Annotated in this window: 51 protein-coding genes and 3 pseudogenes; 38 read left to right on the top strand and 16 right to left on the bottom strand. The window is 62.6% G+C overall.

Annotated features, from left to right (window positions below; genetic code table 11):
- Window positions 1–26: 26 nt before the first annotated feature.
- The 7 genes from PEP31012_RS17055 (at window position 27) to PEP31012_RS17025 (ending at window position 5667) form a co-directional block, all read left to right on the top strand.
- Window positions 27–569: an OmpH/Skp family outer membrane protein gene (locus PEP31012_RS17055; RefSeq protein ID WP_150590499.1), complete on the top strand. Its 543-nt coding sequence runs from the start codon at window positions 27–29 to the stop codon at window positions 567–569.
- A gap of 14 nt (window positions 570–583) precedes the next feature.
- The gene (lpxD, locus tag PEP31012_RS17050) at window positions 584–1654 is read left to right on the top strand and encodes a UDP-3-O-(3-hydroxymyristoyl)glucosamine N-acyltransferase (protein WP_150590612.1); all 1071 of its coding nucleotides are present in this window, start codon (window positions 584–586) and stop codon (window positions 1652–1654) included.
- On the top strand, window positions 1651–2109 hold the full coding sequence (fabZ, locus tag PEP31012_RS17045) for a 3-hydroxyacyl-ACP dehydratase FabZ (RefSeq protein ID WP_150590498.1): 459 nt from the start codon (window positions 1651–1653) through the stop codon (window positions 2107–2109). Before lpxD ends, fabZ begins: the two co-directional genes overlap by 4 nt.
- 17 nt (window positions 2110–2126) lie before the next feature.
- The gene (lpxA, locus tag PEP31012_RS17040) at window positions 2127–2918 is read left to right on the top strand and encodes an acyl-ACP--UDP-N-acetylglucosamine O-acyltransferase (protein WP_150590497.1); all 792 of its coding nucleotides are present in this window, start codon (window positions 2127–2129) and stop codon (window positions 2916–2918) included.
- A 3-nt stretch (window positions 2919–2921) separates the two neighbouring features.
- A complete protein-coding gene (gene lpxB, locus PEP31012_RS17035; RefSeq protein ID WP_174978274.1) occupies window positions 2922–4097 on the top strand; it encodes a lipid-A-disaccharide synthase in 1176 nt (391 codons plus the stop codon).
- 116 nt (window positions 4098–4213) lie between these two features.
- A complete protein-coding gene (gene rnhB, locus PEP31012_RS17030) occupies window positions 4214–4891 on the top strand; it encodes a ribonuclease HII (RefSeq protein ID WP_174978283.1) in 678 nt (225 codons plus the stop codon).
- Window positions 4888–5667 (top strand): TrmH family RNA methyltransferase, encoded by a 780-nt coding sequence (locus PEP31012_RS17025; RefSeq protein WP_150590495.1) that lies wholly within the window; start codon window positions 4888–4890, stop codon window positions 5665–5667. Before rnhB ends, PEP31012_RS17025 begins: the two co-directional genes overlap by 4 nt.
- 121 nt (window positions 5668–5788) lie before the next feature.
- Here the strand turns inward: PEP31012_RS17025 and ppsR are convergent, their stop codons facing one another.
- A complete protein-coding gene (gene ppsR, locus PEP31012_RS17020) occupies window positions 5789–6667 on the bottom strand; it encodes a posphoenolpyruvate synthetase regulatory kinase/phosphorylase PpsR (RefSeq protein ID WP_150590494.1) in 879 nt (292 codons plus the stop codon).
- A 265-nt stretch (window positions 6668–6932) separates the two neighbouring features.
- On the opposite strand from ppsR, the gene ppsA reads away from it, so the two are divergent.
- From ppsA to PEP31012_RS17005, 3 genes are all read left to right on the top strand, one after another.
- On the top strand, window positions 6933–9323 hold the full coding sequence (gene ppsA / locus PEP31012_RS17015) for a phosphoenolpyruvate synthase (protein ID WP_150590493.1): 2391 nt from the start codon (window positions 6933–6935) through the stop codon (window positions 9321–9323).
- Between the two features lie 176 nt (window positions 9324–9499).
- Window positions 9500–9934 (top strand): NfeD family protein, encoded by a 435-nt coding sequence (locus tag PEP31012_RS17010; protein ID WP_150590492.1) that lies wholly within the window; start codon window positions 9500–9502, stop codon window positions 9932–9934.
- Between the two features lie 146 nt (window positions 9935–10080).
- The gene (locus tag PEP31012_RS17005; protein WP_150590491.1) at window positions 10081–11064 is read left to right on the top strand and encodes an SPFH domain-containing protein; all 984 of its coding nucleotides are present in this window, start codon (window positions 10081–10083) and stop codon (window positions 11062–11064) included.
- Between the two features lie 258 nt (window positions 11065–11322).
- On the opposite strand, the pseudogene smpB reads toward PEP31012_RS17005, so the two are convergent.
- Window positions 11323–11772 (bottom strand): annotated as a pseudogene (gene smpB / locus PEP31012_RS17000) (SsrA-binding protein SmpB); the annotation flags it as partial.
- 154 nt (window positions 11773–11926) lie between these two features.
- On the opposite strand from smpB, the gene PEP31012_RS16995 reads away from it, so the two are divergent.
- A complete protein-coding gene (locus tag PEP31012_RS16995) occupies window positions 11927–12361 on the top strand; it encodes a type II toxin-antitoxin system RatA family toxin (RefSeq protein ID WP_150590610.1) in 435 nt (144 codons plus the stop codon).
- On the top strand, window positions 12351–12686 hold the full coding sequence (locus PEP31012_RS16990; protein WP_150590489.1) for an RnfH family protein: 336 nt from the start codon (window positions 12351–12353) through the stop codon (window positions 12684–12686). The genes PEP31012_RS16995 and PEP31012_RS16990 overlap by 11 nt, the downstream gene beginning before the upstream one ends.
- 163 nt (window positions 12687–12849) lie before the next feature.
- Here the strand turns inward: PEP31012_RS16990 and PEP31012_RS16985 are convergent, their stop codons facing one another.
- Window positions 12850–13779, bottom strand: a complete 930-nt coding sequence (locus tag PEP31012_RS16985; protein WP_150590488.1) for a DMT family transporter — start codon at window positions 13777–13779, stop codon at window positions 12850–12852.
- Window positions 13780–14063: 284 nt separating this feature from the next.
- On the opposite strand from PEP31012_RS16985, the gene guaB reads away from it, so the two are divergent.
- The 3 genes from guaB to guaA are packed head-to-tail and all read left to right on the top strand — an operon-like array spanning window position 14064 to window position 17781.
- Window positions 14064–15524: an IMP dehydrogenase gene (gene guaB / locus PEP31012_RS16980; RefSeq protein ID WP_150590487.1), complete on the top strand. Its 1461-nt coding sequence runs from the start codon at window positions 14064–14066 to the stop codon at window positions 15522–15524.
- A gap of 6 nt (window positions 15525–15530) precedes the next feature.
- Window positions 15531–16223 (top strand): hypothetical protein, encoded by a 693-nt coding sequence (locus PEP31012_RS16975; RefSeq protein ID WP_150590486.1) that lies wholly within the window; start codon window positions 15531–15533, stop codon window positions 16221–16223.
- Window positions 16198–17781 carry a glutamine-hydrolyzing GMP synthase gene (guaA, locus tag PEP31012_RS16970; RefSeq protein WP_150590485.1) on the top strand — a complete coding sequence of 528 codons (1584 nt, stop codon included), beginning with the start codon at window positions 16198–16200 and terminating at the stop codon, window positions 17779–17781. Before PEP31012_RS16975 ends, guaA begins: the two co-directional genes overlap by 26 nt.
- A gap of 749 nt (window positions 17782–18530) precedes the next feature.
- Here guaA and PEP31012_RS16965 read toward each other — a convergent pair.
- From PEP31012_RS16965 to PEP31012_RS16945, 5 genes are all read right to left on the bottom strand, one after another.
- On the bottom strand, window positions 18531–19949 hold the full coding sequence (locus PEP31012_RS16965; protein ID WP_150590484.1) for an efflux transporter outer membrane subunit: 1419 nt from the start codon (window positions 19947–19949) through the stop codon (window positions 18531–18533).
- A 16-nt stretch (window positions 19950–19965) separates the two neighbouring features.
- On the bottom strand, window positions 19966–21540 hold the full coding sequence (locus tag PEP31012_RS16960) for a DHA2 family efflux MFS transporter permease subunit (RefSeq protein ID WP_150590483.1): 1575 nt from the start codon (window positions 21538–21540) through the stop codon (window positions 19966–19968).
- A 13-nt stretch (window positions 21541–21553) separates the two neighbouring features.
- Window positions 21554–22645, bottom strand: coding sequence for an HlyD family secretion protein (locus PEP31012_RS16955; protein ID WP_150590482.1), 1092 nt, complete (start codon window positions 22643–22645; stop codon window positions 21554–21556).
- Window positions 22646–22710: 65 nt separating this feature from the next.
- Window positions 22711–23142, bottom strand: coding sequence for a MarR family winged helix-turn-helix transcriptional regulator (locus PEP31012_RS16950; protein ID WP_150590481.1), 432 nt, complete (start codon window positions 23140–23142; stop codon window positions 22711–22713).
- Between the two features lie 93 nt (window positions 23143–23235).
- Window positions 23236–24156 carry a LysR family transcriptional regulator gene (locus PEP31012_RS16945; RefSeq protein ID WP_150590480.1) on the bottom strand — a complete coding sequence of 307 codons (921 nt, stop codon included), beginning with the start codon at window positions 24154–24156 and terminating at the stop codon, window positions 23236–23238.
- Between the two features lie 91 nt (window positions 24157–24247).
- On the opposite strand from PEP31012_RS16945, the gene PEP31012_RS16940 reads away from it, so the two are divergent.
- Window positions 24248–24676, top strand: a complete 429-nt coding sequence (locus PEP31012_RS16940) for a MarR family winged helix-turn-helix transcriptional regulator (RefSeq protein WP_150590479.1) — start codon at window positions 24248–24250, stop codon at window positions 24674–24676.
- A gap of 696 nt (window positions 24677–25372) precedes the next feature.
- Here PEP31012_RS16940 and PEP31012_RS16935 read toward each other — a convergent pair.
- Window positions 25373–26179 (bottom strand): GlxA family transcriptional regulator, encoded by an 807-nt coding sequence (locus PEP31012_RS16935; protein WP_246171350.1) that lies wholly within the window; start codon window positions 26177–26179, stop codon window positions 25373–25375.
- Between the two features lie 12 nt (window positions 26180–26191).
- Here PEP31012_RS16935 and PEP31012_RS24045 point away from each other — a divergent pair, with 12 nt between their 5' ends.
- Both PEP31012_RS24045 and PEP31012_RS16930 read left to right on the top strand, forming a co-directional pair.
- Complete coding sequence (locus PEP31012_RS24045) at window positions 26192–26344, top strand: hypothetical protein (protein ID WP_246171349.1); 153 nt, start codon at window positions 26192–26194, stop codon at window positions 26342–26344.
- 197 nt (window positions 26345–26541) lie between these two features.
- Complete coding sequence (locus PEP31012_RS16930) at window positions 26542–27240, top strand: GNAT family N-acetyltransferase (RefSeq protein ID WP_150590477.1); 699 nt, start codon at window positions 26542–26544, stop codon at window positions 27238–27240.
- Window positions 27241–27315: 75 nt separating this feature from the next.
- Here PEP31012_RS16930 and PEP31012_RS16925 read toward each other — a convergent pair whose 3' ends face one another.
- Window positions 27316–27567: a GlsB/YeaQ/YmgE family stress response membrane protein gene (locus tag PEP31012_RS16925; protein WP_150590609.1), complete on the bottom strand. Its 252-nt coding sequence runs from the start codon at window positions 27565–27567 to the stop codon at window positions 27316–27318.
- A gap of 307 nt (window positions 27568–27874) precedes the next feature.
- Between PEP31012_RS16925 and PEP31012_RS16920 the strand changes: the two genes are divergently transcribed.
- The 4 genes from PEP31012_RS16920 to PEP31012_RS16905 all read left to right on the top strand — a co-directional run bounded on the left by PEP31012_RS16920 (window position 27875) and on the right by PEP31012_RS16905 (window position 33809).
- Window positions 27875–28594, top strand: a complete 720-nt coding sequence (locus PEP31012_RS16920) for a response regulator transcription factor (RefSeq protein ID WP_150590476.1) — start codon at window positions 27875–27877, stop codon at window positions 28592–28594.
- A 181-nt stretch (window positions 28595–28775) separates the two neighbouring features.
- Window positions 28776–31196 carry a CHASE2 domain-containing protein gene (locus tag PEP31012_RS16915; protein WP_150590475.1) on the top strand — a complete coding sequence of 807 codons (2421 nt, stop codon included), beginning with the start codon at window positions 28776–28778 and terminating at the stop codon, window positions 31194–31196.
- Between the two features lie 166 nt (window positions 31197–31362).
- Complete coding sequence (locus tag PEP31012_RS16910) at window positions 31363–32082, top strand: response regulator transcription factor (protein ID WP_150590474.1); 720 nt, start codon at window positions 31363–31365, stop codon at window positions 32080–32082.
- 77 nt (window positions 32083–32159) lie between these two features.
- Window positions 32160–33809, top strand: a complete 1650-nt coding sequence (locus PEP31012_RS16905) for a FecR domain-containing protein (protein ID WP_174978273.1) — start codon at window positions 32160–32162, stop codon at window positions 33807–33809.
- Window positions 33810–33856: 47 nt separating this feature from the next.
- Here the strand turns inward: PEP31012_RS16905 and PEP31012_RS16900 are convergent, their stop codons facing one another.
- Window positions 33857–34114, bottom strand: a complete 258-nt coding sequence (locus PEP31012_RS16900; RefSeq protein WP_150590472.1) for a GlsB/YeaQ/YmgE family stress response membrane protein — start codon at window positions 34112–34114, stop codon at window positions 33857–33859.
- A 208-nt stretch (window positions 34115–34322) separates the two neighbouring features.
- Between PEP31012_RS16900 and aqpZ the strand changes: the two genes are divergently transcribed.
- From aqpZ to PEP31012_RS16885, 3 genes are all read left to right on the top strand, one after another.
- Window positions 34323–35018, top strand: coding sequence for an aquaporin Z (gene aqpZ / locus PEP31012_RS16895; protein ID WP_150590471.1), 696 nt, complete (start codon window positions 34323–34325; stop codon window positions 35016–35018).
- A 278-nt stretch (window positions 35019–35296) separates the two neighbouring features.
- Window positions 35297–35605, top strand: a complete 309-nt coding sequence (locus PEP31012_RS16890) for a hypothetical protein (protein ID WP_150590470.1) — start codon at window positions 35297–35299, stop codon at window positions 35603–35605.
- A gap of 275 nt (window positions 35606–35880) precedes the next feature.
- Window positions 35881–36675 (top strand): response regulator transcription factor, encoded by a 795-nt coding sequence (locus PEP31012_RS16885; RefSeq protein WP_174978272.1) that lies wholly within the window; start codon window positions 35881–35883, stop codon window positions 36673–36675.
- Window positions 36676–37167: 492 nt separating this feature from the next.
- On the opposite strand, the gene PEP31012_RS16875 is transcribed toward PEP31012_RS16885, so the two are convergent.
- Window positions 37168–37395 carry a hypothetical protein gene (locus PEP31012_RS16875; RefSeq protein WP_150590468.1) on the bottom strand — a complete coding sequence of 76 codons (228 nt, stop codon included), beginning with the start codon at window positions 37393–37395 and terminating at the stop codon, window positions 37168–37170.
- Between the two features lie 775 nt (window positions 37396–38170).
- On the opposite strand from PEP31012_RS16875, the pseudogene PEP31012_RS24270 reads away from it, so the two are divergent.
- From PEP31012_RS24270 to PEP31012_RS16845, 3 genes and pseudogenes are all read left to right on the top strand, one after another.
- A pseudogene (locus tag PEP31012_RS24270) lies at window positions 38171–40399 on the top strand (ESPR-type extended signal peptide-containing protein); the annotation flags it as partial.
- Window positions 40400–40693: 294 nt separating this feature from the next.
- Window positions 40694–42343: pseudogene (locus PEP31012_RS24265) on the top strand (YadA family autotransporter adhesin); the annotation flags it as partial.
- Window positions 42344–42403: 60 nt separating this feature from the next.
- Complete coding sequence (locus PEP31012_RS16845) at window positions 42404–43225, top strand: OmpA family protein (RefSeq protein ID WP_150590467.1); 822 nt, start codon at window positions 42404–42406, stop codon at window positions 43223–43225.
- A 139-nt stretch (window positions 43226–43364) separates the two neighbouring features.
- Here the strand turns inward: PEP31012_RS16845 and PEP31012_RS16840 are convergent, their stop codons facing one another.
- The 3 genes from PEP31012_RS16840 to PEP31012_RS16830 all read right to left on the bottom strand — a co-directional run bounded on the left by PEP31012_RS16840 (window position 43365) and on the right by PEP31012_RS16830 (window position 47138).
- Complete coding sequence (locus tag PEP31012_RS16840) at window positions 43365–44459, bottom strand: M14 family metallopeptidase (RefSeq protein WP_150590466.1); 1095 nt, start codon at window positions 44457–44459, stop codon at window positions 43365–43367.
- 6 nt (window positions 44460–44465) lie between these two features.
- A complete protein-coding gene (locus PEP31012_RS16835) occupies window positions 44466–45656 on the bottom strand; it encodes a M20 aminoacylase family protein (protein WP_150590465.1) in 1191 nt (396 codons plus the stop codon).
- Window positions 45657–45812: 156 nt separating this feature from the next.
- Window positions 45813–47138, bottom strand: a complete 1326-nt coding sequence (locus PEP31012_RS16830; protein ID WP_150590464.1) for an MFS transporter — start codon at window positions 47136–47138, stop codon at window positions 45813–45815.
- Window positions 47139–47326: 188 nt separating this feature from the next.
- On the opposite strand from PEP31012_RS16830, the gene PEP31012_RS16825 reads away from it, so the two are divergent.
- Window positions 47327–48181: a LysR family transcriptional regulator gene (locus PEP31012_RS16825; RefSeq protein WP_246171348.1), complete on the top strand. Its 855-nt coding sequence runs from the start codon at window positions 47327–47329 to the stop codon at window positions 48179–48181.
- Between the two features lie 192 nt (window positions 48182–48373).
- Here the strand turns inward: PEP31012_RS16825 and PEP31012_RS16820 are convergent, their stop codons facing one another.
- Complete coding sequence (locus PEP31012_RS16820; protein WP_150590462.1) at window positions 48374–49078, bottom strand: SDR family oxidoreductase; 705 nt, start codon at window positions 49076–49078, stop codon at window positions 48374–48376.
- A gap of 396 nt (window positions 49079–49474) precedes the next feature.
- Here PEP31012_RS16820 and PEP31012_RS16815 point away from each other — a divergent pair, with 396 nt between their 5' ends.
- The 9 genes from PEP31012_RS16815 to alc all read left to right on the top strand — a co-directional run.
- A complete protein-coding gene (locus PEP31012_RS16815; protein ID WP_150590461.1) occupies window positions 49475–50089 on the top strand; it encodes an LON peptidase substrate-binding domain-containing protein in 615 nt (204 codons plus the stop codon).
- Window positions 50090–50236: 147 nt separating this feature from the next.
- Window positions 50237–51106, top strand: coding sequence for a ParB N-terminal domain-containing protein (locus PEP31012_RS16810; RefSeq protein ID WP_150590460.1), 870 nt, complete (start codon window positions 50237–50239; stop codon window positions 51104–51106).
- Between the two features lie 65 nt (window positions 51107–51171).
- Window positions 51172–51294, top strand: a complete 123-nt coding sequence (locus tag PEP31012_RS24170; RefSeq protein WP_281355508.1) for a hypothetical protein — start codon at window positions 51172–51174, stop codon at window positions 51292–51294.
- A gap of 187 nt (window positions 51295–51481) precedes the next feature.
- Window positions 51482–52285, top strand: a complete 804-nt coding sequence (dkgB, locus tag PEP31012_RS16800) for a 2,5-didehydrogluconate reductase DkgB (protein WP_150590459.1) — start codon at window positions 51482–51484, stop codon at window positions 52283–52285.
- 167 nt (window positions 52286–52452) lie between these two features.
- Window positions 52453–52998, top strand: coding sequence for a tRNA adenosine(34) deaminase TadA (tadA, locus tag PEP31012_RS16795; RefSeq protein WP_150590458.1), 546 nt, complete (start codon window positions 52453–52455; stop codon window positions 52996–52998).
- Window positions 52995–53927: a muramoyltetrapeptide carboxypeptidase gene (ldcA, locus tag PEP31012_RS16790; protein ID WP_150590457.1), complete on the top strand. Its 933-nt coding sequence runs from the start codon at window positions 52995–52997 to the stop codon at window positions 53925–53927. The genes tadA and ldcA overlap by 4 nt, the downstream gene beginning before the upstream one ends.
- A 370-nt stretch (window positions 53928–54297) precedes the next feature.
- A complete protein-coding gene (gene puuE / locus PEP31012_RS16785) occupies window positions 54298–55242 on the top strand; it encodes an allantoinase PuuE (RefSeq protein ID WP_150590456.1) in 945 nt (314 codons plus the stop codon).
- Window positions 55243–55421: 179 nt separating this feature from the next.
- Window positions 55422–55943 (top strand): 2-oxo-4-hydroxy-4-carboxy-5-ureidoimidazoline decarboxylase, encoded by a 522-nt coding sequence (gene uraD, locus PEP31012_RS16780; protein ID WP_425494970.1) that lies wholly within the window; start codon window positions 55422–55424, stop codon window positions 55941–55943.
- Window positions 55944–56044: 101 nt separating this feature from the next.
- On the top strand, window positions 56045–56838 hold a 794-nt coding region (alc, locus tag PEP31012_RS16775; protein ID WP_150590455.1), incomplete at its 3' end, for an allantoicase.

The following is a 56838-nucleotide window of genomic DNA, read 5'->3' as shown; positions in this document are numbered from 1 at the left end:
CGAACGTTTTATCGTTGTAAAGGGGTATGACATTGAACGGTATCCGTAAGCATTGCCTGCGCGGCGTGGCCGCGGCGTTGCTGGCCGGGGCAGCCTTTGCTGCCATGGCTCAGGATGCGCGCATTGCCGCAGTCAATTCGGATCGCATTCTGCGCGATTCGGCGCCGGCCAAGGCCGCACAAGCCAAGCTCGAAGCCGAGTTCTCCAAGCGGGACTCGGATCTGCAGGCCATGGCGCAGCGTCTGAAGGCGATGTCGGACAAGCTCGACAAGGACAACCCGACGTTGTCCGACGCCGAGCGTGCCAAGCGTCAGCGTGATCTGGCCGCTGCCGACACCGAATTCCAACGTAAGCAGCGCGAGTTCCGTGAAGACCTGAATCAGCGTCGCAACGAAGAACTCGCCGCGGTGCTCGATCGCGCCAATCGCGTCATCAAGCAGATTGCCGAAGCAGACAAGTACGACCTGATCGTGCAGGAAGCCGTCTACGTGAGCCCGCGTATCGACATCACTGACAAGGTGCTCAAAACCCTGAACGCGAGTTCGGGCAGCGGCACCGGCGGCAAGTGACGGGCTCGACTTCGGTGCCGGGTTCGCCGTCGATTTCGTTGGCGCAGTTGGTTGCCCGCTTCGGCGGCGACCTCGTGGGTGATGGCGAAATCGCCGTGACGGGGCTGGCACCGCTCGATCGTGCGGGCGCGAATCAGCTCGCGTTCCTCTCCAATCCGCTGTATCTCGCCGAAGTGCCCAACTCGGGCGCGGCGGCCGTGATTCTCTCGCGCGCCGACTTCGACAAGCTGCCGTCGCATGAGGGGCGCGCGTGGATCGTCGCGCCGAATCCCTATGCGTACTTCGCGCGCGTCGCGCAGATGTTCGCACAGGCGGCGACGCCGGTCCCCCCGGCCGGCATCCATTCGAGCGCTGTCGTCGATCCGACGGCCGTCGTGCCGGCCTCGTGCGTGATCGGGCCGAACGTCGTGATCGAGGCCGGTGCGCGTCTGGGCGAGCGGGTGCGTCTGGTGGCGAACGTGTTTGTCGGTCGCGGCACGACCTTGGGCGATGACGTGCTCGTCTATCCGAATGCCACGCTGTACCACACGAGCGTGATCGGTGCGCGTTGTGTGATTCACGCGGGCGCGGTGATCGGTTCGGACGGGTTCGGTTTCGCGCCGGATTTCTCCGCCGCCGGTGGCGAATGGGTGAAGATTCCGCAGGTCGGACGTGCCGTGATCGAGGACGACGTCGAAATCGGCGCATCGACCTCCATCGATCGCGGGGCGATGGCCGATACGGTAATCGAGCGCGGTTGCAAGATCGACAACCAGGTGCAGATCGCGCACAACGTACGGGTCGGCGCTTTCACGGTGATTGCCGCGTGTACGGGCATCGCCGGCAGCAGTACCATCGGTAAATTCTGCATGCTGGGCGGCGCCGTGGGCGTGGCCGGGCATGTCACGATCGGCGATCGCGTCATCGTGACGGCAAAGTCGGGGGTGTCGAAGTCGATTCCCGGTCCGGGGACCTATACGAGTGCGTTTCCGGCCATCCCGAACGCCGAATGGAACAAAAACGCGGCCATCATGCGCAATCTGGACAAGATGCGTGATCGCGTGCGTCAACTTGAAGCGAAGGTCAAAGACCTGCAAGACAAATGAGCGAGACCACTATCCATATCGACATCCACAAGATCATGAAGCTGCTGCCGCATCGGTATCCGATGCTGATGGTGGATCGCGTGATCGGGCTGGAGCCGCACAAGAACATCAAGGTCATCAAGAACGTCACGATCAATGAGCCGTATTTCACGGGCCATTATCCGCAGCGTCCGGTGATGCCGGGCGTGCTGATCGTCGAAGCGCTGGCACAAGCCGCCGCGCTTCTCACCTTCTCGGAAGAGGTGGTGCATGACGAAAATACGCTTTACTACTTTGTAGGCATCGAGAACGTTCGCTTCAAGCGTCCGGTCGAACCCGGCGACCAACTCGTGCTCGATGTCGACTTCGTGAACGAGCGCCGAGGCTTCTTCAAGTTCAAGGGCAAGGCGCTGGTAGACGGCAAGATCGCGGCGGAAGCCGAGTTCATGTGCATGGTCAAGAAGAACGGCGAGTAACCGGAATTAAGACGCTCATGACGAACATTCATCCCACTGCTGTCGTTGATGCGAAGGCGCAACTGGCCGACGACGTCATCGTCGGTCCCTACGCGATCGTCGGGCCAAACGTGACGATCGGCGCCGGCACGCAGATTCTTTCGCACTCGGTTGTGGACGGTCATACGACGCTGGGCGAAGGCAACAAGATCGGTCCGTTCGCGTCGATCGGCGGCAGTCCGCAGGATATGAAGTACGCCGGAGAGCCGACGCGGCTTGTCATCGGCGATCGCAACACGATTCGCGAATTCACGACCATTCACACCGGTACGGTGCAGGATGGCGGTCTGACCGGGGTTGGCAACGACAACTGGATCATGGCTTACGTGCACATTGCGCACGATTGCCATGTGGGCAACCACACGGTCTTCTCGAGCAATGCGCAACTGGCCGGCCATGTCATTGTCGGCGACTGGGCGATCATTGGCGGCATGACCGGCGTGCATCAGTTCGTGCGCATCGGCGCGCACGCGATGGTCGGGGGCGCGTCGGTGCTCGTGCAGGACGTGCCGCCGTTCGTCATCGCATCGGGCGACCGCGCGGTGCCCTACGGTATCAACGTCGAGGGGTTGCGCCGCCGTAACTTCACGGCCGATGCGATCACGGCGCTGCGTCAGGCGTACAAGTTGCTCTACAAGAGCGGTCTGACGCTCGACGAAGCGAAGGTGCAGATCGAAGCCTTTGGCAATGCAGGCGAACCCGACGTGTCGGACGCCGTGCGCGCGCTGCTCGACTTCCTCAACGCCAGCACGCGCGGTATCGTGCGCTGACCCATGCCGACGACCCTTCCCGGTGCCGGCCAGCGAACCCTGGCGATGGTGGCCGGGGAGTTGTCCGGCGATCTCATTGCCGGCAACGTGCTTGCCGGTCTCAAGCAACGCCTTCCGGCCGACATCGCTTATGCGGGTGTCGGCGGTCCGCATATGGCGGAGGAGGGGTTCGATGCCTATTGGCCCATCGACAAGCTCTCTGTCATGGGCTACGTCGAAGTCATCAAGCATCTACGCGAGATTCTCTCGATTCGCAAGCAACTTCGCGAGCGCTGGCTGGCGGAGAAGCCGCTCGCGTTCGTAGGCTTCGATGCTCCCGACTTCAATTTCGATCTGGAAATCAAGCTGCGTGAGGCGGGCATTCCCACGATTCATTTCGTGAGCCCGTCGATCTGGGCGTGGCGCGGTGGCCGCATCCACAAGATCAAGCGCGCCGCCGATCACATGCTGTGCCTGTTCCCGTTCGAGCCAGAAATTTACCACCGCGCAGGCATCGATGCGACGTTTGTCGGCCATCCGATGGCCGACAAGATTCCGATGGTGCCCGACGTCGCCGGCGCGCGAGCCAAGCTCGCGCTGCAAGGCACCGGCCCGGTCGTCGCTATCCTGCCGGGTAGCCGGACATCGGAGGTGCAGCGGCTTACCCCCGTGTTCTTCGCGGCCATGCGCCTGCTCGCCAAGCGCGAGCCGTCGATTCAATTCGTTCTTCCGGCGGCGACGCCGCGCCTGCGCACGCTGATGCAGCCGATCGTGGATGCGCACAGCGATCTCAACCTGCACGTGATCGACGGCCGTGCGCCGCTCGCGCTGGAAGCCGCGGACAGTGTGCTGCTGGCGAGTGGCACGGCCACGCTGGAAGCGGCCCTGTACAAGAAGCCGATGGTCATCTCGTACAAGGTGCCCTGGCTGACGGCGCAGATCATGAAGCGTCAGGGGTACTTGCCGTACGTGGGGTTGCCGAACATTCTGTCGGGCGAGTTCGTCGTGCCGGAGCTGCTACAACACTTTGCGACCCCGCAAGCGCTCGCCGATGCCGTCTGGAAGCAATTGACCGACCCTGCGTTGCGCGAGGCGTTGCAGGCGCGCTTCACGAAGATCCACGAGCAACTGCGCCAGAACACGGCCGAGCGATCGGCTGAAGTGATCGAGCGGGTGCTGCGTGAGAAGGGGCGGATATGATCGAGGACATGAAGGGGCGCCGTGGTGCACGCAAGACGGCCTCTGGGGATCTCCTGCCATCCGAGCCTGCCCGCCCGGAGAAGACGCCAGTGGTCCAGTCGGCGAGCAAGTCGGCGATGAAGCCGCGCACCCGTACGCCCAAGGCGACGCTGCCGCAAATGGCGCTCGATCTGTTCGCCGACGTGGCCACCGACCTCACTTGCGGCGTGGATGAAGTCGGGCGAGGTCCGCTTGCCGGGCCGGTCGTGACGGCGGCGGTGATTCTCGATCCGGCGCGCCCGATCAAGGGGCTGGCCGATTCGAAGAAGCTCACGGCACAGCGTCGCGAGGCGCTTTACGAGGAAATCGTCGAGCGCTCGCTTGCCTACTGCATCGCCGAGGCGAGTGTGGCGGAGATCGATTCGCTGAACATCCTTCACGCAACGATGCTTGCGATGCAGCGCGCGGTGAATGGCCTGTCGCGTGTGCCGACGCTCGCGCTCATCGACGGCAATCGCTGCCCGATGCTGCCGATGCGTGCCGAGGCGATCATCAAGGGAGACGACAAGGTGCCGGCGATTTCGGCGGCGTCGATTCTCGCTAAGGTCACGCGCGACCGCCAGCTCGTCGCCTTGCACGAGGCGTTCCCGCAATACGGGTTTGACGAGCATGTCGGTTATGGCACGCCACGCCATCTCGCGGCGCTGCGTCTGCACGGTCCGAGTCCGCATCATCGTCAATCGTTTGCGCCGGTGCGCGAAGCCTTTGCCTTGTTCGGCGCGATCACCGTCGCGCGCGTGGGCCATTTGTCATGAAGCTCATCAGTTCCAAAGACAATCCGTTCTACAAGCGGCTGAAACATCTGGCGCAGTCGAACCAGCAGCGGCGCAAGCTTGGGCAGACGCTGCTTGAAGGTGTGCACCTGGCCGACGCCTATCTCGATGCGCTGGGCCAACCGCTCGTGTGCGTCGCGGCCGAATCGGCGCTGGAGAACCCCGAAGTCGCGCAGATCTGGGCGAGAGTGGACGCCGATCGTCGCGTGTGTCTGCCGCCCGTGCTGTTCGAGCCGCTGTCGATGCTCGTCAACGGTGTGCCGCTGCTTTTCGTGGTCGAGATGCCGTCCGGGCATCTGCCCGCCACGCAAACGACTGACTGCGTCATTCTCGACGCGGTGCAGGACGCGGGCAATGTCGGCTCGATACTGCGCAGCGCGGCGGCAGCGGGTGTGCGCGACGTGTACTGCATGTCGGGCACAGCGCTCGCCTGGTCGAGCAAGGTGCTGCGTGCCGGCATGGGGGCGCATTTCTCGCTGAACATCGTGGAGCATTGCACGCCGGATTCGCTCGCACCGCGCTTGTCGGTGCCGCTGCTGGCGACGAGCCTGCAAGCGAGCACGTCGCTCTATGCGCAGGATCTGCGCTCGCCCGTGGCGTGGGTGTTTGGCAACGAGGGTGCCGGGGTGTCCCCGCAGTGGCTCGAACGCGTGCAGCTGCCGATCCGTATTCCGCAGCCGGGCGGCATGGAGTCGCTCAACGTGGCGGCGTGCGCGGCCATTTGCCTGTTCGAGGCGGTGCGTCAGCGACTGTCGTGAGGCGACCCTAAGCGGGGCGCTCGGGGACACAACAACCAAAAGGGACGCTCGTGGCGTCCCTTTTGGTTGTCGGTATGGCGCAACTTGCGCGGCGGACGGCGTCAGGCGGCGTCAGGCGGCGTCAGTAGACGTCACGTTCGAGCTTGATTTCCTGCAGGATGGTCGTGGCGATTTCCTCGATCGACTTGTGCGTCGACGACAGCCACTTGATACCTTCGCGGCGCATCATCGCCTCGGCCTCGTTGACCTCGTAGCGGCAGTTTTCGAGCGACGCGTACTTGCTGCCGGGGCGGCGTTCGTTGCGAATCTCCGACAGGCGCTGCGGGTCAATGGAGAGCCCGAAGATTTTTTCCTTGTACTGATCGAGCGTGGAGGGCAGCTTCTCGCGTTCGAAATCTTCCGGAATCAGCGGATAGTTCGCGGCCTTCACGCCGTATTGCATGGCGAGATAGAGCGTCGTGGGTGTCTTGCCGCTGCGCGACACGCCCACGAGGATCACGTCGGCACTCTGCAGATTCTTGTTGGATTGGCCGTCGTCGTGCGCGAGCGAGAAATTCACTGCCTCGATCCGGTTCTTGTACGCCTCGCTGTCCGCGTTCTGATGCACGCGGCCGATGGCATGCATCGACTTGAGGCCCAGCTCCAGTTCCAGCGGTTCGATGAACGTCTGGAACATGTCGAGAATCACGCCCTGGCAGTTACGCAGGATCTCGTTGGCACGGGCGTCGACAAGCGTGCTGAAAATGATCGGGCGGACGTTCTCGGTCCGATACATTTCATTGATCCGTTGTGCCGTTTCATAGGCTTTATCGACGGAATCCACGAACGGAACGCGAATCTGACGGAAACGCATCTCGAATTGCGCGAGGATCGAATGCGCGAACGTTTCGGCCGTAATGCCGGTGCCGTCGGACACGATGAAGACCGGGCGCGCGGCGACCGGTTTGGCCGGTGCGGCGGGGGAGGTCGGGGAATTTCCGTTACTGGTGGCGTCGGTCATGCGCGGAATCGCAAAATGGTGCGTTGCACGGTAGAATAGCGGCAACTTGTTGGATAAGCAATTGCGCGAGCCTCGCGCGCCGCCCGGCCTCAGGCCCGTGCAGCGGGGCGCGGCGGGAAGTCAGGCGGGTTTGGCGCCGGTCGTCGGGAACTTGCCCCTGGTTTGCGACGCCGCCCATGCGCGATTTCTTATCCAACAGGTCGATCGGCCCCTGTCAGTCCCAGCCGATCCGCCGAGAATTTTTTTTCTTACCTTAGGGGCTTTTATGACTAACGCAGCACACGACGGCGCCTACGTGGTGCCGTTTGAGCATCTGCGCATGACCGATGTGGAATCGGTCGGCGGCAAGAATGCATCGCTTGGCGAAATGATCAGCCAACTGGCCAGCGCCGGCGTGCGCGTGCCGGGTGGTTTCGCCACGACGGCTTTCGCCTTCCGCGAATTCCTCCATCACAACAACCTGACCGAGCGTGTTGCCCAGCGTCTCGAGGGTCTGGACGTCGATGACGTCAAGGCGCTCGCGCAGGCCGGTGCCGAAATCCGTCAATGGATCGTCGACGCCCCGCTGCAACCGCAGCTCGAGAAGGATATCCGCGAGCAGTTCGCACGTATCACGGCCGACCAGCCGGATGCGTCGTTCGCCGTGCGTTCGTCGGCCACGGCCGAAGATCTGCCGGACGCCTCGTTCGCCGGTCAGCAGGAAAGCTATCTGAACGTGGTCGGCATCGAAGACGTGCTCGATCGCATGAAGCACGTTTTCGCGTCGCTGTACAACGACCGCGCCATCTCGTATCGCGTTCACAAGGGCTTCACGCACGCCGAAGTGGCGTTGTCGGCCGGCGTGCAGCGCATGGTCCGCTCGGACTGTGGCGCATCGGGCGTGATGTTCACGATCGACACGGAGTCCGGTTTCCAGGACGTCGTTTTCATCACGGCCAGCTACGGCCTGGGTGAAACGGTCGTGCAAGGCGCCGTGAACCCGGACGAGTTCTACGTTTTCAAGCCGACGCTCAAGGCCGGCAAGTACCCGATCATTCGCCGCACGCTTGGCTCGAAGCTGCTCAAGATGGAATTCACGCAACCGGGCGAGCCGGGCCGTGTGAAGACCATCGACGTGCCGATGGAACTGCGCAACCGCTACTCGATCACCGACGACGATTGCGTCGAGCTGGCCAAGTTCGCGCTGATCATCGAGAAGCACTACGGTCGTCCGATGGACATCGAGTGGGGCAAGGACGGCAAGGACGGCAAGATCTACATCCTGCAGGCCCGTCCGGAAACGGTGAAGAGCCAGGCGATCGGCAAGGTCGAGCAGCGCTTCAAGCTCAAGGGCGACGCACCGGTGCTGGCCACGGGCCGTGCCATCGGTCAGAAGATCGGCGCCGGTGCAGTGCGCGTGATCATGGACCCGAGCGAAATGGAACGCGTGCAGCCAGGCGACGTGCTGGTGGCCGACATGACCGACCCGAACTGGGAGCCGGTGATGAAGCGTGCCGCGGCCATCGTGACGAACCGTGGCGGCCGTACGTGCCACGCGGCGATCATTGCCCGTGAACTGGGCGTGCCGGCTGTCGTGGGTTGCGGCGACGCTACCGACGTGCTCAAGGACGGCGCGCTCGTGACCGTCTCGTGCGCCGAGGGCGACGAAGGCAAGATCTATGACGGTCTGCTCGAAACCGAAATCACCGAGATCCACCGCGGCGAAATGCCGAAGATTCCGGTGAAGATCATGATGAACGTGGGCAACCCGCAACTCGCCTTCGACTTCGCGCAATTGCCGAACGAAGGCGTGGGTCTGGCGCGTCTGGAATTCATTATCAACAACAACATCGGCGTGCACCCGCGCGCGATTCTCGAGTACCCGAACATCGATGCCGACCTGAAGAAGGCGGTCGAATCGGTGGCTCGCGGTCATGCATCGCCGCGCGCGTTCTATGTCGACAAGCTGGCCGAAGGGATTGCCACGATTGCCGCCGCCTTCTATCCGAAGAGCGTGATCGTGCGTCTGTCGGACTTCAAGTCGAACGAGTACAAGAAGCTCATCGGCGGTTCGCGTTACGAGCCGGATGAAGAAAACCCGATGCTGGGCTTCCGTGGCGCGTCGCGTTACATCTCGGAAGACTTCGCCGAAGCGTTCGAGATGGAGTGCCGTGCGCTCAAGCGCGTGCGTGACGAAATGGGCCTGACCAATGTCGAGATCATGGTGCCGTTCGTGCGTACGCTGGGCCAGGCGGAGCGTGTGGTCAACATGCTGGCCGGTTACGGCCTGAAGCGTGGCGAGAACGGTCTGAAGCTGGTGATGATGTGCGAAGTGCCGTCGAACGCCATTCTGGCCGACGAGTTCCTCGAGTACTTCGACGGTTTCTCGATCGGCTCGAACGACCTGACGCAGCTTACGCTGGGTCTGGACCGCGATTCGGGCATGGAACTGCTGGCGAAGGACTTCGACGAGCGCGACCCGGCGGTGCAGTTCATGCTCAGCCGTGCGATCAAGGCCTGCCTGTCCAAGGGCAAGTACGTCGGCATCTGCGGTCAAGGTCCGTCGGACCATCCGGATCTGGCCGTGTGGCTGGCGAACGAAGGCATCGCGTCGATGTCGTTGAACCCGGACACGGTGATGGAAACGTGGCAACAACTCGCCAAGCAGGTGAAGTAACCGTCTTCGACGCTCGCGCATCGTCACGATAGCGACCTCGGTTAGGACGCGTCCGAGCGGCACCTCGGACGCCGCTGAAAGGCAGGGCCATCTCTCGGGATGCGTGCGCTGATCGGTGGGTTTCGTGCTATAAACCCCGGTATCACACCGGGGTTTTTTTGTGTCTGGGAGTTGCGATGGAACAGGCTTGGCTGTGGTTCGGCATTGCCGGATTGACCGTGCTGCTCGAGCTGGCAAGTGGTACGTTCTATCTGCTGATGGTGGCGCTCGGCATGACGGCCGGCGGCGTTGCGGCGCTGTTGCGCGTCGACTGGCCGTTGCAGTGGGTGGCCGCGGCGGCCGTCGCCGGCGTGGCTGTCTGGATACTGCGCCGCAGTCGGTTCGGCCAGCGGCGCATCAAGGTCGACGCAGCGGCCGACCCCAACACCAACCTCGATATCGGGCAACGTCTGCACGTGGACGTTTGGAACCCTGACGGTCAGGCCCGCGCCATGTACCGCGGTGCCGAATGGGACGTCGAGCTGCTGCCGGGGGAGTCGCCCAGCGCGGGATGGTTCGTGATTTGCGAGGTGCGTGGCAGCCGGTTGTACGTCGCGCATGTGAAGGCTTAGGCGCCCGGTCAAGGGGACAGTTGGGCGTGCCGAAGCGCGTCCGATCTTCGCTTGGCCGTCATTTCACTGTGTCGCATTGCATCGCCCGCCGTTGCGGGCGACGGGGAATTCGCCGGCCGACATGGCAGGCGCTTCAAGGGGGGACCATGTTTTCCAACGTCGCGTTTATTCTTTTCATCATCGCTGTGCTCATCGCTGCGCGCTCGATCAAGATCGTGCCGCAGCAGCATGCCTGGGTGGTTGAGCGTCTCGGCAAGTATCACGCGACACTCACGCCGGGGCTGTCGATCGTCGTGCCGTTCGTGGACCGTGTGGCCTACAAGCATCTGCTCAAGGAAGTGCCGCTCGATGTGCCGAGCCAGGTCTGCATCACCAAGGACAACACGCAGTTGCAGGTCGACGGGATTCTGTACTTCCAGGTCACGGATCCGATGAAGGCGTCGTACGGTTCGAGCAACTTCATCGTCGCCATCACGCAGCTCGCGCAAACGACGCTGCGTAGCGTGATCGGCAAGCTCGAACTCGACAAGACGTTCGAGGAGCGCGAATTCATTAACCACAGCGTGGTGAATGCGCTCGACGAGGCGGCGTCGAACTGGGGTGTGAAGGTCTTGCGCTATGAAATCAAGGACCTCACCCCGCCGAAGGAAATTCTGCATGCGATGCAGGCGCAGATCACGGCGGAGCGTGAAAAGCGCGCGTTGATCGCGGCGTCGGAAGGCAAGAAGCAGGAGCAGATCAACCTGGCCTCCGGCGCACGGGAGGCGGCGATTCAGAAGTCGGAAGGCGAGCGTCAGGCGGCGATCAATCAGGCGCAAGGCCAAGCCGCGGCCATCCTGGCGGTGGCTGAAGCGAACGCCGAGGCGATCCACAAGGTGGCGACGGCCATTCAGACGCAGGGCGGGATGGAGGCTGTCAATCTGAAGGTCGCCGAGCAGTATGTGGACGCGTTCAGCAAGATCGCCAGGACCAACAACACCCTGATCGTGCCGGGGAATCTCTCGGACATGGGCGGCATGATCGCGTCGGCACTCAAGATCGTGCGGGGTGTCGAAGGCGGGTCGACGGGCGGCGGTGACAGTGGCGGTGGTGCCGCTGGCGGCTTCGGCAATTCTGGGGCCCGCCGCTAGTTCGGCATCGCAACGCATAACGGCCCGCCTTGCACTGAACCAGACAACCTCTGGGGTTCAGTGCAAGGCGGGCCGCTAGTCTTCGGAGAGCGCGGGGCCGTTCAATCGTTGTCTGCCTGACCTAAATCTGCGTACACGTGCGCGTCACGGCGCATGTCGGCCCCGGAGGCAGCAGCTGATGTCGGCGGGCGCATCAGGCTGACCTCCGCCCTCGTATCCGTGTACCGCGCGGCACACGTCGGCCCCGGAGATGGCGCCTTACGTTGGCGTGCGCATCAGGCGCGCCTTCTCGCGTTCCCAGTCGCGCGTCTTTTCCGTCTCCCGCTTGTCGTGCAGCTTCTTGCCCTTGGCCAGTCCGATCTCGCACTTCACGAGGCCTTTGCTGTAGTGCAGGTTCAGGGGCACGAGCGTATAGCCGCGTTGCTCCACCTTACCGATAAGCTTCTTGATTTCGTCGGCCTTGAGCAGGAGCTTTCGGGTGCGCACAGGGTCGGGCTTGATGTGCGTGGATGCCGTTTGCAGCGGGCTGATGTGTGAGCCGATCAGAAAGATTTCGCCATGCTTGATGACGACATAGCCTTCCTTGATCTGCGCCCGCCCAGCGCGAATGGCCTTGACTTCCCACCCTTCGAGCGCGATCCCGGCTTCGTATCGCTCCTCGATGAAGTAATCGAAGAAGGCCTTCTTGTTGTCGATGATGCTCATGGATCCTTGGCGGGTAACTTGGTCGGACCCGGTGAGTCGGGCTCGGGTAAAATAGCGATTTTAACAAAGAGTCTCGGCAAGAGGCGGCTTGCGTCGCGAGCGCATCGATACGACATCGATGGCCGACGCCTCCTGCATGCCCCTCGCCCGACAGACGATGGCCGAAGTCAGTAAAACCGTTCTCGTGCATTTCTCCGCCGAGCAAATGTACGATCTGGTGACCAATGTCGCCGATTACCCCAAATTCCTGCCTTGGTGCGGCGGTGTCGATATTCGGCATCAGGACGAGCACAGCATGGAGGCGTCGCTGATCATCGACTTCAAGGGGCTGAAGCATTCGTTCGCGACGCGCAATCTCCAGGAGCGTCCGCATTCCATTCAGATGACCTTCGTCGAAGGGCCTTTCAAACGTTTTCACGGTACGTGGAAATTCACGGCGCTGCGCGAGAATGCCTGCAAGATCGAGTTCGGCCTTCACTACGAATTTGCGAGTTTTCTGCTCGAAAAGGTGATCGGCCCGGTGTTCAGCCACATTGCCAATACGTTCGTCGACGCCTTCGTCAAGCGTGCGGAGACCGTTTATGCCGGATGAGTTGCACGTTGAGGTCTGCTACGCATTGCCCAGCGGGCAGACGATTGTCTCGTTGACGTTGCCGCAAGGCGCCACGATGCGCGAGGCGATCGAGCGCAGCGGTTTGCTGCAGCGGTTTCCGGAGTTGGATATGTCGCGCATGAAAGCCGGTGTCTTCGGCAAGCTGCGCGCGCTGGATGCTGCCGTGGAGGCGGGGGATCGCGTCGAAATCTACCGCGCACTGAAGGCCGACCCCAAGCTCGCGCGTCAGCGACGCGTGGAAAAGGTGCGCAACGAGGGGAGCCGTGAAGGGCAGAAGTGGCTGGGCAGCCGCCGCGGCAGTTGAAGGCGGTGGCGCACGACCCGGTGCCGCGCCGAACGGACCGCTGACCGGAACGCTCACGAGTACGGTGACTAGTTGGTGCGTTGAGTATCGCGCGGGTGAGCGCACTGATGGGCGTGACGTGTGCGAATCACGGCGCGCGAATCGGTGGCCCACACCCCGCGAATCAGTGCGCCGCGCCCCGCGAATGCAAGCGTACCGAGGCACTGACCCCCGCCAGCAGCAACGCGATGGCGGCGATCTCCAGCAGGCGCGGCAGACGCTGTTCGTAGGCGAAGCCGTAGATCAGCGCGAACAGCGTTTCAAACACGATCATCTGCCCGGACAGGGTGAGCGGCAGGCGCCGGCTCGCCGCATTCCAGAACGCATTGCCGATGGTCGATGCCCCCACCGCCACGGCGATGTTGACGATCAGGAACATCTGCCAGTCGCGCGGCGCGTCAAGCGCGCCCGGGTGTGGCAGCCATATGGCCGGAATCGCCAGCACTAGCGCGAGCAGGCCGGTGGCGACGCCCGTCAGCAGCGACCATTCCTGACTCGTGAAGTGTCCGAATCGCGCCAGATAGCGGGCGTTGGCGACCGCATACCATGTCCAGCTCGCGAGCGCGCCGACCGCGCAGCCGATGCCGGCCAGCGTCAGCCGCCAGTCGCCGCCGCTTGCCGAGGCGTGGGCAAACACATCGACGTTGATGCAGACGATGCCTGCCACGACCCATGCCAGCGGGCCTGCCAGCCGCGACAAGGGCAGGGCGCCGTGGTCACGGCTGCCGACCAACGTCACCGTCACGGGCAGCACCCCCACGATCAGCGAGGCTGGCGCAATGCCCGCCATCTGAACGGCACCGGCGAGAAACAGGTAGTACACGAGGTTGCCAACGAGGCTCAGCCGGAACAGTGCGCGCCAGTCATTGCCGGTGACGGTGTGCCGCAAGCGCCCCCAGAGCGGGACGAGCAGCACGGCGGACACCAGTCCGTAAAGGACGTAACGTGCGGCCGACAGCTCCAGCGGCGAGAAACCAGGTAACAGGCGCGGGGCCAGGAAGACCAGACCCCACAAGGCGCCCGCTGCCAATCCGTAAGAAATGCCTTGCCCCATGAAATTCGTACCTGTAGTTCGTGTTGGTGAGATGCCCGTGATCCGCGCCGGATGGCGCCCTTGGGGCCCAGACAGGTCGGAGCAGGAAGGGCCGCAGAATAGCATGGGGTCGGGGCGCCGCTCTTGTGAAATCCGGCAGTCGGCGCGGCGGGCGAGCCTGGCGCCGTGACGGCGATGGATGTCCGATCCGGTGCTCGGGGAAAAAGCCCCTTGACATGTGGGGCAGACGTGCCATGGGTCCTGCGATTTCTGTATAATTCGGTTTTGCGCCTATAGGATTTGCCATGCGTCTGATCCAAAAAGCACTCACTTTCGATGACGTGCTCCTCGTCCCGGCCTACTCTGCCGTTCTTCCGCGCGACACCAGCCTGAAAACCAAGCTCACGCGCAACATCACCCTGAACATGCCTTTGCTGTCGGCCGCCATGGATACGGTGACCGAAGCGCGCCTGGCCATTGCCATGGCACAACAGGGCGGTATCGGCATTATTCACAAGAATCTGAAGCCGGCCGAGCAGGCGCGTGAAGTGTCGAAGGTCAAGCGATTTGAATCGGGCGTGCTGCGCGACCCGATCACGATTCCGCCGCACATGAAGGTGCGCGACGTGATCGCGCTGTCGCGCCAGCATGGCATTTCCGGTTTCCCGGTCGTCGAGGGCGCACAGCTCATCGGTATCGTGACCAATCGCGACTTGCGTTTCGAGAGCCGCCTGGACGAGCCGGTGCGCGCGATCATGACGCCCAAGGAAAAGCTCATCACCGTGCGCGAAGGCGCGTCGCCGGCCGATGCCGAGAAGTTGATGCACAGCCACCGCCTGGAGCGCGTGCTGGTCGTCAACGACGCCTTCGAGCTGCGCGGCCTGATGACCGTCAAGGACATCATGAAGGCGACCGAGCACCCGCTCGCGAGCAAGGATGAACACGGCAAGCTGCGTGTCGGTGCCGCCGTTGGCGTGGGCGCAGACAACGAAGAGCGCGTCGAATTGCTGGTGGCAGCGGGCGTCGACGTGATCGTGGTCGACACGGCGCACGGCCACAGCCAAGGCGTGCTCGACCGCGTGCAATGGGTCAAGAAGCATTTCCCGCAGATTGAAGTGGTCGGTGGCAACATCGCGACGGCGAGCGCCGCGGTGGCACTGGTCGAACACGGCGCGGACGCCGTCAAGGTGGGTATCGGCCCGGGCTCGATCTGCACGACGCGTATTGTGGCGGGCGTGGGTGTGCCGCAGATCACGGCAATTGCCAACGTGGCCGAAGCGCTCAAGGACACCGGCGTCCCGCTCATCGCGGACGGGGGTATTCGCTACTCGGGCGATATTTCCAAGGCGTTGGCCGCTGGCGCGCACACGGTGATGATGGGCAGCATGTTCTCGGGCACGGAAGAGGCGCCGGGCGAAGTGTTCCTGTACCAGGGTCGTTCGTACAAGAGCTACCGTGGCATGGGATCGGTGGGCGCGATGAAGGATGGCGCCGCCGACCGTTACTTCCAGGATCCGGCCAACAACGCGGACAAGCTCGTGCCGGAAGGCATTGAAGGCCGTGTGGCCTACAAGGGCAGCGTGAATGCCATTCTGCATCAGTTGACGGGCGGTATCCGCTCGTCGATGGGGTATCTGGGTTGCCCGACGATCCAGGACCTGCACGAGAAGGCGGAATTTGTTCAAATCACGGCCGCCGGCATGCGCGAATCGCACGTGCACGATGTCCAGATCATGAAGGAAGCCCCCAACTACCACGTGGAGTAATCGCCCATGAAGGCCATGTTGCGTACGGTACTGTTCCTCGATGCGGCGCTGAATCTGGCACTTGGTGTGCTGCTGATTGCGTCGTTCTGGTCATCGCTGTATGCGGCCATTGAAGTGCCCGCGCCATCGCCTGTGCTGTATGCGCAGGCGCTCGGTGTGGCCTTCATCGGCGTGGCCTGGCTGCAATGGCACGCTACCCTGAACGGCCAACTGACGGCGACCGTCGCGAAAGTGACGGGACATGTCAACTGGGTGATCGGTGCGTTCGTGCTGGGGTGGCTGATTTCCGGCCAGTTGGCGGTGACGGGCGGCGGCAAGTTGTTGATGCCTGCGCTGGGCGCCGTGTTGCTGGTGGTGGGCGCCATTCTCGTCAAGCTGGCGTCGAGCGTGCGCACGAAAGAGCGCGTGCAGGCGGCGCAGCAGACGGGCGCTCGCGGGCGTGGCGGTGTCGTGAGCGACGCCGTTCGCGGCGGGCCGTCCGAAGGTTTCGATGTCCGGGCTGACGACGCGGCCCGAGGCAAGCGTGCTGAGCCGCGCATGGAGACGCCTCGCAGCGACTCCGCTTCCGTCAATTCCACGCCGGTCGCGCCTGCGGGCACCACCGGCACTGTCACGCCCGTGCCTACCGCCACGGCGCCGACGTCCAACGAATCCACTTCCTCCGTACCTCACGATGCACGACAAAATCCTCATTCTTGACTTCGGCTCGCAAGTCACCCAGCTCATCGGACGCCGCGTTCGCGAAGCGCACGTCTACTGCGAGATCCACCCGAACGACGTGTCGGACGAATTCATTCGTGAATTCAATCCGAAGGCGATCATTCTGTCGGGTAGCCACGCGAGCACGTATGAGGATCAGGATCTGCGTGCTCCGCAGTCCGTCTGGGATCTGGGCGTGCCGGTGCTGGGCATTTGCTACGGCATGTTCGCGATGACGGTGCAGTTGGGCGGTCAGGTCGAGGCGAGCCATCATCGCGAGTTCGGTTACGCCGAAGTGCGCGCGCAGGGCCATACGCCGCTGCTCGACGGCCTTGAGGATTTCCGCACGGCCGAAGGCCACGGCATGCTCAAGGTGTGGATGAGCCACGGTGACAAGGTCACGCAATTGCCGCCGGGTTTTGTGCTGATGGCGTCGACGCCGAGCTGCCCGATCGCCGGCATGGCCGACGTGTCGCGTCGCTACTATGCGGTGCAGTTCCACCCGGAAGTCACGCACACCGTGAAAGGCCGCGAGCTGCTCGAGCGCTTCGTGCTGGAGATTGCCGGGGCGAAGCCGGACTGGATCATGCGCGACCACATCGCGGAAGCCGTCAAGGCGATCCGCGAGCAGGTGGGCGACGAGGAAGTGATTCTGGGCTTGTCGGGCGGTGTCGATTCGAGCGTGGCGGCGGCGCTGATCCATCGCGCCATTGGCGACCAACTGACGTGCGTGTTCGTCGATCATGGTCTGCTGCGTTTGAACGAAGGCCAGATGGTGATGGAGATGTTTGCTGGCCGACTGCATGCGAAGGTTGTGCACGTGGATGCCGCCGAGCAGTTCATGGGACATCTGAAGGGCGTGACCGATCCGGAGCAGAAGCGCAAGATCATCGGTCGTGAGTTCGTTGAGGTGTTCCAGGCCGAAGCGAAGAAGCTGAAGAATGCGAAGTGGCTGGCGCAAGGCACGATCTATCCGGACGTGATCGAGTCGGGCGGTGCGAAGACGAAGAAGGCGACGACGATCAAGAGCCACCACAACGTGGGCGGCCTGCCGGAGACGCTGGGTCTGAAGCTGCTGGAGCCGCTGCGCGATCTGTTCAAGGATGAAGTGCGCGAGCTGGGTGTGGCGCTGGGTCTGCCGCACGACATGGTCTATCGTCACCCGTTCCCGGGGCCGGGTCTGGGCGTGCGTATCCTGGGCGAAGTGAAGCGCGATTACGCCGATCTGCTGCGTCGCGCCGATGCGATCTTCATCGAAGAGCTGCGCAACACGGTCGAGCCGAACAGCGGCAAGACGTGGTACGAACTGACGAGCCAGGCGTTCGCGGTGTTCCTGCCGGTCAAGAGCGTGGGCGTGATGGGCGATGGCCGGACGTACGAGTGGGTCGTGGCGCTGCGCGCCGTGCAGACGCAAGACTTCATGACGGCGCATTGGGCACACCTGCCGCATGACCTCCTCGGCAAGGTCTCGAACCGTATCATCAACGAAGTGCGTGGTCTGAACCGGGTCGTGTATGACATCTCCGGCAAGCCGCCTGCGACGATCGAGTGGGAGTGAAAATCCAAGACAAATCAACCATTTGTATCGATTCATCAGGTTGGCAACATCGTCGCTGTTGCCGAGGTGGTGACTTGATTCTCGGTTTAGTCTGCGCTTGATCCAAGCTCAAATTTGAACAAGTTTTGGACGGAAAACGGCTTGGCTGGCGCCAAGCCGTTTTCCGTTCTAGTTCCATCTCGGCGCTCGGGGGGGGCACGGTGATAGCGGTGGGTCGGCCGTGTCCGCTCAACAGAATTGGGAAGTGTGAACCGCCCTGGGGCGGTTCAGTTCGAGAAACTGCCGCTCGCCACCACGGCGGACGATTCCGCCGCGCTTCTGCCATGGAGCATGCCTGCCACTCCGACGCATTGAGAGGCGTCGTGATTTGATCGCTTACATGTGATCACCGATGCCAACTGTCGGTTGCGATCGCCACTCGCCGACGTATCAACAATGTGGATCGCGCGGACGGGTGGGGGAGGTTCATATCATTCGCTGGCGTGGCTTCGCGCAAGTGTCAACAGCGGTCGGACATTGGCTCCGCAGGTATCGCGGCGTCGATGTCGCTCCCTAAGCGCAGCAGCAAACGATGTCTGATGATGGGGCTCTCCCGCCTGCGCATCACAGGCGCGGTTGAGCGGAACGAAAGGCTGGCGCCGGCCGCCGCGTTAACCGTAACGCGGTTGTCCCGGCTCGAGCCGAACAGCCCCGCTGGCATGAACGCGCAGGCCGTTGGTGCGGCCTGCGTGCGTCTCGAGTACCCGCGCTCAGTTCTTCGCGACAACCTTCGCATCATTTCTGCTCCACCCGCCCCCCAGCGACCGGTACAGCGCAACCGCCGCCAGCGCGTGCTCGCGCTTCATCTGGTTGAGCAAACGCGAGTCGCGCAGATACACCTCCTGCGCCGACAGTACGTCCAGAAAATCCGTCGCACCGCCCTTATAGCGCTGATTCGCTAGTTCGAGCGCCTTGCCCGACGCGGCAAGCGCGCTATCGAGCCGCCGTGATGCGTCATTCGAACTGACGAGATTCGCGCGCGCATCCTCGACCTCCCTCAACGCCTGCAGCATCGTCTGCCTCAGTCCGAGTTCCGATTCACGCATCCGGCTCTCGCTCTGTGCGATATCGGCCGTGATGCGCCCCGCGTTGAAGATCGGGCTGGTCGCGCTCAACGCCGCGCTGAACAGGTTGTCGGTCAGCGTCGGCAATCCCAGGTACGATGCGGCAAGAATTCCGTCCGTCAGGTTCAGCGAGAACTTCGGATACCGCTCGGCCTTCGCGATACCAACCTGCGCCGCGCGCCGTTGGACTTGCGCATAGGCGGTGAGCACGTCGGGCCGGCGCAGCAGCGCTTGCGATGGCAGCGTCGCGGGCGATCCGGGGGGCGGCACCGGAATCGCGCCGGCCTGCGCGAGCTTGAACCCGTCTACCGACTCAGGTGTGCGGCCCGAGTACACCGCGATCAGGTTGAGCTGATGCGCGATCTGCGCTTGCGTCAGCGGAATCCGCGCCTCGATGGCATCGACCTGGTTCTGCGCGCGGGTGACGTCGAGTTCCGTCGACAGACCGAATGCCTGCCGCTTACGCGTGAGTTCGAGCGCATGCCGACGGATTGCCGCGTTATCCTGAAGGAGGCTCAGTTCCTGCTGCGCCCAGCGCAGATCGACGTACGCCGAGGCCGCATCGGCCGCGAGCCCGAGCCGCATCGCATCTTCCGCGTGCCGTTGCCCGACCAGCCCGGCCTGCGCGGCCAGCAGGTCGAGCCGTTGGCCGCCGAACACATCCGCAGACCAGCTCAGCGAGAGCCCGGCGCCAGCCTGCCGTACGTAGCCGAGCGGCGGCGGCGTATTCTGGCGCGCGTCGGCCGCATGCGCGGTCGCGTCGAGTTCGGGCAGCAGCACCGCACGCTTCTGTACGGTCAGCGCCTGTGCCTGCTTCACGCGTTCGGCGGCGGCCTGCAGATCGAGGTTGCCGTCGAGCACAGTCGCGATCAGCCGGTCGAGCCCGGGATCGTGGAACTGCGCCCACCACGCGGCGGCATCGATGTCCGCGCGCGGCACGTCTGTGTCCCACGCAGCGGGTGCGAGCGTTTGAACGGAATCGTGCAGCGCGCGATGCTGCGCGGGCTGCACCGCGCAGCCGGTGGCGAATGCGCTGACGGCCAGCGCGATAAGTCGCATTTTCATGATGTTGGCCTCGGCTTCAGTGCGCGTCCGGCGGTGGCGCGTTCAGGGTGATGGGTTGGGAAAACGCGACGGCGATCAGCGCCACCACGAAGCACAGCGACAGCGCGTAGTAAGCATCCGCGTAAGTGAGCGTCAGCGCTTCGCGATAGATCAGGCGATGCAGGTTCGAGAGGCCGGCCTGCGCGGTATCCAGCGTGTTGCCGGCCACCTCGGCCCAGTGCGTGGCCTGACGATGGAGCAGCGACGCGACCTGAGGCATGCCGGCGCTCAAGTGCTCGTTCAGGCGCAGGTAGTGGAAATTCAGCCGATCGTTGAGCATCGTCGCGCTCACCGCGATGCCGATCGCGCCACCGAGATTGCGCATCAGGTTGAACAGGCCACTGGCCGATTTCAGCCGTGACTGCGGCAGCGAGCCGAGCGCCATCGTCACGATCGGCGGCACGCTGAACTGCTGGCCGATGCCGCGCAGCGCCTGCGGCAGCAGCAGCTCGCGCCAGCCCCAGTCGTGCGTGATCGGCGTGTACAAGTAGCAGCCGAGGCCGAAGCAGATCAGCCCGAACACGAGCAGCGCGCGCAGGCTGAAGTAGCGCGCCGCGAAGGCATATGCGCCGAGCGCGAGCAACTGGAACGCGCCGACCGACAGCAGCGCGATGCCGATCTGCAGCGAGCTGAACGCGCGTACCTGTGCGAGGAACAGCGGCGTCAGGAATACGGTCACGAAGATCCCGATGCCCGTCACGAACGACAGCAGGCTGCCGATCCCGAAGTTGCGCACGGCGAGCGCACGCAGGTCGACGATCGGGTCCTTCGCGGTCAGCGCATGGACGATGAACAGGAAGCCGCAGATGCCGGCGATCCACGCACAGCCAACGATCACGTGATCGCTGAACCAGTTCTTGCGCGGGCCTTCCTCGAGCACGTATTCGAGGCAGCCGAGAAAGCCCGACATCAGCACAATGCCGAGATAGTCGCCCCGCTTGAGCAGGCTGGCATCGGGCTCGTCGATGTGCACGTAGCGCGGCACCAGCACGGCCACCGCGATGCCCGGCACGACGTTCAAGTAGAACAGCCAGTGCCACGACCACTGGTTCGTGATCCAGCCGCCGATCACGGGGCCGATCGCCGGCGCGAGCGACGCGAGCGCGCCGATCGTCGTCGATGCGATCAGCCGCTGACGGCCCGGGAACAGCACGAACGCGGTGGTGAATACGGTCGGGATCATCGCGGCGCCGAGCGCCCCCTGCAGTCCGCGAAACAGGATCATCGAATTGATGTCCCACGCGAGGCCGCACAGCATGCTCGTGAACGTGAAGCCGACGGCCGACGCGACGAACAGCCAGCGCGTCGACATCACCTTCGACAGCCAGCCGGACATCGGGATCACAATGATCTCGGCGATCAGGTAGGCGGTCTGCACCCACGACAGCTCGTCCTGGCTCGCGGACAGCCCGCCGCCGATATCGCGCAGCGATGACGCGACGATCTGGATGTCGAGCGTCGCCATGAAGAAGCCGACGCACATCAGCCCGAACGCGAATACGCGCTGCCTGGTCGGTTGCGACGCCGGGTCGCCAGTGAAAGCGGTGTTCATCGTCGGCTCCCGTTCAGTGCGCGCGATCGGTGCGCACGGTCACGACCGCCGACAGGCCGGGTCGTAGCACCTGCTTGAGGCCCGGTTGCGGATCGAGATGCACGCGCACCGGCACGCGCTGGACGATCTTCGTGAAGTTGCCGGTGGCGTTCTCGGGCGGCAGCACGCTGAAGGTCGCGCCGGTCGCGGGCGCCAGGCTGTCGACGCGGCCGTGCAGCGGCGTGCTCGACGCATCGAGCGTTACGTCGACGCGATCGCCCGCGCGCATCTTGCGCAATTGGTCCTCCTTGAAATTCGCGTCGATCCACAAGCCCGTCGCCGGCACGATCGTCAGCAGTGGCACGCCAGCGTTCGCGAGCATCCCGACGCGGCCCGTGCGATTGCCGACGTAGCCGTCGACCGGCGAGCGGATCGTCGTGTATTCGACATTGAGCGCAGCCACGCGCTGCGCGGCGAGTGCGGTGTTCACGCGGGCCCGCGCATCGGCGAGTTGCGCGCCGAGCACGTCAAGCTGGCGCTTCGACGCCAGCAGCGCGGCGTCGCTGCGTTCGACGGCCGCACTGGCCTTCGCATAGTCGGCTGCCGCGCGCTCAACGACCTGGTTCGACACGGCGTCGGATTTCACGAGCTCGCGATAGCGCACGCGATCCGACGCAGCGCGCGTCAGCTCGGCCGACGACGCGCTCCGGTCCGCCGTGTGCTGGCCGATCACCGCGTATTGCAACTGCTGCTTCGCTTCGAGTTCGGTCACGGCAGCGCGCGCGCTGTCGACTTCGGCGCCGGCCTGCGTGAGCTTCGCGTCGAAGTCGCGCGCGTCGAGCTGCACGAGCACGTCACCGGCCTTCACCCGCTGGTTGTCGGTCACGAGAATTTTGTCGACGAAGGCGTCGACCTTCGGCGCGAGCACGGTGACGTCGCCGCCCACGTACGCATCGTCGGTGCTTTCCTGGAAGCGCAGCACGAATAGCCAGTCGAGCGCGGCCGCGGCGACCACGACGATGGCGGCGATCACCGCGATCCGCATCCACGGCACGCGTCGACGCTGCGTGGCCGGCGGCTCGACTGTGGCGGCCTCGCGGGAAGCACCGGTTTGGGTCGTATCCATCAATTCACCTATGTATATGCACTTATAAAAGCGATCGACGATCTCGTGTCGATCGGGAAAAGGGGTCAACGTTGCGGCAGGTTGTGCGCGATTCGGAACAACTCGTCGCGCAGCCGGGCCGCCTGCTGCGACCCGAAGCGCCCCTCGAACGCCTGCTGCGCGTCGAGCCAGTACACCTGCGCTTCGGCGATCTTGTCTGCGCCGTGCGCGGTCAGCGCGAACATCTGGCGGCGGCAGCGCGGCTCGGTGCGGCTCGTCACCAAGGCGGCGCCGACGAGCGGCTTCAGCGCGCGCAGCAGTGCGGAGCGTTCGATTACCAGCACGGCCGACAGCGTCGCCATCGTCAGGTCCGGCTGTTCGCGCAGCAGCGCGAGGATGCTGTACTGCGACGGCGTCACGCCCGCCCGCGAAAGGTAACGCTCGTAAAACTGCGAGATCCGGCGGGCGGCTTGCCGGACCGCGAAGCAATCGTCGCCGGTGAGCGTGGTCTTGTGCATGTGCACATGTTAGGCGGCAGCGCGACGTGGATCGAGGGGCAGCGCGGGATCAGATTGGTGTCGTGGCTGTACCAATCCGGTCGGCCGCAACCGTCAAGCCACCGTCGGCACGATCCAGCCTTCGCGGTCGCAGTAGTCGGCCGTGTAGTCGATGAAGGCCTTGACCTTGGCCGGCAGCAGCGCGCGGTTCGCGTACGCGAGCTTGATCTCGACGTACTTGTCGACGAGATCGGCGCCTTCGAGCAACTGTACGAGCGCACCCGATGCGAGCTGCGCACTGACGAGCGTTCTCGGCACGACGCCGATCCCGAAGTCGTGCATCACCATCTCGCGGTTGAAGACCGGGCTGTTCGACGAGATGTCGAAGCGGAACGGCACGGTCAGCAGGTCGCCGTCGACGCGGAACGACAGCGCTGGCCGGCGCAGCGACGGCGACATCGGCACGAACGGGTGGTCGGCGAGATCTGCTGGCGCGACGGGGCGCGAATGGGTGCGAAGGTACTTGGGCGTCGCGACAATCACGAGCGGAATCCGCTCGATCAGTCGCACCACGGTCGATTCGTTCGTCAGCATGTACGGTACGACGATGCCGATGTCGTAGCCTTCGCCGACCAGGTCGACGGGCCGCTCAGTCAGCGTCACGTCGAGGCGCACCTTCGGGTGCGCTGCCTTGAAGCCGGCGATCAGCGGCACGAGCTGGTTCAGTGCGGCCGTCGTGTGTGCGACGAGCCGTAGCAGCCCCTCGGGCTCGCGCGTCGACGCCTGCGCTTCCGCTTCGAGCGAGTCGAGTTCGTCCAGCACGGCCGCGCAGCGTTCGTAGATGCGCTCGGCCGTCTCGGTCAGCGACACCTGGCGCGTGGTCCGGTGCAGCAGCCGGCTGCCGAAGCGCCCCTCGAGATCGGCCACCGCGCGCGACACGACCGGACGGGCGAGCCCGTGCATGTCGGCGGCGCGCGTGAAGCTGCGCATCTCCACCACCGACCGGAAAATCCGCAGCTTGTCGATATAGTCCATGTCCGTCTCCTTGACACGATGGCGGGCCACCTGCTTCGATACGGCCGAGTGTACATTGACTTTATGCATATGCACATATAAATTGCGATGCATGAACGACATTTCGATTGCCCAAGCCTGCAACTGTCTCGCGCTGCGTCAGGCGGCGCGTTTCGTTACGCAGCTTTACGAACGCCATTTGACCCCGGTCGGCGTCACACCCGCCCAATTCTCGATTATGGCGAACCTGGCGGTTCGGCCCGGCCTACTGATGAGCGATCTCGCCGATAGGCTGGTAATGGACCGCACGACGCTGCTGCGTGCGCTGAAGCCAATGCAGCGTGACGGGTTGGTCGAGACGGCGGCATCCGAGCTCGACGCGCGCGCACATGCGCTGAGCCTCACGAAGCTCGGCGAGCGCACGTTCGGGCAGGCGAAGGTTGCGTGGCAGGTCGCGCAGGACGAATTCGAGACGCAGTTCGGCCGCGACCGCGCGAAGGCGCTGCGCGACGAACTGTTCAGCCTGACCGCGGAGCGCTAGGCGGGCAGGCGGCGCAGATCCTTGATCGGGATACCTGTCTCAGCCTTCCACAGGAAGCCGATGATCTGCTTCGGTGAATCGCTTCTTCATGTCCAATCGTCTGACGACGTGATTGGACGCTAAATCAGCGCGCGACTCAAATCGGGGGAGACGTCGAGGGCATCTCAATGCCTTGTGAGCCGTTGACAATTTTTTTCAATTGCGCTGCGTCAGCCACTTAATGTTCATCGATAGCGGGGTGCGGGTCGGCGGAGCATCCGATTTCGGACGATTGAACGATGAACGAGCCCGGTCAGCACGGCTGAGGCGACTGGAAATGGCGAACATGACACGGGGCACGATAGTTTTGTCGTTTTGCATTGGCGCTGCCCTGGCCAGCGGCGCAGTGGCCGCAGAGGCGCTCTGTGGCGGAGGTTCAGCAATCCTCACGTCATGGCGGTGCGCTCAAGGTGCGAACGGACTTTGCTACCTGCGGGGCGTGGACCGGGCGGACGCGGGGCGTTGGGGCCGAGATAGCGTTTTCGCCGTCGAGGGGCCGGGCGAGGCGGTTCGGCGGGTGGCGTTCGATGAGGCATGCGAACGCGGTCGGTGCTCGCACCCGGAGTTGGCAATCTGCACGACGCCGGTCTCCCATGGCAATGGCATCTCATCAAAGCTACAGTCGCTTCTCCTGCATAAATGACCAGCGTCAGTGCCTTACGTTCTGCTGGTGCCGGCTTGGCGGATTTCCCGCACACCTTGTCCCAGCCGCCTGCGAAGCAGGCTGCGCAGGGTGGCGCCGTCACCATACCCGACTTCTGAGGCAATCGCCTCGACATTGAGATGGCTGGTGCGCAGCAGGTGAACGGCGCGTTCGATTCGAAGATCCTGAAAATACGCGAGCGGCGATCTGCCGAGCGCCGCTTCGACGCGACGCTGCAACGTCCGTGGCGTGGACGACAGGGCGTTGGCGGCATCGTCCAGAGAAAATCCCTCGGCGAGTCGATTCCTCGCCCATTGCTCGAATCGCTCGACCAACGGGTCTGCGCTCGCCAAGTAGTTCGGGATGACATAGGGCGCCTGCGAGGGGCGTGAATCGACGAGCAGGTGACGTGCCACGATCGATGCGAGCTCAGGACTGGCTCGATTCAACAACCAGAAGGCAAGATCAATATGGCCGAGTGCGGCGCCCGCAGTGACGAACGGGCCGGAAGGCACGACCATGCGCGTCGTGTCCAGCAGCACGTTCGGGTAGCGCTGTCGAAATATCGGCGCAAGCCACCACGTCGTTGTCGCGACATGGTCGTCGAGCACGCCGGAGCCTGCCAGCACGAAGGTGCCGATGCATGCCGCGGCGATCCCGGTGCCATTGGCGCGTGCGTCGCGCAGCATCGCCCCCGCGTCGACGACATCGTTTCGAGAAAGCGCCGCGAGGAGCTGCTCGGGCATCTTCGTGCCCAAAGCCGGCACGATGAGCCAATCCGGTCGATCCATGGCGCTGGCGGGCTTCACCGGCACACGCATGCCGAGCGCCGTTTGAACGACATCTCTCACGCCGATGACCTCGATGTCGAAACGTGTCTCGATGCCAGGGGCATGAATCGCACCCAACTCATTGGCTGTCGTGAATACGTCAAGCACGGTAGCGAGGCCGGTATCGAAGACCCCATCGAGGGCCAGAATCGCTAGTTTCATGGCGCAAATGCGTCCAATAATGTCATTTTTGACAATGGTCCGGTCGGTGCATTCTGGCTACAGTGACCTGAAGTTTAACCATCGTTGCGGCATGCCGCATGCCGTGGGGCGCGGGGGCATGACCCGATACTCGTTCCGACACAATCGGTGGCCGCATCGTACTTCAGAACACAACAAGCGAAGGAGCCCTCATGAATGATCGTGCGTCCGTACCTCTTGACCGCCCCATCTGGGCGGCACTCACCAGCAGGCAGGCTGCATTTTGTCTGGGGGACAGTCTGGCACGGCGCTTTCAAGCGGACGTCGCCCCTTTTGCTGCGTTGGCCAGCGAAACGCCGGTAGCGTATCAGGCACTTCAGGCCCAGTTGGGGTTTGGCGATCAGGTTGCGCTGCTATCGGATGCCACACTGACGCCCATCGCCTCGCTCGAGGCGGAACAGGTCGGCGTCATCCATCAGATGATTGCCGCACGCGACCGGACGAGCGGCGCCGACACGCGGGACGTCATTCGGCTTGGCGTTGCGGATGTGAATGAGATGCTAGACCTCGCGCAGAGGACCAAGCCCGGACCATTTGCAAAACGAACGCATGAAATGGGCATGTATATCGGGATTCGCGATCAAGGCCGACTCGTTGCGATGGCCGGGGAGCGAATGCACTTCGATGGCCATGTGGAAATTAGTGCCGTCTGTGTTGATCCGGCGTGGCGCGGACGTGGGCTGGCAGCAAAGCTGGTGCGCGTGTTGACCCACGATATTCGACAGCGCAGTGAAACCCCGTTTCTGCATGTGCTTTGCCACAATCAAACGGCGATCAACGTATATGAGCAATTGGGGTTCGAACTCCGGAGAACATTTGTCTTCTCCCTTATCAGGCACGTGGCACCGTAATCTCATGGTGGCTGCGCGATGTGAAAATCGCACAGTCACTCAGATGGTCTTGCCCGAACGGTACTGATCGTCGATCTATGACCGCTTCAGGAGTCGAATCACGAACAGCAGAATGACGGCGCCGACCGCGGCGATCGCGATCGAGCCGATCATGCTGTTGCCAAACGGCAAGCCGACGGCGCGCGCCAGCCAACCGCCGATAAATGATCCGGCAATGCCCACGATGATATCGATAATCAGACCAAAGCCGCCGCCTTTGACAACGATTCCGGCCAACCAGCCTGCGACAGCGCCAATGACAAGCCATGCAATGAATCCGTGCTCCATACGATCATCACTCCAAAAATAATTGAATTCTTGCGCCTCGGCATCGTCGCTTTCCTGCCTTGACGAATGAGAAAGGCATAACTTCGTAGGCGTTTCATCCGTGGAACGCATCTGGCCATGCCACGGCGACAACCGACGACGCATCGTGGGCGATGCGGCCTCGGCAATTGCAAACAATTGTCAAAAATGCGCCGTTTCAATGCGTTTTCGCGGACAATCAATTCCGTGGTTGCAGAATGGGTATGATGGAGAAATCCTATTCTTTACAGATAGATAGTTCGTGAGGGGCGGAGCTTCGAGGCAAAGAATGAATATCGCGTCCGTCGAAGACGACAAAGGCCAATCGGCGCTGATTCGGGAAATGCTGACTTCCGCTGGATATACGTGCGAAAGTTTTCAGAGTGGCGCCCAGTTCCTGAGAACGTTGCGTGAGCACGCGTTCGATTTGGTTGTGTTGGATTGGCAACTGCCCGACATGAGCGGGTACGACATCTTGACGTGGGTTCGACAGAATTTCGGCCGTCATCCGCCAATTCTGTTCCTCACGAGCCGGTCACTGGAGCGCGACATCGTCATGGGGCTCGATGCGGGGGCCGACGATTACATGATCAAGCCCGTGCGCCGCCCCGAATTCATTGCCCGGGTTGCGGCACTTTTGCGCAGGACCTCGATCGTGAAACGCTCGGGCGAGGTGAACTTTGCCGTGGGTGACTACGTGATCGATGTCAACGAGCGGACCATTTCGCTGCGCCAGATGCCGATAGCAATATCGCCGAGGGAGTTTGATCTCGCCCTATTCCTTTTCTGCAATGTCGGGCGGCTTGTGTCGCGCGACGTGATTGAAAAGTCGATCTGGGGACGCACGACCGAGAGCCGGTCGAGGACCGTGGATACCTATCTGTCGCGGTTGCGGTTGAAGCTGTCCTTGAGCCCGGAAAATGGCGTGCGATTGGTGTCGGTCTATTCTTACGGCTACCGATTCGAGGCGACGGCAAAGGCACCCGACGACGCGACGCAGGGGCGGTAACAGGCCGCCCGACGCCAACGCGCGGAGGGCGCCGCACCGTTGCGCCACGAGCCGCTCGCGATGTTACCGTAAGATATCCACATCGTTTCGCCGTCGAGCGTGCCTGCATCGCGCAACGTTCATGGATGATCGGGGCGGAATTCTGTGGGTGTCCTGGGGAAATCTGCGTATGCGGCCTTTGATGACGCTGTGGGAAAAGACCGAGCAGTTTCGCCGGGCGTTGGGGCAGCCGTTCGCGCAATATCGGCGGAATTCTTACCTCGAATGGTCCGTTCTGATGGTCGGGGCATTCGTGCTGTTGGTGGCGATCGCCGAAAGCGGATGGGTGTTGCGCTCGGATAGCGCTGTCTACGACGTTGCGATGAGTGCGGGGGCGGCCGGCAAAAGTGTGCCCTCCGACATTGTGATTGTGGCGATTGACGACGCAAGTCTTTCGGAGATCGGTCGTTGGCCGTGGCGCCGCGTTGTCCTGGCGCGCCTGATAGATCGTATCGCGGCCGATGCGCCGCAGGTCATCGGCATGGACGTCATCCTTACCGAACCGGATGCCCAACACCCCGCGGATGATGTGGCGTTGCAAGCGAGTATCGCCAAGGCTGGAAATGTCGTTTTGCCTGCGGTCGTCGAGTCCATGCAGGGGGCGGCGGTTATCCACCGCCCCATGGCGGCTTTTCATGCCCGCGTCGGGCATATCAACATGTTGCTGGACAAGGACGGTGTCGCGAGACATCTCTATCTTCGAGAATCCGTCGGCAGCGACCCATTGCCTCATTTTGCCGCGGCCGTGGTCGGGCCACCGGGAGGCGCTTCCGGTGTGCCGCCTTATCGCGTCGAACCGGGGAGCGATGTTCTGAGGGGCAATTGGCGCTGGCAAGACAAATTTCGGATCCCGTTCGCCGGGCCGCCGGGCACCGTTCCCACGGTGCCCGTTGCCGATGTGCTGGACGGCAAGATTCCCGCCGAGGCATTTCGCAACAAGGTCGTGCTGATTGGCGCGACGGCCAGCGGGCTGGGCGACGTGTTTCCCACGCCGGTTTCCAGGAACGGCGAGGGCATGAGCGGCGTTGAGGTCATTGCCAATACGGTGCAAGCCCTGCGCACGGGGCGGGGCATTCTGACGTTGCCGGAAGTTCCCTTCTGGATGCTTTCGCTCTTGCCCGTGGCACTGGCTGGTTTGGCGTCCCTATGGCTTCGACCAAAGTACGCGTTGCTCGCGTGCGCCGCATGTTGCGTCGGCAGCCTGGTGCTGTGCGTCGTTCTGATGGTGACCTTGCAGCGCTGGTTCCCGCCAACCGCTGCGGTGTTTGTTTCCGCATTGATATATCCGCTGTGGAGCTGGCGGCGTCAGGAGGCGGCATTGCGCTTTCTCGGCGACGGGCTGAGGCAGTTGGAGAAGGAGCCGGGTCTGCTCGACCTATCGCCAGAGGTGAAGGAGGTCGGACACGATCTCGACGCAAGAATGCACGCAGTGTTTCGGTTGACTACGGCGCTTCGCGACATGCGCCGATTTCTTGCTGACGGACTTGAGGCGCTGACCGAGCCGACGTTGATATGCGATCCGACCGGCCGCGTGCTGCTGCTCAATCGTCGAATGCAGCAGTTGGCGCCTTCAACGCTGAGGCATCGAAATTCGTCATCGGTGGCCGAGTTGCCGAATATTCGCGACATCATGCAAGAGATTTTTGAATCGCCCGACGAGGGGGTGGCCTATTGGGAGGCTCTCTGCCGTGCGGGCATCGGTGCCGATCAGGGGGCGGGGAACGCTATGGGGCAACCGACGGAAATCGATTTGTCGACCCGAACGGGTCAGGAAGTTTTGCTTCGTGGGGCGCCGCTGCATGGGGATACCGGCAGCGTTGCGGGCCACATCGTGACATGTATCGACATTACGGAACTCCGGCGGGCGGAGCACCGACGCGAGGAGTCGTTGCGCTTCGTGTCTCATGACATGCGTTCGCCACAAGCGTCCATTCTTGCCCTGATCGATCTCCAGCGCACGCCGCGCAAGGCACTGCCCATGCCGCAATTGCTCGATCGAATCGGAGAATATGCCAACCGGACACTGGAGTTGGCGGATGACTTCATTCAGCTCGCGCGTGCGGAGGCACCTCACTGGGACTTCGTTGAAACGGATATCGCGGGGGTGGTTCTCGACGCCGCAGACGAACTTTGGGCGCTTGCGCAGTCCCGGCAGATTCGGCTGAATGTGGACATCGAAGACCGGGCCTTTGTCGCAAGAGTCGAGCCGATGTTGTTGGCGCGAGCCGTTGCGAATCTCGTGAGTAACGCCATCAAGTTCAGTTCGGCTGATAGCGCGGTATCGATAAGGCTCTACAGCTTGGCGAGCGGCTATGTCATTGAAGTCGAGGATAAGGGGGTTGGTATTTCACCCGATGACCAGCAGAGACTGTTCAAGCCCTTTTCGCGGGTGCAGCATGGCACGCACGATCGCCCATCCGGCGTGGGACTCGGACTGGTGTTCGTCAAAACCGTTGCAGAGCGACACGGGGGCAGTATTTCGTTGAGCAGTGTCGCCGGTGAAGGCGCGACGTTCAGAATGACGTTGCCGCATTCAACGCTTTCGTGCGACATGATGCCGTGACTCGTCATGCGGGGGGGGGCAGGCGGACGGTTCCACGTCGACGATCCGGGAGTGTCGCGCGGTGGAAAAGTTCACAAGAGTTTTCATTTGAGCGCCGTGGACGCCGCAAGATATCGATTGGTTACTTTGGCATCTTGCGGAAATATTGTCGTTTGCAGGTGAGGAAATGAGAATTGCATCGGTGGAGGATGACGAGGATCAGGCGGAAATGATTCGTCAAATCCTGACGGGAATTGGTCATGTCTGCGAGGGCTTTGCCTCGGGCGCTACCTTCATGGCTGCGGCCAGGCGGGAGCCATATGATCTCGTGGTTCTGGATTGGCAACTTCCCGACATGAGCGGGTTGGATCTGCTCCGGTGGGTGCGCAATGAGTTGGGGGATCTGCCGCCCGTTCTGTTTGTGACGAATCGCACACTCGAGGACGACATGGTGCGTGCCATCGAGGCGGGCGCCGACGATTACATGGTCAAACCGGTGCGAGCCGGGGAGATGGGGGCGCGAATTCAAGCCATTCTGCGTCGCGCACTGCCGGACGTCACGCGAAGCGAAGACCTCATTCAGATTGGCTCCTATTCGATCAGTACGCGTTCGCAGACGGTCAGAATTCATGGTGATCTGGTGTCCATCTCCCCGAGAGAGTTCGATCTTGTGCTTTTCCTGTTCCGCAATGTGGGGAAAACGCTTAACCGTGAAACCGTTGAAAAGGCGGTTTGGGGGCGTCAGATTGGGCGAGACTCTCGAACGGTGGATACCCATCTTTCGCGACTTCGCGTGAAGCTCGCATTGCGTCCCGAAAATGGTGTGAAGCTGGTGTCCGTCTATGGCAAGGGTTTTCGTCTCGAATGCGTGGATTCGAATGAATCGGAGGTAGGGGTAGTCGAATGATGATTCGTGGTGCATTTGGCCTGATAGAACGAGCGCGCGCGCCGAGCCCAACGTGCTCTTCCGCGACGACGAGCAGGATGCTTGCGGTGATCGTCGGGATCGCGGTCTCGGGGGCCGCGCTCGCCCAGCCGTTGGGAACGCAGGGACAGGAATTCGTATATCGCGTGGAATCGGGCGACACGTTGTTTGGCCTGGCGCAGCGATATATGGATAGCAGTGACGAGTGGCACGTGCTCCAGAGCCAAAACCATGTCGCCGATCCCATGCATATGCCAACGGGGATGGTCATCAGGATCCCCCTCAGGCTCATCCCCGTGATTGCCAGCGCCGCACACGTCGTCTTCGTCCAGGGGGACGTTCGCAGCAACGGGGGTCCGGTGACCGTCGGCATGTGGCTGCATGAAGGTGCCCGAATCGAGGTGGCGTCCCGGGGCACGGCTACCCTTGAGCTGAGCGATGGCACGAGGGTCACCGTGCCGCAGAATGCCGTCGCCGAAATCCAACGGGCGCGCGTGTTCGCGAAATCGTCGTTGATCGACACCATCATCAATGTCCTCAAGGGCGGAGCAGAATCTCGCGTGGCTCCCCGTGGTACAGGCGTTGGCCGATTCGAGATGAACACGCCGACGATGGTGACCGGCGTGCGCGGAACGCGTTTCCGTGTGGCCATCGCGCATCAGATCAGTCGGACCACGGTGCTCGAAGGCAAGGTGAACGTGGATTCGAGCCGACGCAGCTCGCCGACGGTGGTGGTGGCGGGGCACGGTGTCGCGGTCTCCCAGGCGGGAACCGTGTCACATCAGGTGCCCATGCTCGACGCGCCGACCATCGAGGCACTGTCCGGGCCTGTTGTCGGTGACAACGCGTCCGTGCGTTGGACGCCCGTGAAGGGGGCCGTGAGCTACCGCGTGATCGTTGCGCGCGACGAAGCCCATACCGAATGGCTTTCGTCGCAACGCGTCGAGGTGCCGACAGCGGTGCTCGCCCACCTGCCGGAGGGCAATCTGACGCTCGTTGTCACCGCGATCGACGCAAGCGGATTTGATGGTGCCGACGCCGTCATGCCCATCAGTGTGCGCCTGCACCCTGCGGCGCCGTTCGCTGTGGCGCCCGTCAATGGGTCGAAGCATTTCAGTGACGATGTGATTTTCAACTGGGGCGCTGTCGGTGACGCGGTTCAATATGAACTGGCGCTTTCGCCCGACGCGACGTTTTCACGCGATGTTCAGCGTGTGCGCACCGGCGAAACCTCCGTTGGACGTCGTGTCGCGCCGGGGACGTGGTGGTGGCGCGTTCGGTCACTTGCTGCCGATGGGACGTTCGGACCGTGGGGGACGCCGGGCACCTTCGAGTCGCGTCGTCCGGGGCCGACGCCGTTGGTCAGCGATGATGGGGGCAACACGTTCCATATTCGTTGGAATGCGGGCGAGGCCAATCAGGATGGCGTCGCGTCGAACTACCGTGTCCAGCTGGCGCGCGACATGGCATTCAAGGCCATTGTCGTCGACACAATCACGCAAGGGAATGACGTTCGAATGGCGCGCCCGGCGCCCGGCGGCTACTTCGTGCGCGTTGCGAACCTGGACGCGCTGAAGCCCACGGACAATGACGCCGACCGCGAGGCGGCGTTTTCGCAGCCACAGTACATCGAGGTCGTGGACTACGTGCGTAATTCGCAAGGCAATGCGATTCGGACCGAGAACGGACTGCTGCGCGTGGGGGAATAGCGACGCGCCGCCCCGAAGTGCGTGACACTCGAGTGCGATGAGGCAGCTCAGTCGTAGTCGGGTTTGAGGGGGCGCACGAGATGGAGAACCAGCACGGCGCAACCGAATGCGGTGACGACCGATGCCATAAATTGGCCGCTGGCCCCCAGAATGATGACAGTCGTCATCCAGCCACCGAGCAAACCGCCCATCATCCCGACCACGACATCGATGATCAGGCCGAATCCGCCGCTGCGCATAAGGCGGCCGGTCACCCAGCCCGCGATACCGCCGGCAACGATCCAAGAAATCACGTCGTGCTCCATGGGATTCAATACTCTGTTTCAGTGCGTATAGGGATTTCGGCGGCTATTGTCGGTGTTGCGCAAGGGCGCATTGTTAAACTTTGTCACCGATCGAATTGCACTTGATGGGGCCCATTCATCCGGCGCCGCGTACGCAAATGTTCACATTGTGCATAGCGAGCGACGATACATTGAGTCCTTTTGTGATTCGCCGATCGGAGAGTGAAGGATGTTCAGGAAAGCCGCTGCAGAGGGGATTGGCACCTTTTGGTTGGTATTTTGTGGTTGCGGTGCGGCAGTGTTGGCTGCCGGATTTCCCGCGTTGGGCATTGGTTTTTCGGGCGTTGCACTAGCGTTTGGATTGACCGTACTTACCATGGCTTACTCGATTGGCCCGGTGTCGGGGTGTCACCTGAACCCGGCCGTGAGCGTCGGTATGGCGGTGGCCGGGAGATTTCAATGGAGAGCGGTGCCGGTGTACGTTCTGGCGCAGCTGTGTGGCGCTATCGCGGCGAGTGCGGTGTTGCTTTACCTCGCCGAGCTTCGACCGGGTTTTGATCTGCACGTGAGTGGTCTGGCCGCGAATGGTTTTGGTCAAGGCTCGCCGTCCGGCTTCGCGCTTTGGCCGGTGTTTCTGACTGAGGCGATCACTACGGGCTTCTTCGTTTTCATCATCGCGCGCGTCACGGCGCCCGATGCGCACGCTGGCATGGCGCCGATTGCCATTGGCCTCGCGCTCACGTTGATTCACCTCGTCACTATTCCGGTATCGAACACGTCGGTGAATCCGGCCCGCTCCACCGGCCCCGCGCTGATGCTTGGTGGTTTGGCGCTTCAGCAGCTCTGGGTCTTCTGGGTGGCGCCGATACTGGGTGCGGCTTGTGGCGGTCTCGCCAGTCGGGCGATATCGGTGCCCGAGTGCTGAATTTCCCGTCGTTCATCCATCGCTGCCGCACGCGCTGTATCAATTTTTTGCAATTGACGTCGCGCACTTCAATAGACTGATCTTGTGCCGCTGTTGGCCCCCCCGGTATCGGCGGCACATTCTCTAAAGCCAGGCACTCAGTGCCTGGCTCTTTTTATCTTTACCGTTGATGGGGGCAACCTGCCGAACGTCGTCGCTTTTGCGCGCGTCGTCAAGTCAGTCGGGTGACAGCGCTTCCAGTCGCCCGACGGATGATGGGGCAGGCGATGGAGTAAAGCATGCGAATCAACTTTAGTCTGTACAAAGCGTTGCTTGATTGCCTGAACGAATCTCCCGACGGTATCGCTGCAATGTTTGCGGAGTTTCCACTGCTGTCCAAGGATTCCGTTGGGCTGCATGTGCTGTTGCTCGCCAAGCATGGTTATGCGACGTCGCAGATTCGTTACGAAAATACATCGGACGGCGTGGTTTGGCGCGAGAGGGGCGTGACGCGCCTCACGCCCGCCGGCCGCGAATTCATCAACTGCATCAAGACGACGGATGACACTTCCAGGCGAGGATCGCCGCGCATGATGTCTCGCGTTTGATCGCGCCGGAAATGCCTCACCAGCGTAGTGCCATGCGATTTCGCGCAGAGAAATCAGTGAAATGAGCGAGACACATACCTTTTCGTATCAAAGACATTCGATAGCGATTGCGATCCGTCTGAACGGTGATCGCGTCGACGTTTCGGTACGAATCGAGCAGATTCCACATGCGGGCGCAAGTGGCGCCGGCGCATTGCACGCCTGGACGATGTCGGAAACCGGCTCGCCGAACGACATTCGAGAGGCCGCATTGGCCCGGGCGATGCGAATCGTCGATGGCATGGTACGAGGGGCGAGAAGCAATGCGGCCTGAACGCATCAATGCGCTGCTGGTGGACACAACGCCTGCCGCGTGGAAGGTTCGCAGCATGGCATCGGCGAGGTACGGCCAGGCCTTGATGCTGGAAGAGGGCGGCGTTGATGCGGTCGACTGGCTCTCGCAGAATGCGTGCGACATCCTGCTCCTTGACGTGACCTCATTTGCGGGTTCCGCGGCGGACGCCGTCATGCTGATCCACGCGTGTCTTGATGTCGATGCGCCAATTCTTCTGTTGGGCGACAGCAGGTTGCACACGGAATTCAACGCGGCGATGGAAGTGGGCGCGGACGACTACATGACCGCACCGTTCGATCATCTGGCGGTGTTGGTTCGTTGTAGGGCAGTGCTTCGGCGTCAGATTCCGTTGATTCATCGGCCGAGCAGTTTGCTGATTCGGGGCGAGTATTGTCTAGACCTCACGAAAAGCGTGATGCTTTGCGCTGGCGTTCGTATCAAATTGACAGCGAAGGAATTCCTGCTCGCCAAGATGTTCTTGCGATATTGCGGCAAAACACTTTCGCGTGAACTGCTTGGACGGTTGGTGTGGGGGGACAGCTTTGATGCGATGTCTCGCACCCTGGATACCCACATTCACAGGTTGCGCAAAAAGCTTGGCTGGACGCTAAGCCGGGGATGGCATCTCAGCTCGGTCTATTGTCGAGGTTATCGATTGATGGAGCCCAGCGAATTGTCGTACGACGGGAAGTCGGTATCGGCGCGCCCGACGATATCCGTAAGGCGTCTCGCTTAACGTCTGGACCCGGTTATCGTTTGGACCCCGAGCGACGACAGCGGCCGTTGCGGTCAATACCCCATATCCATTTCCATTGGACGAGTTTGACCTGAGGCCGGGGAGGAGAGAGACGGGCAACCGTTCCCGATGGCAGGTAAGCCCGCCGGGATCTGGTTGCCCTGCAGTGGCTCGTTTGCTTTCAGCAACGACCGTGTCGGCCATGCGGGTGAGCGCACTCGCGGTCACGACGCGACGCTTGCGGATGTGGGCGGTGATGCGCCTCCCACTCCTTGCGTTCCCAATAGCGATGCCCATCCCAATATCGATCGCCATGCCAACCTTGCTCAACGACCACGGGAGGCGCCGAGCGTGGCGGGCCAAGATTGACGGTGATGTCGGAGGCTTGCGCCGTGCTTGCCATGCCAATACCCAGGCCGACCAGTATGAAGAGCGTTTTCGGATGTTTCATTTGTGCGTCGACAATGCGGGTTGAAGAGGAGGGACTCAGGCTCAAACAGCGGTGTCCGGGGTATTCGACGCGTCCGTTGCGTCGGATTCACTGACGTCTTGGCCGTCGCGCTTCTTTTCGGCAAACGACTCAAGGGCGCCGGCCCCTTCAAATCCGGCGATTGCCGCTGCGCCCGTCGTGAGCAATGAGGCATTCGGATCGGCCTTCTCCAGCGCTTCCACCGCCGCAACGGCGCCGACGACTTCTCCTGCGAGATCAAGGATTCCCATCGCAATGCTCCTTATGAGTGAGGTTAGGAACTCAGGCTAATGGACCGCTAGGTACCGACTGCAAACAATTGTTGCTGTCGGCGGGCCCCGCGGCGGGTCTTGATCGGGTTGTCGTGTTGAAGCCGGATGCCTGCTGCCCATGCTCAGCACGGTTCGCTTTGCTCTCGTTCGTCACCACCAGCGAAGGACAGCAGGCAGAGGGTCAGGAATTCGCCGGGCGAGTCACAGCGAGTCCGATGCGTGCCACCCCGTTCAGGCAGCCGTAACGTTCGCCAATCGAAAACAAACGTCAATATCGCGTGGCGTCTGCGTCGCCAAAGTGGCATAAAAAATGTCGGCTCGAATTGGGCGTGGACTGTGGCGGCAGCCGCGGGCGCTCCGGTGTGTCGCACCGAGTTACTGAAAAAAATGCGTGACGGTCCTTGTTCGGCGACTCGCATGCCTACATGCCGGAGGGCCTATTCATGCGCATTCCCAGTCGATGCACTTCCTGAATACCGATGCGCGATCGTACGCAAATCAGTACGATTGCCGGCTTTGATTTTGATGCCGAAAACATCCGAAGGGCTGTTTAAGTGGTTCCTCCTCGGAGGGTGAAATTTCAACAGTGGGACGGCTGTTGCATTGACATTTGTTGTCAATATTCGAAGCCTCCGTCTTTAGCATCCGCTTTAAATGCGCTCGTTGCGCATCGCAGACCGTGTCGAGAATTTCCCCCAAGAGTGGCTTGCGTGGGCTCGTGTTTGGTCGAGACAAAGTGAGAGGTGCTAGTCGTATGAACAGGTCGTATCGATCAATTTGGAATGAGACGCTTGGGGCTTGGGTAGCGGTTTCGGAGATTTCTGCCACGCGGGGGAAGCCGAACAAGGGGGGGAGGCAGGCGGTTGAGGACATGCCGGGATTTCCGGTCGCGGAACGCAGAGGAACCGCGTTTGCGTTTGCGCCACTGACAGCGCTCTTTCGGCCGTCTGCGCTGGCGGCTGCTGTTTTCTGCGTAACGACGCTCGGGTTTTCCGGGGCAGTGTTTGCGCAATCGTCCTATTGCGTCAACTCAGCAATTTCGGCGACGGAAGGCACGACGAACGGCACCTATGCGATTGCCTGCGGTAATGGAGCCTCTGCGACAGGCTATTACGCCATCGCGATGGGCGATTCCGCAGTCGCGCTCGGCGGACCGACGTCTGCCGGCGCGATTGCAATTGGCGGTTTGGCGAGCGCCGGGACAACCGGTGGTGTATTCCAAAACGGCGCCGTCGCAATTGGTGTGTATTCCAAAGCAAATAGCACCAACACAACCGGCGGAACCTCTCCCGTTGCCATCGGCGCCAGCTCAAATGCCTCCGGCACCGGGTCCCAGACGGCAATCGGCGATCAGGCGGTAGCCAGCGGGACCGACGCCATCGCGATCGGCGGGCATGCCGGTTCGTCGGGGGTCAATGCTTCGGGAAATGAGTCGACAGCCATTGGGCAGACTGCCACTGCGGCGGGCACGGGGGCAGTGGCACTTGGCTATACCACCCACGCATACAACGATGGCGATTCCGCTTTTGGTAATCAGGCGATCGCCGGCGTATCCGGTGGGGCAGTCACCAATGACACGGCGTTTGGCACCAAGGCGAAGGCGACCGGGGGCTATTCGACCGCGCTCGGACCGAGCGCCAACGCCTCTGCAGCGGGCGCGATGGCCCTGGGTGGCAACGCTACCGGTGGGGCAACGGCCGCAGCCGTGAATGCCATTGCCATCGGCGGTCAATCGTCGGTAGTGGCCATCGGTGCGTCTGGCCTGGCGATAGGCCGGGGTGCGACAGTGAAAGGCGCGTACGGGATCGCAGAAGGTGATGGGATCTCCAGTGGGGCGATCGGCCAGAACGTGGCGATTGGGTCATCGGGAACTACGGCCAATGCCGGCACGTCTGCCGGGGGGGCGGTGGCGATTGGCAGGAGTAACACCGCATACGGCAACGGTGCCGTGTCGATCGGCGACCCAAGCTACGCTTCGGGAACCGGTGCGTTCACGGGGGGGGCGAACGATATCGCGAACAGCGATGGGACCGCGTCGGCAACGCCTTCGAACATGGCCAGCGGCGCTGTGGCTATCGGCAACGCGGACACTGCGGTCGGGCAGGGTTCGGTCGCAATGGGCAACAGCAGCACCGCGGCAGCGGCGGGGGCGTTGGCGCTGGGCGACACTGCCAATGCAAAGGCTGCGGGCGGTATCGCATTAGGTTCAGGGGCGACAGCCACGAACGCCGGTGATGTTGCGTTGGGCCGGAACTCGACGACGAATACGCCGTCGAGGGGGCCATACAGCATCAATGGCGGAGCGGTGGCGGGAACATCGGACACCACGGGTGTTGTCTCCGTGGGGACCACGAGCGCGCCACGCCAGATTCAGAATGTTGCGGCCGGTTCAGTCACTGCGACCAGCCTGGATGCGATCAATGGCAGCCAGCTTTATGCGGTTGGCTCCGCAGTCAACAACCTCGGTGGCAGTGCTGCGACCGGTTTGGGCGGGGGCAGCACATACAACAGCAGTACGGGGCAATTGACGACGGTATTGAACGTCGGCGGCAATACGTACAACAACGTCAATAGCGCGCTGACGGCCATCAACACGACGGCGTCGAAGGGTTGGAACCTGTCGGCGAACGGCGGGACCGGCGTGAACATCGCGCCGGGGGCGACGGTAGACGTGTCGCCGGGCAGCAGTGGCAACGTTACGGTCAGCCAAAACGCGACCAACGGTAATCTGACGATCAACACAAACCCGAACCTGACGGCGACGAGCGTCACCACGGGCAACACCGTGATGAACAACACCGGCGTGACGATCGCGGGTGGCACGAACGGCACGGTGAGCTTGACCAACACCGGTCTGAACAACGGCGGCAACACGATCACGAACGTGGCCAACGGGGTGAACGCGACCGACGCGGTGAACGTGAGCCAGTTGAATCAGCAAAGCACCAGTCTCACCAACGACGGTCTGAACTTCACTGATGCCGCAGGCAATACGATCCACGAGAACCTTGGCGGTACGTTGCCGGTGATCGGCTCGACGACGGCGGCGAGAGGTCTTGCGCTGGACGCCTCGGGTACGACGACGGCAGGCACGTATTCATCGAAGAACGTGCAGACGGTGGCCGATCCGACGACCGGCAAGCTGCAGGTTCAATTGGCGGATAACCCGGACTTCACCTCGGTGACCACAGGTAACACGGTGATGAACAACGCGGGTGTGGCGATCACGGGCGGCACGAACGGCACGGTAAGCTTGACGAACACCGGCCTGAATAACGGCGGCAACACGATCACGAATGTAGGCGCTGGCGTGAACTCCACCGATGCGGTCAACGTGAGCCAACTCAACGCAGTGTCGACTGCGGCGAACGCGGGCTGGAACAGGACGACGGCGGCAACGGGCACGGGCACGGTGAGTGGTACGAGTGTGGCGAATGTTGCTCCGGGCTCGACGGTGACGACGACGGCGGGCAACAACATCGCGATCACGCAGAACGGTACCACCCTGACGATCGCGACAAACCCGGATCTGGTGTCGAACAGCCTGACGACGGGCGATGGCGCGGGTAACACCACGGTGACCAACGGCAGCGGTGTGACTACGACGGATGCGAGCGGCAACAGCACCTCGGTGAGCTCGACCGGCGTGACCATCACTCCGGCAGGGGGTGGCTCGACCGTGACTCTGACCAACACTGGTCTGAACAACGGTGGTAACAAGATCACCAATGTTGCCGCGGGGACTGTCTCGTCGACCTCTACCGACGCGGTGAACGGTAGTCAGCTTTATGCCGTGGAGAATACGGTGAACAACGCTGTGAACGGCGGCGGTATCAAGTATTTCCATGCGAATTCCGCGGCGCCGGATTCCGCGGCGGTGGGCACCGATAGCGTTGCGGTTGGCCCGTCGGCCGTTGCAAACGGCAATACCTCAATCGCTCAGGGGGCCGGAGCAGTGGCGGGCGTGAGCGGCGATCCGACCGTGGCTAACGATGTCGCGATCGGCACCAGCGCAACCGCCACAAGCGGGAGTTCGCTTGCGATCGGTTCGGGCGCTAGCGTCTCGACATCCGGGGGGGTCGCCCTAGGCGCAGGTTCCGTCGCCACGCGTTCGGCCGGAAACTACGTGGATCCAATCACCGGAACCAGCTTTGCGACGCTCTACGGCGCGGTTTCGGTCGGCACGCTCGGTGGCCTGCGCCAGATTACGAACGTCGCCCCGGGCACACAACCGACCGATGCGGTGAACTTGTCCCAGCTCGAGGGCGCCATCGGATTGATGAGTTCGACGCTCAGTAATGAGATTTCGAATTCGACAGGGGCTCCTGTCTCAAGCGGGGGATCGGTCTCGAACGGTAATGAGTGGGTCGCGGGTAATCCAGTCACATACACGGCGCCAACGGCCAGCGGTACGGGGTCGACCGCTGTGGGCAGCGGGAGCGTTGCGTCCGGCAACGGAAGCACGGCGATCGGTGATGGCGCAAGCGCAAGCGGTGCGAACTCCGTGGCACTGGGTGCAAATTCGGTCGCAGATGCGCCGAATACGGTATCGGTGGGCTCACCCGGCAACGAACGCACCATCAGCAACGTCGCACCGGGTGTGAACGGCACCGACGCGGTCAACTTGAATCAGTTGAATGCAGGCGTGGCGCAAGCGAACCAGTACACGGATCAACAGGTTAACAACTTGAGGCGTGATCTGAACGCAGGTGTCGCCGCAGCGATGGCGGTCGCCGGCTTGCCGCAACCGACGGCGCCGGGCAAGAGCATGGTCTCGGTCGCAGCGTCGACGTGGCAAGGCCAGCAAGGCATCGCAGTCGGTTTGTCGACAATCTCGGAAAACGGCAGATGGGTCTACAAGGGCTCGCTGACGACCAGCACCCGAGGCGGCACGGGTGCCGCAATCGGCGCGGGCTTCCAATGGTAAGGACACGGCGCGGTCCTGTGCCGGAAAGCACTGCCGCACCCAATTTGATGGTGAACACTCATGAAATTTAACAAGATCGGCGCAATTGTCGGTATCGGCATTTGCCTGGCGGGTTGTGGCACCGTGCCAACGACCGGCCCGGATGGGCGCGTTGCGTTCCCCGACAGAGACAGCGCATGGCTGAAGGAGGGGACCTTTGTCAACGTCGACAATCTGCGGCAAATGGCTCCCGGGTTGAATAAGACGCAAGTTTACGCACTCCTGAAAGAACCGCACTTTGATGAAGGTGTGATTGGCGTGCGCGTGTGGAACTACATCTTTGACTTTCGGACCGGGCACGGAAACGACTTCATCTCCTGCCAGTACCAAGTCCAGTACGATGAAAATCGGCTGGTCAAGGCGACGTATTGGAAGGAACCGGAATGCGAGAAGTATGTGAATCCAACGCCTGTGGCGGCTGCGACGCCGGCGCCGACGCCGGTCAAGCAGATCACGCTCGACGCGTCATTGTTGTTCGGATTCAACCAATTCGCGCTCAGCGATTTGCGGCCGGAAGGGCGCGCCAAACTTGACAGTATCGCGGCCTCGCTTAGCGATAACGTGGCGAACGGTGAGCGTATCAAGGTCGCGGGATATACCGACCGAATTGGATCGGAAGCCTACAATCAACAGTTATCGCTTCACCGAGCCCAGACCGTTCGCGACTATTTCGCCAGCCGTGGCATCGATGCCCGTCGGATTGATGCCGTCGGTATGGGGAGTGCTAACCCGGTGTCTTCGGGATGTCCCGCCGGACGTTCGGCGGCCGCCTTGCAATGCCTCGCAGCCGACCGCCGTGTGACAATCGAAACCGTTCCCGTCGTCGCCAGTCAACCGCATTGATCGAGTTCCGCAACCTGTGCGCCCGACAGCGGCTTGCCGTTTCGCATTTTTGGACGATGCCGTTCAGTCAGCGCACTGAACGGCATTGGGGGGAAGGGGCGGGTGCCGCCACTGGCGACGCCAACGCTCGCCTCGAAGCTTAGTCGACAGCACCGCGCCCCAACCCCGTTACGGCTTGCAGGATTGCCACACGCGCCTGCCCCAGAATCTGTCCTTGCCAAATCGGGTCCTCGAAGCAGAACGCCGCGCGCACCGCTGCACGAATCGCCGCCGCCTGCACTGCCGGCGCGTCCGGATGCTGGCGTAGCCAGGCATCGGCCCGCAGCATGTGCAACATGTCGATGAGCGGTACCGTGCCATATTCGATGGCCATGGCGGTGACCTGCGCATCCGGACGTGCAAACCGCAAGGTGTCGAGCAATGGCCCGCCAACGTTGGATGCCACCGTCGTGCCGTCGACCGGGCTGGCCAGATCGGCCCCCCACCAGGCACGAGCGCGCCTGAGTTCGGCGGCGTCGACTCGTCCAACGCTGATCTTTTCGCCGTGACCGGGGGGACCAAGCCCGGTATGAAAGTCGATCCACCCCACCGCGTCGCACGCGTGCGCATGCTCGAGGATCAACGCGCCCATCAGTCGGGTGCTTGCCACCGGAGCACGCCCGCCATAGAACAACCCGTCTGCAAATCGATATTGCCCAAGGGTCAGCGCGCGCTGATACGCGGGTTCACCGTGCGCGGCGATATAGTGCGTGATCGCCGCGACATTGTCGTCCGAGGGCGGCCACATCGGTGGCACCAGCAAGGCGTGCAGATCGGCGTAGGCATCGTTGGCCGGCAGCGGCTGTGTGAAGTCGATGCTGTTGCGGTTCAAGTCCACGTTGTCCTCGTTGGTTCGCGACAGCCACGAGAAGCCGTAAGGATTGATGGCATGCACGACAAGGATCGCCACATCAGCCGCCGCCAGGCGTGCCTGTAGTCCTGCATCGCCCAGCAGTGCGACTTGCGCCGCGCTGCCGCAAAAACCCTCTACGCCATGCGTACCCGACGTCAAGATCAATAGCCGACGGGTACGCGCAGCCCCGAGCCGCACAACGTCGGTAGCCAGTGCCTCGCCTTCACGCCCCGCGATGCCGGGGATGAGATGGCTCGTCACGGCAACCCCGGCGGCCCGCGCAGCGGCGGCAAACCGCTCTCGCGCCTGCGCGTAGGTCGCGGAAAAGCATTCGTTGACCATGATGCGTTACGCGACCAGGAAGGCTTCTGCCAGACGAACCCAATACGTGGATCCCAGCGTCAGCACGTCGTCGTTGAAGTCATAGCTCGTATTGTGGAGCATGCAGGGGCCGAGCCCGTGGCCGTGCGCGCGATGATCGCCGAGTCCGTTGCCGATATACGCGTAGCAACCGGGCCGTTCCTGCAGGAAAAACGAAAAGTCCTCCGCGCCCATGGTCGGGTCGATCGGGTAGACAACGTGGTCGCGGCCGACGATCTCCTGCATGACATCGATGGCGAACTGCGTCTGCGTCGCCGTGTTGATGGTCGGCGGGTAATTGCGCACGAATGTGAATTCCGCGGTACAGCCATAGGCGGCAGCCGTCGATGTGCAGAACTCGCGCATGCGCGTCTCCACCAGATCGAGCACGTCGATCGAAAACGTCCTTACGGTGCCGGCCAACGTAGCGGTGTTCGGGATGACGTTGATGGCTTCGCCTGCCTGCATCTGTGTGATGGACAGCACGGCGGCATCGATCGGCCGCTTGTTGCGCGTCATGATGCTCTGCAGTCCAGTACCGATCTGCATCGCCGTCAGCACAGGGTCGATGCCGTCATGCGGCATGGCGGCGTGTGCCCCGGTGCCCTTGACGACGATCCGGAACTCGTTGCTCGACGCCTGCGTTGCGCCAACGCGTGCACCGAAACTGCCGGCGGCGAGCCCAGGCCAATTGTGCAGCGCGAACACCGCGTCGACCGGGAATCGCTCGAACAGGCCGTCCTGGAGCATGGCCTTGGCGCCGCCGCCGCCTTCTTCCGCGGGCTGGAAGATGAATACGATCGTGCCATCGAACGTGCGATGCATGGCAAGGTGCTGTGCAGCGCCCAGCAACATCGCGGTATGGCCATCGTGGCCGCACGCATGCATCTTGCCCGCGTATTGCGAAGCGTGCGCAAAGCGGTTGAGTTCCTGGATGGGCAGGGCATCCATGTCGGCCCGCAGGCCGATGGTCTTCGTGCCGGTGCCATTACGCAGCACGCCGACGACACCGGTCTTGCCGAGGCCGCGGGTGACCTCGATACCCCATGATTCGAGCAGACGCGCAACGATGTCGGACGTTCGCGCTTCTTCGTAACGCAGCTCAGGGTGGGCGTGGATGTCGCGGCGAATGGCCTGCAGCTCGGCGGTGCGTTCAGCGATTTCAGGAATGATGGACATGTGGGTGGGTTCTCTATGGGGGCCCCGATGGCGCCGCCGCCGGCGATCACCAAGCCAGCCGGGGCGCGACATTGGCCATGGGGTGCGTTGTGGAACGGGAGTGGGCAAGGCAGGCGCGGGACGAATGCCCGCGCATGGACAGGGATGTGCCGTTCGTTATTGCAGCGGCATGCGGGAGCGGTCTTGCAGCATCAGGATCGTGATGAGGCCGACAGCCGCGCCGAACAGCCCGTAGTACACGACAGCGAGCTTGTCCCCCGTCCAACTGATGAGAAGCGTGGCAATGGCGCCGGCGAAGCCGCCGAAGATCATGACGGCGAAGTTGTAGCCAATCGCCATCGATGTGGCGCGTACCCGCGACGGGAAGAGTTCGCACACGAAGGCACAATACGAGCCCTGGAACAGGCCGAGCGAGAGCATCAGGCAGCACTGCACAACGATCAGCATTGGCAGGGTCGGCGTGTGACTCACGGCCAGGAACAGCGGATACGTGATGACCAGGCTGATGACGCCGGACGCTACCATCGGCTTCTTGCGGCCGATGGCATCTGAAATCCGGCCCGATGCAAAGGTGCCGATGATGTAGGCGACGGCGGCGCACAGCGACGCGATCACGCTGCTCTTGAACGGAATGCCCAGCGACTTCGTGGCGTAACTCGGCATGTAGTAATAAAAGATGTAGGTGCCAATGGTGCCGTACACCGTCAGGCCGAAGCCGGCCAGCACCTGTCGCCAGTGCGTGGTCACCGACTCGATGAAAGGCGAGCGACGGGGCTCGGCGTGCCTGGTGGCGTCCTTGAATACGGGGGATTCGTCCAGGCGCGAGCGCACGTAGAGGCCAACCGGCACGATCAGCAGGCCGATCGCGAAGGGAATGCGCCATCCGAACGCGTCGATCTGCTCCGGTGTCAGGGTTTGCGTGATGCCCACCGATACGATGGCCCCGAGCAACATGCTGCAGGCCTGCGCGATCATCTGGAAGCTTCCGTATACGCCTCGGCGTTCGACAGGGGCATGCTCGACCAGGAAGGCGGTGGCGCTGCCCACTTCGCCACCGGCGGAAAAGCCTTGCAGGAAACGGCCGATCAACATCAGCACCGGTGCGGCCATGCCGATCGACGCATACGTCGGGGCGAAAGCGATGACTGCGACACCGAGCGCCATGACCGAGATGGTCAGCAGCAGGGCCGACTTGCGGCCGTGCCTGTCGGCGACGTTGCCCAACACGATGCCGCCCAACGGCCGCGTGAGAAAGCCCACGCCAAACGTTGTCCAGGTCGCGAGCAAGGCGGCAGTCGGATTATCGCTGGGAAAGAACTGGCGGGCGATGTTGGCCGCGAAAAACGTGAAGACGGTGAAATCGAACCATTCGAGCGCATTGCCGATGGTGGATACCGCAATGACGCCTACGTCGATACGTTTGCCCGATCGTTCCGGGGCTGTCGGGGTAGTGGCGCTGTCGCGCCCAACTGAAACTTCCATGGAGAGGCTCCTATCTCGAAGTTTGACCTTGGCAAGCCGGATTCACTGGCTCCGAATGATTCTGCTTGTGTAAAAAAATCAACAAAAGCTAGAATTTGTGATCCGTCATCGCAAATATTTTGATGAATTTGCGGCCGTCAGGATCTTCGACACGACCTGCGAGGCAACCCGTGAGCAACCTGCGATTCATGCGTACTTTCGTCGCGGTGGCGCGGTATGGCTCGTTCGCTTCGGCTGCTGAACGTCTGGCGATGACGCAGTCGGCGGTGAGCATGCAAATGCGCGCGTTGGAGGAGGAGTTCGGGCACGCGATATTCGATCGGGTCGGGCGTTCGATTGCCCTCAACGCGATGGGCCGTGCGTTGTTGCCGCATGCGCAGTTGTTGCTGGCGCAATACCAGAACATGCGCATATTGGCGTCCGGTATCGAGTCGCCCGTCGGACCGGTCGCTATCGGTGCAATCGAATCCGCGGTGAGCGCCTTGGCGCCCGCCGTGTTGCAGATCAAGCAGGCAAGGCCGGGGCTGGAGGTCTCGATCCAGACCGCGCGCTCGATAGCACTGACGGCCCAACTCGACGCCGGTGATATCGACTGCGCGGTGCTCGTCGAGCCGCAGGGGCGTCGGCCCGCAGGGGTGCGCTGGACGCCCCTGTATCGAGAGCCTCTGGTGATGCTTGCGCCCGCCGGGATGAAACACGCGTTGAGCGCACGGTTGCTCGCGACGGAACCGTTCTTGCGATTCGATCACACCCAACGCACGGGGGCGCTGATCGATCGCGCGTTACGGCGTCAGCGCATCAAGGTCAACGAATTCCTGGAGTTGAGTTCCATCGAAGGCATCGTAGGACTGGTGCGGCAAGGGCTCGGCGTCACCGTCGTGCCGATGCTGCGCAATGCCACATGGGCGCAAGAAGATACCCTGCGCGTCGTCGCGTTACCCGACGTGACCGAGCAACGTAGCATCGGCCTTCTGGCGCGTACCCGCGACGACAAGGTAGGTATTACGAGCGTCATCGCCCAGCAGATCCTGGCACAGGCTTGAGTTTGCTGGGGGCCACGTGAGGTGTCGCCCATCACGCCCCGGACGGCGCGGCTTCGATCGGGATGTCAGCCACGCGATCGTGGCCGTGCTTGAACGGAAAGGGCCCCTTGGGTGGGGCCGCTCGAATCTTGCATACGCCGTATGTGGGCAGCAGCCATACCGCTTGATCCGGTGACGGCTGGCGCACGACGCTCACACCGAGCGCGTCAGTCCGCCGTCGACGCGAATGTTCTGGCCGGTGATGTACCCACCGCCTTCCGATGCCAAAAACGCCACGGTTGCGGCGATTTCTTCCGCCTTGCCGTAACGCTGCATCGGCACGCTCTCGCGGCGTGTCTCTTGCTGCGGCAGGCTGTCGATCCATCCCGGGAGCACATTGTTCATGCGTACGTTGTCCTTCGCGTACTTGTCCGCAAACAGCTTCGTAAACGATGCCAGTCCGGCGCGAAACACCGCTGACGTGGGAAACATCTCGCTCGGCTCGAACGCCCAGGCCGTCGAGATGTTGATGATGGCGCCCGAGCCTTGCTTCTGCATGATCGGTGTCACCAGTCGCGTCGGGCGTATCACGTTCATCAGATAGATGTCCATGCCGCGATGCCAGTCGTCGTCGGTAATTTCCAGAATCGGCGCGCGCGGACCGTGACCTGCGCTGTTGACCAGCACATCGATGCGTCCCCAGCGTTCGACCGCCAGCTCGACCAGCTTCGCCAGCGATTCGTTCGATTGATTCGACCCCGTCACGCCCACGCCGCCTAGCGCCGTGGCCAGCGCCTCGCCCTTGCCCGACGACGACAGGATGCCGACCTTGAAGCCATCCGCCGCGAGTCTGCGCGCCGCCGCTGCGCCCATGCCACTGCCACCTGCCGTGATCAACGCCACTTTTTCCACCGTCATGCTCAAAACCTCCAGAGACGCCGGCATGCCCACAATGGCAGCCCGCATTGCGATTTGTGCGTGAAAGCCTAACATCTCGGCGAATCTCAGATGACGCACCGGCTCGCTACCAAGGAACTCGGTGTCACTCAGGCGGCCATCGCTCAGCAAGCCCGCGTCTCGGGGCGGCATTGGGCATGAAGCGGTTCGAGCGGCATCCGCCAGCGACGGCTGTCATGGGGGGCAGCCCGCTTGTCGCGCCGCTGTTTGACGAGGTGCTGGCCGTGCGCTCGAGCGCACGAGATTGCGATAAACGGTCATCGCGTTGCGTCGCGTCGCGTACGAGGGCGGGCGGGCGTTAGGCACTGTGGCGCGACAATGACACTTGCCATGTGTGACTTCGTGTCATCATATGGCATGGCCCAGATCCCACTCTTCCCGCTCGGTAACGCCCTGTTTCCTGCTGGGGTGTTGCATCTGCGTATCTTCGAGGTGCGCTATCTCGACATGATCAAGCGATGTCTCGCCGATGGCACCGAATTCGGTGTGGTCGTGCTGCGCAAGGGCAGCGAGGTGCGCTTGCCCGATGGCGTCGAAGCGCCGGCCATGATCGGCACGATGGCGCGCATCGACGACTGGCGCGCGACCATGCCCTCGCTGCTCGAACTCGTGTGCCGGGGCACGACCAAGTTTCGGCTCGCGAGCGTCGAACAGGGGAGGTACGGTCTGTGGACGGGCGACGCGCAAATGTTGCCGGACGACGTCAATGTCGCCATCCCCGACACCTTGCAGATCAGTGCCGACACGTTGGGCAAGCTGATTGCCGGCTTGCAGCGCGACCCCGCGCGTGCGGCGAAATTGCCGCTGGCACCGCCGTACCGTCTGGACGAATGTGGGTGGGTTGCCGATCGGTGGGCTGAATTGTTGCCGCTTCCGCCGCACGAGAAAGAGGCCCTCCTGGGCATCGTCGATCCGGCGGCGCGTTTGGTCCGCATTCAGGCATTCCTGACCGATCACGGCGTGCTGTCCTGATCGCCAGCCGGGATAGGGCCGGGGTGTTCGTTTCGTCAAAGGCGGTCAGACAGGCGATAATGCCGCCTGCAACGTCCTTCCATGCCGACGTAGCGCGTCGTGCCGCCGCCAGCGGCGCCGGGCGCGGCGGTATCGTCACAGAAATCCATGACAGTCCAGATCAACGAAGAACTCAAGGCGTACATCGATCCGCTCACGCCTGACGAATATGCGGCGCTCGAACAGAGCCTGCTCGCCGAAGGATGCCGCGACGCCCTTGTGCTATGGGGTGACGTGCTGGTCGACGGCCACAACCGCTATGCGATTTGCCGCAAGCACGACATCGACTTCCGTACGGTGCAGAACCTGTCGTTCCAATCCATGGACGACGTGCGCCTGTGGATGATCGACAATCATCTGGGGCGGCGCAGTGTGTCCGATTACCAGCGCGGCGTGCTGGCGTTGCGCAAGAAGACCATTCTCGAAGCCCGCACCGGTAGCGATAGCCCGGCGCAAGCCACGGCGCCGCAGGCCGCTTCCGCGAGCGATGCGCCCGAGGCAACGGGGGCCAATGCGTCGATTCCCGCGCATACGATGGCGCTGACTCGCGCGGCGTTGGCGCGTGCGGCGCGCTTGTCGAGCAATACGCTGGGGCAGATCGAGCAGATCCACACGGCAGCGGCGCCGGAGTTGGTGGATGCCGTCAAGCGGGGTGAGGTGTCGATCAATGCGGCGGCAGCCGTCTCGACCCTGCCGCAGGCGGCGCAGGTGGCGGCGGTGGTGGCCGGCAAGCAGGAATTGCGGGAGCTGGCGCGTCAGGTGCGCGAGGCGCGTCCGGTCAAGCCGCGCAAAAGGAAAGACGACGAGATCGCTGAAGACGATGACGGCACGCCGCCGTGGGACACCACCGCGGAGCCGACCGACGAACTCACGCGTCTGTCAAAGGAACTCAAAGCCATGACCGCCGAGCGAGACGCGCTCAAGAAGCGGGTGGCCCATCTGACCATCGCGCTGGCGGAGGCGCGAGCGGGCAAGTGAGCCAGCGAACCCCCAGATCCCCAACCCTTCATCAGGCCAACCTCGACACGCTGCGAGACGGGATCTTGCGCGGCGCGCTCCCGGGGGGCGGGTATCAACTGTGTCAGGAAGCGCTGGCCAAGCGCTTCGACGCGAGCCGGGTGCGGGTGCGCAAAGACGCCGGTTTCCTCTCACAGGCTGCCGATTGAGTCATCACCGTTGATTGCGGCGACCGAAGTCCGGATTCGCGTTCATTTGTGAATTCAAGGCACGAATCTTGTTCGTTTGTGGGGACTTCTTGCGTGAGCGGGAATCCGGGACACTGTGCGCTTTCGTCGTGCCCTTCAACGGGCGTTGTATGCCTTGGCGCGACGCATCCTGACAGGAGTTGCAATCATGAGTCTTCCTGCTTTCGGCCTTGGCACATTCCGCTTGAAGGGCCAAACCGTCGTCGATGCCGTTACCCAGGCGCTCGCGCTGGGATACCGCGCGATCGACACTGCGCAGATCTACGAGAACGAAGCTGACATTGGGCGCGCATTGGCGGCATCGGACGTCAAGCGTGACGCGTTGTATCTGACCACCAAGATCTGGGTCGACAACTTCTCCCGTGACAAGTTGATTCCTAGCCTGAAGGACAGTCTCTCGAAGCTTGGCACCGACCGCGTCGATCTGACGCTGATTCACTGGCCGTCGCCGGCCGATGCCGTGCCGATGGCGGAATACCTTGGTGCGTTGCGAGAGGCTCGCGAGCAGGGTTTGACCGGTGCCATCGGCGTGTCCAACTTCACCATTGCGCTGCTGCAACAGGCCATCGGCATTGTTGGGCCGGGCGAGTTGGCGACCTTGCAGATCGAACTGAGCCCGTATCTTCAGAACCGCAAGCTGGTGGAATTTGCGCGCTCGCAAGGCGTGCATGTCACGTCTTACATGACGCTGGCGTACGGCAAAGTGCTCAACGATCCGGCGCTCGTGAAGATTGCCGAGGCGCATGGGGCAACCACGGCGCAAGTCGCGCTGGCCTGGGCGATGCAGCAGGGGTATGCCGTCATTCCCTCGTCCACCAAGCGCGAGAATCTGGCGAGCAACATGAAGGCGTGCGACCTGCGGCTCAGCGATGACGACATGGCACAGATCGCCACGCTCGATCGCAACGAGCGTCAGGCCAATCCGGCATCGCTCGCGCCGGCTTGGGACTGAAACAGGTGGGAGTCGGGGGAGTGCGGGGGACGGCGGAGCGCTCGTTCGATGTGTGACGGTGGCGGGGCGTATGCGAGAATAGCGCATTGCCGATAGCGGCCAATTGCGCTGAGCGGGGCGCGCCCCAGCGGGGCGGGCGACGCTCGGCGGCTTTTCGTCCACGTTTCATGAATCGAGATTTACCCGCCACCGACGAGACCTACATGGGCCTGGCGCTGCAACAGGCTCGCGCCGCGATGGTGCAGGGAGAGGTGCCGGTCGGCGCCGTGGTCGTGCGCGATGGGCAAGTGATTGCTGTCGGGCACAACTGCCCGGTGGGCGGTCACGACCCGTCGGCGCATGCCGAAATGCAGGCATTGCGAGCGGCGGCACAGGCGTTGGGCAACTATCGTCTGCCGGAATGCGAACTTTACGTGACGCTCGAGCCGTGTGTCATGTGTGCGGGCGCGATCATGCATGCACGGGTGAAGCGAGTCGTATATGGGGCTGCCGATCCCAAGACCGGGGCGTGCGGCAGCGTGATCGACCTGTTCGCGGAACCTCGGCTCAATCATCATGCCGAAGTGCTCGGCGGCGTCATGCGCGACGAGTGTGTCGGCATTCTCCAGACCTTCTTCAGTGAACGACGTGCCGCGGCGAAGGCACGTCGCTCGTCGGCGGCCGCCGAGGCGGCGGGCGCGACCCCAACCCCAACACCGGGATCCCTCAATTGACGCAGACCAGGCTTCTCGAACTGATTGCTCCGTCAGGCTATGCGCCCGACCCCGAGGTTGCCTCGCGCGGCATCGAGACATTGGAGCGACTTGGCTACACCGTCAGCAACCGCGAGGCGCTTGCGCGTCGGTATTTGCGCTTTGCGGGAACCGATGCCGAGCGCAGCAGCGAAATCAACCAGTTGGCGGCGCGTGACCATCCCGTGCCCGAGATCGTGCTCGCGGTGCGCGGCGGTTACGGCGCCGTGCACCTGCTCGACCAGCTCGACTATGAAGGCCTGCATCGCCGGTTATCCGGGGCACCGGTCGCCATCATTGGCCATAGCGACTTCACTGCCGTTCAAATGGCGCTGTTGGCGCAGGCCCATCTCACCACGTTTGCGGGGCCGATGTTGCTGGCGGACTTCGGGGCCGATCCGCTGAGCGAATTCACCCTGACGCAATTCCAATCCGTGTTGCGCTCGCCGAGCCATATGGCCGAGTGGCAGGGGGATGGGGCAAGCGGCGATATCGACGTGTCCGGCACCTTGTGGGGCGGAAATCTGGCAATGGTCTGCAGCCTGATTGGTACCCGATACCTGCCGCAGATCGAGGGGGGCGTGCTGTTCGTCGAGGACGTGAACGAGCCGCCGTATCGCGTTGAGCGGATGCTGTACCAATTGCATCAATCCGGCATTCTGTCGCGTCAGCGCGCGTTGGTGCTGGGAGACTTCTCGCAATATCGCGTGACCGAGTACGACAACGGATACGACATGCCGGCGATGATCGAGAGCGTGCGTCAAGTGATCGGCATACCGATCGTGACCGATATGCCGTTTGGCCACTGCCCCGACAAACTGACCTTGCCGGTGGGCGGCCAGGCCAGATTACAGACATCCGGGGCGCGGGTCACGCTGACGCTTACGGGATATCCCTATCGGTCCGCGTAATATCCAGGCGAGTGCCGACTGAGCGTTCGGCAAGGCGGCATAGCGGCAAGCGAAAGCACGCCGGGTCGATACGACGGCCTGGCGTGCTTTTTTTGTTGTCGCGGCGATTGAGGTGTGTTGCGTGAAATTTGCGTGTTTTTGATATTGTGTTGCGCGATTTTCGATGGCGTTGTCGCGGGCATGGTTCCACCGGAGGGGAGCGTGCCGGTTGAGGGGGGACGAAGGGGGCACGCGTGGACGTGCTGGGTAGTGCGGGGGGCGACTATACGTTTAGACGCAGCCTGAATATCCGAATCTGGCTATGTTTCCGTGGGGTGGATTTGGCTACACTGCTTCGATCGTTTCGCCATTCCCCGAATGCCAGGACACCATGGCCAGCCACACAGCAAGTTCCAACGACTATCCGCGCGATCTCATCGGTTATGGCCGTCACGTACCGTTTGCCGACTGGCCGGGGCGTGCGCGCATTGCCGTCCAGTTTGTTCTGAACTACGAAGAAGGTGGCGAGAACTGTGTATTGCACGGTGATCGCGCGTCCGAGCAGTTCCTGTCCGAGATCATTGGCGCGGCGGCATACGAAGCGCGTCACATGAGCATGGAATCCATATACGAATATGGGTCGCGGGCGGGCGTGTGGCGCATCTTGCGAGAATTCGAGCGTCGCGGGTTGCCGTTGACCGTATTTGGCGTGGCGATGGCCATGCAGCGTCATCCCGAAGTCACCGCCGCGTTTCAGGAATTGGGACACGAAATCGCGTGTCACGGTTGGCGCTGGATTCACTACCAGAACATGGACGAGGCAACTGAGCGTGAGCACATGCGCATCGCCATCGACCTCTTCAAGGAAATGACGGGGAGCGCACCGCTGGGTTGGTACACCGGTCGTGACAGCCCGAATACTCGGCGTTTGGTGGTTGAGCAGGGCGGGTTCGTCTATGACTCCGACAACTATGGCGACGACTTGCCGTTCTGGACGCAGGTGCAGACCGAGGGTGGCGAGGTCAAGCCGCACCTGGTCGTGCCGTACACCCTCGATTCCAACGACATGCGCTTTGCGGCGCCGCAGGGGTTCAACACGGCCGATCACTTCTTCCACTACCTGCGTGATGCGTTCGACGTGCTATATGCCGAAGGGGGCGAAGCGCCGAAGATGCTGTCGGTGGGCATGCATTGCCGGTTGTTGGGTCGCCCGGGGCGATTTGCGGCGTTGCAGCGATTCCTTGATCACATTGAAAAGCATGATCGTGTGTGGGTGTGTCGTCGTATCGACGTGGCACGTCACTGGCAGGCGCGCCATCCGTACGTGGCCGCTTGAGCGTAACCGTTTGTCTAAAGGGTTGTGCAAAGGTCACTGAAGGTTTGCGTGAAGTGGCTGCGTCCGGAGGGGGCGTGGTTGCTGAAAAATATAAATCCGACAGGCGTCATCGGGCTGTGCGAAGAGCATGGCGGGGGCGCCACCGTTGTTCTCCAGGAGAGCCGTTAATGAACGCCCCGTTGTCTATGACCCAGCGTACTGTTGCCGAGCTGTCGGCGTTGCCGCGTGCCGAGTTCGTTGCGGCGCTCGACGGCATCTTTGAGCATTCCCCTTGGGTGGCCGAAGCGGCTTGGGACGACCGTCCGTTTGCCACCGTTGACGCGTTGCAGGACGCCATGTGCCAGGCTGTGATCGATGCCGGCGAAGGCCCTCAGCTCGACCTCATTCGTGCTCACCCGGAATTGGCGGGCAAAGCGGCCGTGCGTGGCGAGCTGACGGCGGAGTCTACGCGAGAGCAGGCGGGGGCGGGGCTGGACCAGTGCAGTGCGGACGAATTTGCGCGGCTGACCGAACTCAATGACGCCTACAAGGCCAAGTTCGGGTTCCCTTACATCCTGGCGGTGCGTGGGCATACCCGTGCCAGCATCATCGAAAACTTTGCCGCGCGCGTTGCCAACAGCCGGGCGGACGAGATCGACGAGTGCTTGCGACAGATCTTCCGAATTGCCGGATTCCGTTTGCAGGATCTGGTCCGCGACTGAGCTGTGGGCGGATTGGGCGGAGGGTGTCCGCCGGAGCGGTTCCCATGCGCTCCAGCCCAAATCATTACGTTTCAGACATTACCGAGTCTCAAGGAGTTGGCATGGCCCTCGCCCCGCAAGATCCGAACGCACCGGAATTCGTGCGCCGTTACGTCAATCTGGCCGATCCGCGTCTGGGTGCGCAGGCATTGGTGGCCAGCGACGAATTCTTCGCGGCCAAAGAGCGCATGCTCAATCCCGAGCCGGCCGTCTTCATCCCTGGCAAATACGACGACAACGGCAAGTGGATGGATGGTTGGGAGACGCGTCGCAAGCGCGTGAACGGCTACGACTGGTGCGTCGTCAAACTGGCGCGACCGGGCGTATTGTTCGGTGTCGATCTCGACACCAGCCATTTCACCGGCAACTTCCCGCCGGCGGCGTCGCTCGAGGGGTGCCACAGCGCCGACGGTGCACCGGGCGAGTCGGCCGAGTGGTTTGAATTACTCGCGTCGACCAGCTTGCAGGGCAATGCGCACCACTACCATGCCATCACCAATTCGCGTGCCGTGACCCATGTGCGAGTGAACCTGTACCCCGATGGTGGCTTGGCGCGTTTGCGCTTGTATGGGTTGCCGCAGGGCGATTGGGCGCGACGCTCGCGCGACGAGTTGATCGACCTCATCGCGATGGAGAATGGCGGTTACGTCGTGGCGGCGAACAACCAGCATTTCGGGATGGCGTCGAATTTGCTGATGCCGGGGCGGGGAGTGAACATGGGCGATGGGTGGGAGACGCGCCGTCGTCGGGAGCCGGGTAACGACTGGGCGATCATTGCCTTGGCGCAGCCGGGCGAGATTACGAAGATCGACGTTGACACGGCGCACTTCAAGGGCAACTTCCCGGATCGTTGTTC

The sequence above is a fragment of the Pandoraea eparura genome (assembly GCF_902459725.1).
GTDB lineage: Bacteria > Pseudomonadota > Gammaproteobacteria > Burkholderiales > Burkholderiaceae > Pandoraea > Pandoraea eparura.
Note: the sequence above shows the minus strand (reverse complement) of the source record. Positions and strands in the feature narration are given on the sequence as shown.

What these genes read in the sequence shown, in the direction of transcription:
- PEP31012_RS17055 (WP_150590499.1), top strand. Translation starts at nt 27, where the DNA reads ATGACATTGAACGGTATCCGTAAGCATTGCCTGCGCGGCGTGGCCGCG.
- fabZ (WP_150590498.1), top strand. Translation starts at nt 1,651, where the DNA reads ATGAGCGAGACCACTATCCATATCGACATCCACAAGATCATGAAGCTG.
- lpxA (WP_150590497.1), top strand. Translation starts at nt 2,127, where the DNA reads ATGACGAACATTCATCCCACTGCTGTCGTTGATGCGAAGGCGCAACTG.
- lpxB (WP_174978274.1), top strand. Translation starts at nt 2,922, where the DNA reads ATGCCGACGACCCTTCCCGGTGCCGGCCAGCGAACCCTGGCGATGGTG.
- rnhB (WP_174978283.1), top strand. Translation starts at nt 4,214, where the DNA reads ATGAAGCCGCGCACCCGTACGCCCAAGGCGACGCTGCCGCAAATGGCG.
- PEP31012_RS17025 (WP_150590495.1), top strand. Translation starts at nt 4,888, where the DNA reads ATGAAGCTCATCAGTTCCAAAGACAATCCGTTCTACAAGCGGCTGAAA.
- ppsR (WP_150590494.1), bottom strand. Translation starts at nt 6,667, where the DNA reads ATGACCGACGCCACCAGTAACGGAAATTCCCCGACCTCCCCCGCCGCA.
- ppsA (WP_150590493.1), top strand. Translation starts at nt 6,933, where the DNA reads ATGACTAACGCAGCACACGACGGCGCCTACGTGGTGCCGTTTGAGCAT.
- PEP31012_RS17010 (WP_150590492.1), top strand. Translation starts at nt 9,500, where the DNA reads ATGGAACAGGCTTGGCTGTGGTTCGGCATTGCCGGATTGACCGTGCTG.
- PEP31012_RS17005 (WP_150590491.1), top strand. Translation starts at nt 10,081, where the DNA reads ATGTTTTCCAACGTCGCGTTTATTCTTTTCATCATCGCTGTGCTCATC.
- PEP31012_RS16995 (WP_150590610.1), top strand. Translation starts at nt 11,927, where the DNA reads ATGGCCGAAGTCAGTAAAACCGTTCTCGTGCATTTCTCCGCCGAGCAA.
- PEP31012_RS16990 (WP_150590489.1), top strand. Translation starts at nt 12,351, where the DNA reads ATGCCGGATGAGTTGCACGTTGAGGTCTGCTACGCATTGCCCAGCGGG.
- PEP31012_RS16985 (WP_150590488.1), bottom strand. Translation starts at nt 13,779, where the DNA reads ATGGGGCAAGGCATTTCTTACGGATTGGCAGCGGGCGCCTTGTGGGGT.
- guaB (WP_150590487.1), top strand. Translation starts at nt 14,064, where the DNA reads ATGCGTCTGATCCAAAAAGCACTCACTTTCGATGACGTGCTCCTCGTC.
- PEP31012_RS16975 (WP_150590486.1), top strand. Translation starts at nt 15,531, where the DNA reads ATGAAGGCCATGTTGCGTACGGTACTGTTCCTCGATGCGGCGCTGAAT.
- guaA (WP_150590485.1), top strand. Translation starts at nt 16,198, where the DNA reads ATGCACGACAAAATCCTCATTCTTGACTTCGGCTCGCAAGTCACCCAG.
- PEP31012_RS16965 (WP_150590484.1), bottom strand. Translation starts at nt 19,949, where the DNA reads ATGAAAATGCGACTTATCGCGCTGGCCGTCAGCGCATTCGCCACCGGC.
- PEP31012_RS16960 (WP_150590483.1), bottom strand. Translation starts at nt 21,540, where the DNA reads ATGAACACCGCTTTCACTGGCGACCCGGCGTCGCAACCGACCAGGCAG.
- PEP31012_RS16955 (WP_150590482.1), bottom strand. Translation starts at nt 22,645, where the DNA reads ATGGATACGACCCAAACCGGTGCTTCCCGCGAGGCCGCCACAGTCGAG.
- PEP31012_RS16950 (WP_150590481.1), bottom strand. Translation starts at nt 23,142, where the DNA reads ATGCACAAGACCACGCTCACCGGCGACGATTGCTTCGCGGTCCGGCAA.
- PEP31012_RS16945 (WP_150590480.1), bottom strand. Translation starts at nt 24,156, where the DNA reads ATGGACTATATCGACAAGCTGCGGATTTTCCGGTCGGTGGTGGAGATG.
- PEP31012_RS16940 (WP_150590479.1), top strand. Translation starts at nt 24,248, where the DNA reads ATGAACGACATTTCGATTGCCCAAGCCTGCAACTGTCTCGCGCTGCGT.
- PEP31012_RS16935 (WP_246171350.1), bottom strand. Translation starts at nt 26,179, where the DNA reads ATGCGTGTGCCGGTGAAGCCCGCCAGCGCCATGGATCGACCGGATTGG.
- PEP31012_RS16930 (WP_150590477.1), top strand. Translation starts at nt 26,542, where the DNA reads ATGAATGATCGTGCGTCCGTACCTCTTGACCGCCCCATCTGGGCGGCA.
- PEP31012_RS16925 (WP_150590609.1), bottom strand. Translation starts at nt 27,567, where the DNA reads ATGGAGCACGGATTCATTGCATGGCTTGTCATTGGCGCTGTCGCAGGC.
- PEP31012_RS16920 (WP_150590476.1), top strand. Translation starts at nt 27,875, where the DNA reads ATGAATATCGCGTCCGTCGAAGACGACAAAGGCCAATCGGCGCTGATT.
- PEP31012_RS16915 (WP_150590475.1), top strand. Translation starts at nt 28,776, where the DNA reads ATGACGCTGTGGGAAAAGACCGAGCAGTTTCGCCGGGCGTTGGGGCAG.
- PEP31012_RS16910 (WP_150590474.1), top strand. Translation starts at nt 31,363, where the DNA reads ATGAGAATTGCATCGGTGGAGGATGACGAGGATCAGGCGGAAATGATT.
- PEP31012_RS16905 (WP_174978273.1), top strand. Translation starts at nt 32,160, where the DNA reads ATGCTTGCGGTGATCGTCGGGATCGCGGTCTCGGGGGCCGCGCTCGCC.
- PEP31012_RS16900 (WP_150590472.1), bottom strand. Translation starts at nt 34,114, where the DNA reads ATGGAGCACGACGTGATTTCTTGGATCGTTGCCGGCGGTATCGCGGGC.
- aqpZ (WP_150590471.1), top strand. Translation starts at nt 34,323, where the DNA reads ATGTTCAGGAAAGCCGCTGCAGAGGGGATTGGCACCTTTTGGTTGGTA.
- PEP31012_RS16890 (WP_150590470.1), top strand. Translation starts at nt 35,297, where the DNA reads ATGCGAATCAACTTTAGTCTGTACAAAGCGTTGCTTGATTGCCTGAAC.
- PEP31012_RS16885 (WP_174978272.1), top strand. Translation starts at nt 35,881, where the DNA reads ATGGCATGGTACGAGGGGCGAGAAGCAATGCGGCCTGAACGCATCAAT.
- PEP31012_RS16875 (WP_150590468.1), bottom strand. Translation starts at nt 37,395, where the DNA reads ATGGGAATCCTTGATCTCGCAGGAGAAGTCGTCGGCGCCGTTGCGGCG.
- PEP31012_RS16845 (WP_150590467.1), top strand. Translation starts at nt 42,404, where the DNA reads ATGAAATTTAACAAGATCGGCGCAATTGTCGGTATCGGCATTTGCCTG.
- PEP31012_RS16840 (WP_150590466.1), bottom strand. Translation starts at nt 44,459, where the DNA reads ATGGTCAACGAATGCTTTTCCGCGACCTACGCGCAGGCGCGAGAGCGG.
- PEP31012_RS16835 (WP_150590465.1), bottom strand. Translation starts at nt 45,656, where the DNA reads ATGTCCATCATTCCTGAAATCGCTGAACGCACCGCCGAGCTGCAGGCC.
- PEP31012_RS16830 (WP_150590464.1), bottom strand. Translation starts at nt 47,138, where the DNA reads ATGGAAGTTTCAGTTGGGCGCGACAGCGCCACTACCCCGACAGCCCCG.
- PEP31012_RS16825 (WP_246171348.1), top strand. Translation starts at nt 47,327, where the DNA reads ATGCGTACTTTCGTCGCGGTGGCGCGGTATGGCTCGTTCGCTTCGGCT.
- PEP31012_RS16820 (WP_150590462.1), bottom strand. Translation starts at nt 49,078, where the DNA reads ATGACGGTGGAAAAAGTGGCGTTGATCACGGCAGGTGGCAGTGGCATG.
- PEP31012_RS16815 (WP_150590461.1), top strand. Translation starts at nt 49,475, where the DNA reads ATGGCCCAGATCCCACTCTTCCCGCTCGGTAACGCCCTGTTTCCTGCT.
- PEP31012_RS16810 (WP_150590460.1), top strand. Translation starts at nt 50,237, where the DNA reads ATGACAGTCCAGATCAACGAAGAACTCAAGGCGTACATCGATCCGCTC.
- dkgB (WP_150590459.1), top strand. Translation starts at nt 51,482, where the DNA reads ATGAGTCTTCCTGCTTTCGGCCTTGGCACATTCCGCTTGAAGGGCCAA.
- tadA (WP_150590458.1), top strand. Translation starts at nt 52,453, where the DNA reads ATGAATCGAGATTTACCCGCCACCGACGAGACCTACATGGGCCTGGCG.
- puuE (WP_150590456.1), top strand. Translation starts at nt 54,298, where the DNA reads ATGGCCAGCCACACAGCAAGTTCCAACGACTATCCGCGCGATCTCATC.